This is a genomic window from Antarcticibacterium flavum (assembly GCF_006159205.1).
GTDB classification, from domain to species: domain Bacteria; phylum Bacteroidota; class Bacteroidia; order Flavobacteriales; family Flavobacteriaceae; genus Gillisia; species Gillisia flava.
The window spans coordinates 3,805,272-3,862,942 of sequence record NZ_CP040812.1 but is presented as its reverse complement, the minus strand read 5'-3'; the positions used below and the strand labels follow the sequence as shown (position 1 = coordinate 3,862,942).

Genomic DNA, 57,671 nt, shown 5'->3' with positions numbered 1-57,671 from the left:
ATTGATAGCGAGGAATATCTCAGGAAAGCCCAGAAGGAAGGAAAAAGCATTCTTGCAGAAGGTGCCCAGGGCTCCCTGCTGGATATAGATTTTGGAACTTATCCATTTGTGACCTCTTCCAACACAACAGCTGCCGGAGCCTGTACAGGTTTAGGAGTTGCACCTAATAAGATCAAGGAGGCCTACGGGATTTTCAAGGCTTACACTACAAGAGTAGGAAGTGGCCCCTTCCCTACCGAACTTTTTGATGAGGATGGGGAAACAATGGGCCGCGTTGGAAATGAATTTGGAGCAACTACAGGCAGACCCCGCCGCTGCGGCTGGCTGGACCTTGTAGCCCTAAAATACGCTGTGGAGATCAACGGGATTACCCAGTTGATTATGATGAAAGGGGATGTCCTTAGCGGCTTTGAAGAATTAAAAGTATGTACTGCCTATAACTATAAAGGGAAAGAAATATCTCATTTACCATATAATATTGAAGCAGAAAATGTTACTCCAGTCTATACCACAGTAAAAGGCTGGAAAGAAGATCTTACAGGAATGACTTCAACATCTGAGCTTCCAAAGGAATTCAATGATTATGTCGAGTTCCTTGAAAAAAAACTGGAAGTACCAATCTCTGTGGTATCTGTAGGACCGGACAGAAAACAGACCATTACCAGGTAATTTTTCAGAAAAATTAGATCATAATGCTCTTCAGAAATGGAGGGCATTTTTTTTGCCATGTTTTTATGTTCAATATAAAACACCAGTCCTGAAAGGGCGAAATATACCAGCGATGGGTGCAGCCCATCGTAAAATAACCCCCTGGAAAGTCCTGACCGGGCGAATATTCTCAACCGTCAAACCTCTCAAACCTGATCGATGAAGAATCAGCCAAGCCAGTCCTGAAAGGGCGATATAAATCAGCGATGGGTGCAGCCCATCGTCAGAAAGTCCCCTCATCATTTTTAGCCCTGAAAAAGCGAAATATCAAAGTCAGCCTCTTCCCAAAGTATTCCAAAGTAAGCCCTGAAAGGGCGAAATCCAACAGCGATGGGTGCAGCCCATCGTAAAAAAGCCACCCCGATATCTTAAGCCCTGAAAGGGCGAAATATCATAGTCAGCCTCTTCCCAAAATATTCCAAAGTAAGCCCTGAAAGGGCGGAATCCAACAGCGATGGGTGCAGCCCATCGTAAAAAAGCCACCCCGAAATTTTAAGCCCTGAAAGGGCGAAATAAATTTCCTTGAGGGGAATATGCAATCGCCCACCATTCCTGTCCGCTCAATATTTCTCCTCAAAACGTATTTCATATAGAGGCTTTTCTTTACTTTTGATGTAAATTCCATTGCTTTGAAGGGAATCCTGAAATATCTTGTAATTTTCATAATAATATTTACAGCTTCCTTGGGGTTTGCCCAGGAGGGCCGTCTCATTGATTATGAGAGTGAACGCCAAATTATTAACGAACAGCGTTATCCCGGGGCAGTTGTATTAAGCGGGATCAATGAACAAGTATATTTTAATCACGAGGGAATTGAAGTTTGGTGTAATAATGCTGTTTTTTACAGGGATGCCAATTTCTTTAAGGCATATGGGAATGTAAGAATGCAACAGGGAGATACCGTGACCATGACCAGTAATTATGCTGAATATAATGGCACCACCCAGTTTGCATTTGCCAGTGGCCGTGTAAAAATGACCAGGCCTCAAACCACCCTGGAAACCGACAGTCTCTTCTTTGACAGGGTAAAACAACAGGCATATTACAGGAGCGGCGGTACTGTTAGGGACACAGCCAGTGTACTCACCAGTATTGTGGGACGATATTTTATGGAGGATGACAAGTATTCCTTTGTTTCCAATGTAGTGGTTACCAATCCCGAATATGTAATTAACTCGCAGCAGCTGGATTTTTATTCAGAGAACGGTCACGCTTATATGTATGGGCCAACTACCATTACCAGTGAGACCAGTACGGTTTATTGCGAACGAGGATTTTATGATACCCGGGGAGACACGGGTTATTTCGTCAAAAATTCTCGCATTGATTACGAAAACAGGATTTTGGAGGGAGATAGTCTGTACTTTGACCGCAGCAGGAGTTTTGCCTCTGGAACCAATAATATAAGGGTTACAGATACATTAAATAATAGCCTGGTTACGGGACATTATGCTGAAGTGTTCCGTGACAGGGATTCGGTTTTTATTACAAAACGTGCGGTAGCAGCTACCTTGCAGGAGCAGGATTCTGTCTTCATCCACAGCGATACCCTTATGATCACCGGGAAACCAGAGAACAGGATAATCCGCGGCTTTTATGACGTGAGAATGTATAAGAGCGATATGAGCGGTAAAAGCGATTCCATTTTTGTAGATCAACAGTCAGGACTCACAAAACTCATCAATATCACAAGGGGGGCGTTAACTTCTGTTGATGTTAGAAGAAACCCAGTTATTTGGAGTGATAACAACCAGATGACGGGAGACACTATTCACTTAATAAGTAATCCTAAAACTGAAAAACTGGATTCTCTTAAAGTGTTTGACAATGCCTTTATGATCCAGAAGGATACTATTGAGGGCTACAATCAGATAAAAGGAAAGGAACTCACCGGCCTTTTTGTGGATAATGAGCTGTACCAGGTAGATGTGATAAAAAATACCGAAACCATTTATTACACCCGGAATAGCGAAAATGAACTTATAGGGATCAATAAAACGCTATCCAGCGCCATTAGGATCATGTTTGAAAACAAAGAGATCGATTATATAGATTACATCACCCAGGTCGATGGCACCCTGACGCCTGAACCTGATTTCCCAGAGAATGCCAGGATTTTACGAGGTTTTAACTGGCGGGGTGATGAACAACTCCACAGCAAGGAGGATCTTTTTGCCGGAAAACCACCACCGCAACTGGTACCCATAAGAGGAATCCCGCTACCTGAAATTCCAGATGACTTCTTTGATGAAGAGGATGAAGATTCCCCGCTATTAAATGAGAATTCAAGATTAAAGCCGCAGGATCTCAGGGACAAAAAAATTGATACCATTGCCCCGGTGGAACAGGTGCAGGACACTCTTGCCCTGCGACCTGTGCAAAATATGCTGGAAGATGAAAAGGAGGAGCTAAAGGAGCTCCTGGAGCTGGAAGAGAAGGAAGAAACCAGGGAGCAGCAAGAAAAAGAAGATAAGGAAGGAGAAGGATCAAATTGAAGGAAGATTTTTTAAAATATCAGGCGCAAACAACACCTCACCCTCTTGCGCTGGAAGTATCCCATGCCCTTGGGTCATATATTTATGCCACTAATGGCCAGAAATACCTTGATTTTGTTGCGGGAGTATCTGCTACAAGCCTTGGACATTGCCATCCGGCGATCGTAAAAGCCATCCGGGAGCAGGCAGGGAGATATTTGCATGTGATGGTATATGGGGAGTATGCCCAGGCTCCTGCAGTGGAATTTTGTAATCTGTTGGCACGCCACCTGCCGGCCTCCCTTAATAAAACGTACCTGGTAAATTCAGGTACTGAAGCTATCGAAGGTGCTCTTAAACTAGCACGAAGATATACTGGAAGGTCACAGATACTTGCAGCCAGAATGGCTTATCACGGTAACACAATGGGTTCTCTTAGCTTAATGAGCTATGAGGAACGGGTAAAACCATTCAGGCCTCTGGTTGGTGATATTTCCTTTATCGATTATAATGAAGAAAGGGATCTGGAAGGGATCACCACCTCTACTGCAGCCGTGATCCTCGAAACAATACAAGGTGGTGCAGGTTTTATACAGCCTGAAAACGGTTATTTGCAGAAAGTAAAAAAACGCTGCGAGGAGCAGGGTGCTTTGCTTATTCTGGATGAGATCCAGCCCGGATTTGGCAGGACGGGAAAACTTTTTGGTTTTCAAAATTATGAGATGGTACCGGACATCCTGGTGATGGGAAAAGGAATGGGCGGCGGCCTGCCGGTAGGAGCGTTCACAGCATCTAAAGAAATTATGGACAGTTTGATGGACAATCCTAAACTTGGCCATATAACCACCTTTGGGGGAAATCCTGTAATTGCTGCTGCAGCATTGGCTACGTTAAAAGAAATTACCACGACTGACCTTATGGCAGAGGCGCTTGAAAAAGAACAACTTATAAGAGAATTACTCGTGCACCCCCTAATTACAGAAATTAGAGGAAAGGGCCTTATGCTCGCTATGATGGCACCTACAGAGGAAATAGCCTCTGAAATTATACTTAAAGCTCAGGATAAAGGGCTTATACTTTTCTGGCTGCTTTTTGAGAAGAAGGCAGTTCGTATCACGCCTCCCCTCACTATTTCAAATGAAGAAATAAAAGAAGGGTGTGGCATTATTATTGAGATTCTCAATGGAATAACCCCACAAAGTAAATAAACAGGAAACTGTTAATTACTTTGTTAAAAACAATATGTTGATCTTCTGTATTTACAGGTTATCATTTATAACTTTAAAAACAGTAGAAATCCAGTAATCCCCAGTGTATGCAATTAAGTCATAACGAAGAAAACAATTTCTCACTCACCCGTTTTGAATCAATGCTTAAAACAAATGACGTTTTGTTTTTTGATTCAGAAGAATTTGAGGATATCATTCACCACTATTTGGAGAATGGAAAGATTGCATTAGCCAAGAAAGCTGTAAAGTTGGGATTGGCCCAACACCCCACCTCTACAAATTTGAAGCTTTTTAAAGTTGAGATCCTGGTTTTTGAAGACAAACTCGATCTTGCAGATGGCCTTTTAAATGAATTACATGTCCTGGAAACTTCCAATGAGGAGGTATATATCCAGAAGGCGAATATATTTTCAAAACGTGATGACCACCGCCGGGCGATCAAGATGCTTGAAAAAGCCCTTGAGATCACTATGGACGAGGCCGATGTCTATTCTCTTTTAGGAATGGAATACCTGTTCCTGGAGGATTTTGAAAATGCCAAATTCAGTTTTATGAAATGCCTGGAGGCAGATATGGAAGATTATTCTGCCCTCTACAATATCATGTATTGTTTTGATTTTCTGGAACAAAAGACAGAAGCTATAGACTATCTCAACATGTTCCTTAACAAGAATCCATATTGTGAGGTAGCCTGGCACCAGATTGGAAAACAGTATTTTGATCTTAAACAATACGAGAAAGCATTAACTGCTTTTGATTTTGCTATTATAAGCGATGATATGTTCATTGGTGCCTACCTTGAAAAAGGAAAGGTCCTGGAAAAAATGGGCAGGTTCAATGAAGCCATTGAAAATTATCGTATTACCCTGGATCTCGATGATCCTACTTCTTTTGCCTATTTGCGCATTGGTAAGTGTTTTGAGAAGTTGGGACTGGAAGAACTGGCCCTTGAGCATTTTTCCAAAACAGTACATGAAGATCCCCTGCTGGATAAAGGCTGGATCGCGATCACAGATTTCTATTATAAAAAAGGAAATTTCCAAAAAGCATTATACTACATCAATAAGGCCATAAATATTGATGAAGAGAACGTTTTGTACTGGAAGCGTTATGCAAAGATCAATGGCAGACTTAACTTTTTTGAGGAAGCCGAAAAAGGTTACCAGAAGACGATAGATCTTGGTAATTATGAACTGGAGACCTGGATCAAAAGATGTGATATCCTCATTAACCTTGGGGAATATGAGACCGCTGTACAAAACCTGATGCAGGCCCTGGAATTCTATCCGGACACTGCCGAGATCGAGTACCGCCTGGCGGGATTATTCTTTACCCTTAATGAAGGTGACAAGGGATATTTCCACTTAAATAACGGACTTAAAACAGATTCTGAATACTACATTATTATCGAAGAACTATTTCCTAATATTTTTAGCCGAAAAAGTGTTAAGGAAATAATTAATTCTTACCTCAAAGCCTCCTGATTTATTTACCTTTGACCGGAAAATAACTTAGGATGCAGCGCAGCTTTAGAGATTACATTACAATAACCCTTAAAGGGATGGCCATGGGTGCAGCAGATGTTGTACCGGGGGTTTCCGGTGGGACAATTGCATTTATTACCGGGATCTACCAGGAACTTATCGCCACAATTAGTGGGGTTAACTTCTCCCTTATTGGCACCTGGAAGGCAGAAGGTTTCAAAGCTGCCTGGAAAGAACTTAACGGCCCATTCATTCTTGCACTTTTAACTGGGATCCTCATTAGCATTTTTACCGTGATGCGTATTGCCAATTACCTGCTGGAGGAACATCCTATACATATTTGGTCATTTTTCTTTGGGTTGATTGTCGCCAGTGTTTGGTTTGTAGCCAAGCAGGTGCCTAAATGGAACCTAAAGATCGTCCTTGCCCTTATTGCCGGTGCAGCCGTAGCATTTTATATCGTTTCCCTCCCTCCCCTTGGAGGAGGTGTGGCTAGTAACTGGTTCCTGTTCTTTGCCGGGGCGATTGCCATTTGCGCAATGATATTACCTGGTATTTCGGGCGCTTTCATCCTGGTTCTCCTTGGTGCTTACAAACCCATAACAGAAGCAGCACATGATTTCGACCTGAAGACTCTGGGAATAGTAGCAGTGGGAGCTGTAGCAGGCCTTTTAAGTTTTGCCAGGATCTTGAAATGGCTATTCGACCACCATAGTACAATTACCCTGGCAGTGCTCACAGGGTTCATTGCCGGTTCCCTTAACAAGATATGGCCGTGGAAAAAAGTACTTGAAACGGCTCAATATGGAGATAAAAGTGTGGTGATAAGAGAGGCCTCTGTCCTACCGGGAAATTTTGAAGGGAACCCACACCTCTTACCCGCAGTAATTCTAATGCTTGCAGGATTTTTTTTAATTCTTATCTTAGAGCAAATCGCAACCCAAAAACCACTTCCTGCACATGCAACAAACCCGGACGCTTAGTGACAAAGTCCTTTTAGTTCTTAAGGGTTTGGCGATGGGAGCCGCCAACAAGGTACCGGGAGTATCTGGCGGGGTGGTAGCATTTGTAGCAGGGTTTTATGAGGAGTTTATTTTCTCTCTTCAACGCATAAACGGGAAATCTTTCCTGTTGCTCATCAATGGTCGTTTTCGTAGTTTATATTATTATACCAATTTTAAATTTCTTGGGCTACTTATCCTGGGGATGGTGATAAGCTATTTTAGTGTTTCCCAGTTGCTGGATTATCTTATCCTGCATTATGAATTATATGTTTGGGCGGCTTTTTTCGGTATGATAATCGGCTCTATATATTATATAAGCAAGGATTTTGATGACTGGACCGGGAAGAGTATTTTGTATGTTCTTGCCGGTATAGCAGCCGGGGTGGCCATAAGTTTCCTGGAGCCGGCAAAAGAAAATGACAACCTCTGGTTTGTTTTCTTCTGTGGGATCGTGGGGGTTTCAGGGATGACCCTCCCCGGCCTTTCCGGTTCTTTTATTTTGATCCTGTTCGGGAACTATGTGTTATTACTTGTAGACTCTGTAAATGCCTTATACAGTACGATACGGGATCTTATGATGTGGGACTTCGCTTTTACAAATGATGCTGAAAGATTGCGTTTGCTACAAGTACTGGCCGTTTTTTCTGCAGGTTCCCTTGCCGGCCTTGTTTCTCTATCGCACCTACTCGGGTATGTCCTGAAGCGCTATAAAAGGCAGACATATGCAGTGATAATTGGATTTATAACCGGTTCCCTTGGGGTTGTATGGCCCTGGAAGGAGAAGATCTTCAAATTGGATGCATCTAGAGAGATCATTCTGGACAATAATAATAACCCGATTTTGGATAACTATGACAGATATTTTCCCGATTTCAGTATAGCTGAAACCTGGTATGCCATTGTATATATAATAGTAGGAGTATTTATTGTCCTGGGATTGGGATGGTATGAAAAGAGAAATTCGGTTTAATGAAGATCTACGGCCTCATAGGAAAGAACATCGATTATTCCTTCTCCAGGAGCTATTTCAAAAAGAAATTTGAAGTTGAAGGGATTGCAGCCGAGTACCGCAATTTTGACCTTGACAATATCGAGGAATTTAAAAATGTCCTTAGGACCAACCCTGTACCTTCAGGTTTAAATGTCACCATTCCATACAAACAGGAGATAATGAGGTTTTTGGATCAGATGGATCCTGTTGCTGCTGAAATTGGTGCGGTAAATACTATTAAATTTGAAAAGGACGGCAGTCTTACTGGCTATAATACAGATCATTATGGGTTTACCGAATCACTTAGGCCAAACCTCAAGCCACCGCATACAGCGGCACTTATCCTGGGAACCGGGGGCGCTTCTAAAGCAGTTGCGTTTTCCCTTGCACAATTAAAAATACCTTATTCCTTTGTTTCAAGGAATGCAGGAGCGAACTCTTATTCTTATCAAGACCTTACAGAGGAGCTCATCACCTCCCACCCTATTATTATAAACTGTACTCCCCTGGGAACTTACCCGGCTATAGAAAAAGCTCCAAAAATTCCGTTTGACGGCATTACACCCGCACACCTTATTTTTGACCTCATTTACAACCCTGCAGTAACAAGGTTCATGGAATTGGCTGCAGCTAATGGAGCAGTTACACTCAATGGATACAGGATGCTGGAATTACAGGCAGAAAATGCCTGGAAGATCTGGAATACCTTGTAAAATCTACTCTTATTCCCCTATTTATAAAAAGGGGGAAAAGCTTGGCTTATTTTTAGGGAGTTAGTATCTTTCAACTTTAATCATATTCAAGGAACCTTAACATTGAAAGATATGTCTCAGCAAGAACAAGATAACCCTAAGAAAGACCTCCCAAATAACGATTTAGAGAACAGTAATGCCGCAGCCGCAGGCCGTGGTGGTAATGTAAAACCGGAGGAAAATGAGAGGAAGGAGAATACCGCTGAGCGTGCTTTTTCTAATCCGGCAACCGGGCAGGATTCGGGCGATAAAGAGGAAGACAGGCTTGAAAAAGCTATGCTGGAAGAGAATGAATCTTCCGGTTTAAGAGCGCAAAGTGAGGAGAAGGAGAAAGAATATTCCAATGCTCAAAAAGAAGATTCTGATAAAAAAGAAGAGCCTTCAGGAAATAAAGACCAAGCGGGTGAAACAGCAGCAGATAAAAATATAAAGAAGCAGGAAAGTGATACTGACACCGCATTGGAAAAAATGAGATCTGAAAAACCTGAAACAGAAACAAACGAAAATAAAGAAGAAGCATCTGGTAAAGAAAAAAAGATTTCAGAAGAAGAGGCTTTAGAAAAAATGAGGTCTGAAAGGTCTACTGTTGAAGAAGTAAATAAGGACCTATCGAAGGTTGAGGAAGCTTCAGAAGAAAAGAAAACAGAAAATCCTGCTGCTCCACAAGCTTCTGATGCCGAAGAAGAAGATGATGAGGACCATAAAACTTCAGAAGATAAAAAAAACGCCCAAAGCGAATTTGAAGACTCTGTTGCCGGCGACAGTGAGGATGAAACTGCTACAGAAAGACATGGGATTGAAAAAAAAGATTATCATTCCATGTCAAAGGAAGAACTGGTGGCTGAACTGGAAAGGCTTGTAAAAAATGAGAAAGTACAGGCAATCAAGGAGCATGTTGAAGAAATAAGGGCAGAGTTCAATGCGAAGTTCGATGAGGAACTGGAAGAGAAAAAAGAGGAATTTCTTGCCGATGGTGGTAACATAATTGACTTTCACTATTCTACGCCTCTTAAAAAGCAGTTTAACAATGCCTATTTTGATTACAAGGAAAAACGAAATAATTATTACAAACAGCTAAAACAGGACCTTAATAAAAACCTGGCAAGGCGTCTTGAGATCATCGAAGAGTTAAAGGGATTGCTGGGCGTTGAAGAAAATATCAACACCACCTATAAGCATTTTAAGGAGTTACAGGACAGTTGGAGAACAGCCGGACCAATTCCAAGGGATAAGTATAATACTGTTTGGAATACTTACCACCACCACGTAGAGAACTTCTACGATTTCCTCCACCTCAACCGGGAGTTTAGGGATATGGACTTTAAGCATAACCTGGAGCAAAAGCTAAAAGTGATTGACCGGGCAGAGGAACTCACACAGGAGAAGGATACCGGCCGTGCCTTTAGGGAACTTCAAATGCTCCACAAGATGTGGAAGGAAGAACTGGGACCTGTAGCAAAAGAATACCGGGAGGATATATGGAATAGATTTAGTGAAGCTACTAAAAAGATCCACGATCTTAGACAGGCTTACTATGATCAACTCGACCAGCAATTTGAAAAGAACCTGGAGGTTAAGCAGGAGATCAATGAAAAGATAAAAACCCTGGCTGAAACTGAATATACTTCTCACAACCAGTGGCAACAAAAGATCAAGGAACTGGAAGCCCTGAGAGAAGAATTTTTCAAAGCCGGGAAAGTTCCACGTAGTAAGAATGAAGAAACCTGGGCAGAATTTAAAAAGAATGTAAGGCAGTTTAACCGCAATAAGAATGCATATTACAAGAGTCTTAAAAAGGACCAGTATGAAAACCTTGAGAAGAAAAAGGAACTTATAAAGATTGCTGAGGATAATAAGGATAATGATGATTTCAAGGCCACCACTCCTTTGATGAAAAAGATCCAGGCAGACTGGAAAAAGATAGGACACGTTCCCCGTAAAGACAGTGATAAGGTTTGGAAGCAATTCAAAGCTGCCTGTAATCACTATTTTGACAGGCTGCATAAGAACAATAACCAGGAAAATTCTGAGGAGTTGCAAGCCTTTGAGAAAAAGAAAGAGATCCTGGACAACGTTAAGGGCCTTGAAATGACCGGGAATAAAAAAGAGGATCTTCCAAAGATCAAAGCTGCTATTGAGGAATGGAAAAATATTGGAAAGGTGCCTTACAATAAAAGATTTATTGAAGGTAAATTCAATAAATTACTGGACCAGTTATTTTCAAAGCTGGATGTGGATAACACCAAGGCAGAGATGATGAAATATGAGAATAAGCTACAGGCCATAAATGATGCAGATGATGATAAACAATTGCGCAACGAGCATTATTTCCTTAGTAAAAAGATCGAAGAGACAAAAGCTGAAATAAGACAGCTGGAGAATAACCTGCAGTTCTTCTCAAATGTAGATGATGATAACCCCCTTGTGAAGGACGTGCATAAGAATATTGCAGAACACAAGGAGCAATTAAAGATATGGCAGGAGAAACTGGAAAAAATTAAATCTCTTTACTAAAAAAATTACAGCTATCTTCTTTAAAAATGCGATGTTCTCTTTGCGACAGTCCAACTAAGGAATTTTACAGGGAGGAACATCGCATTTTTGTTCGCTGTGATTTGTGCAGGGGAATATTGTTACTTCCTGAATTCTACATTGATCCGGTTGCAGAAAAGAACAGGTATATGGACCATAACAATGATGTTGATGATCCCAGATACCAAAAATTTGTAAGTCCTATTACTGAAGCTGTCTCTGCTGCTTTCCCCTTTACGGCCACCGGGCTTGATTATGGTTGTGGAACCGGGCCGGTAGCTGCGGTACAACTACAGAAGAAAGGTTACTCTGTTAAACTTTTTGATCCTTTTTTTGAAAACCATCCCGAAAATCTTGAGCACAAATATGATTTCATTATTTGCTGCGAAGTGATGGAGCATTTTTTTAGGCCTCATGAAGAATTTAAGCTTTTATCGTTTTTACTTAAACCGGGCGGAAAGCTATATTGCAAAACCTCTATTTTCCCCGTTGAAAGGGATTTTGGTTCCTGGTATTATAAAAATGACCCCACTCATGTATTCCTGTATTCACCCGAAAGTTTGAAATGGATAAAGAATAATTTTGAATTCAGTGCACTCAAGATAGAACCTCAGCTTATTGTTTTCGAAAAGTAGTGGGAAGTCCCGTATTTAAATTAAAGCTTCTTGGCCTCTTCCCAGAAGACATCCATTTCTGCCAGGGACATCTCGCTTAATGGTTTGTTCTTCTCCCTGGCCTTTTCTTCCAGGTATTTAAAACGCTTAATGAATTTTTTATTGGTACGCTCAAGAGCATCTTCGGCATTAACGTTAAGAAAGCGGGCATAGTTGATGAGGGAAAATAGTACATCCCCAAATTCAGATTCTATTTTATCCTGGTCCTGTACCTGCAATTCGTGTTGGAGCTCATCGAGTTCCTCCTTAAGTTTCTCAAAGACCTGTTCTGGTTCTTCCCAGTCGAAGCCTACCCCAGCAACCTTATCCTGTATCCTGCTGGCTTTTACAAGGGCAGGAAGTGAAGCCGGCACTCCTTCAAGAACACTTTTCTTTCCTTCCTTTAGCTTTAAATTTTCCCAGTTCTTTTTTACTTCCTCCTCATTGGCTACTTCCACGTCTCCATAGATATGCGGATGCCTTTCTATAAGTTTATCACAAATACTATTGGCAACGTCCCCAATGTCAAAATGATTGGTCTCGCTTCCAATCTTTGAATAAAAAACAATGTGCAGCAGGATATCTCCCAATTCCTTTTTTATCTCCTCCCTGTCCTTGTCCAAAATGGCATCTCCCAGTTCATAGACCTCTTCTATGGTAAGGTGCCTCAGACTTTCCATGGTTTGTTTCCTATCCCAGGGACATTGATCCCTTAGCTCGTCCATAATAGTAAGCAACCTGTCGAAAGCAAGTAACTGGTCTTTTCTGCTATTCATCTTTCTTCTGTTTAAAACTTGAAATAGTAAGATATTTCTTCTGCACTAAACTAAAAACAAAAAAGCAGTTTTAAATGAATAAAACTGCTTTTCCTATATTATTTATAAGGTTCTATTCTTCCTCATCTTTACCTTTTTCTTCTTCTTTCGAGAAATCTGTAAATCCATTGCTTACTAAAAGGTTGTACCACTGGATGATCTTTTTAATATCACTCTGGTAAACCCTGTCAACATCATACTCCGGCAGTACTTCAGCAAAATAGGATTCCAGTTCTTTTTTAGAGGATTTATGGTCTATTGCTTCCCCTCCATCTTCTTTCTCATAGATCTTTTGAAAAACTTCCCCAAGAGGCACCTCTTCAGTATAAGTATACACTGCGATCTCGCTTAACAGGCTCACATTATGACGCACACTTACAGAGATCTTTTTTCCTTCAGTAATCGATTTTGCGACAAACCCTCCTCTGGTTTGAGCGGTTAACTCATATAATCCCGGTTTTCCGGATATTGATAAAACTTTTTCTAAACCCATAGCGTCTTATAATTTTGGCTGGCAAATATCATATCTCTTCCAGTAATATCAAAGGAATCACCGGCCTTTTTTCATTAACGGGAACCTCATCCTGTATTCTGCTTCGATCTTTCCTTTGGAAATATTTGCAAGCTTTCCTTTTATCAATCTTTTTTTAAGACTTGAGAGCTTATCTGTAAATAAAATTCCCTCAATATGATCATATTCGTGCTGAATTACCCTTGCGGCTATACCGTCATAGGTTTCCCTGTGGGAATTAAAATCCTCATCCTGGTATTCTATGGTAATGGTAGATTTTCTAAAAACATCCTCCCTCACATCGGGTATGCTAAGGCAACCTTCATTAAAAGCCCACTCCTCCCCTTCTTCACTTACGATAGTAGGGTTAATGAAAACTTTTTTAAGATTGGAAAGCACTTTTTTCTCCTCCTCTTCCAGGGAGTCATCATCTGCAAAGGCAGTAGGATCAATTATAAAAAGTCTAATAGGCACCCCCACCTGTGGAGCGGCCAGTCCTACCCCGTAAGCCTGGTACATGGTCTCCCACATATTTTCAATAAGCTCCTTAAGTTTAGGATATTCTGGAGTGATCTCCTTACATTTCTTTCTTAGAACAGGATCTCCGTATGCTACAATTGGTAAAATCATTCTTCTTAAATTATATTCTTCCGCATCAAAAAGCGGAAATTTCAATCTATTTGTATAAATATGTTTGCAGGATTATCGTGGCACTTATTTCATCCAGCAAGGCTTTATCCTTTCTTTTCTTTTTACTGAGTCCGCTATCTATCATAGTCCTTACCGCCATTTTAGAGGTGAACCTTTCATCCACCCTTTTCACCGGCATCTGCGGAAATTTTTCAGCGAATTTTTTTAAGAACTCTCCTATGCTCACCTCGCTTTGAGAGGCGGTATTATCCATTTGCTTAGGTTCTCCTACCAGGACAAGCTCAACATTCTCCTCGCTGAAGTATTTTTCAAGGAATTCCAGAAGATCCAGCGTAGGAACCGTAGCAAGCCCCGAGGCAATGATCTGCATCTCATCTGTCACCGCGATCCCGGTGCGTTTTAACCCAAAATCCAAAGCCACTATTCTTGCCATTCCTGCAATTTGGGCAAAGGTAAGGTTTCATGTGCAATATTAAAATATAATAGTCGGTACCCTTTCTTTGCAGAAGGGTAAAAAAAGAGTTTAGGAAAATGTTCTATCTTCGCCGGCTAAAATTTTAAAGAAAAAGTGAATTTCACCAATCCTACAAAGGTATTCTCTGCTTTAACCGGCTTTATCTTAATCCTGTTGATATTGAATATCGCCAGCTATCTCAATTTTTTTCTGAATGATCTCACCCCCAGAGACTTCTTCTTTAGAAAGACAAATTTTAATACAGAAAAGAACCTGCCATCCATTTTTTCCGGGATCATCCACTTTATAGCTGCTTTTTATCTTTTTAAGGTCGCAACTGCCGAATTGGAGATTGAAAAAAGAAGAAGATTCTGGTGGACGATGAGTGGGGATCTTCATCTTCCTGGGGTTTGATGAGATCTTTAGAATACACGAAAAGATAAATGGAGACTTTTCCTTTCTCAGTGAGAATTTTGGAATATTTTTATATAGTTGGATAATATATTATGGAAGTGCCCTGGTGCTCCTGTTCATTATATTTTTCAAACCTCTCCTTTCACTTCCCCGGCCTACCTTGTTCCGTTTTATAACGGCAGGATCAATATTTGTTGCTGGTGCCATAGGGCTTGAGAATATTACAGGCTACATTATAGCCAATCATGAACTGCCCAAAAATGCTATAATCCACAGCCCGCTAATATTCAGTCTTTACACCATTGAGGAACTTATGGAAATGATGGGAGTAGCCTATTTTATTTATGCTATCCTGCAATTTTATTCATACTACAGAGTAACACCCGTATTGGCCGGACCTAATTACTAATGCAAATAATTATATTTGCATAAAATATCATTAATGGAAAACTTAAAAACAAAAATAGAACAAGCCTGGGAAGACCGCAGCCTCCTGAGCGAATCCACAACCATAGACGCAATAAGACAGGTGATCCTGCTTTTAGATGAAGGAAAGCTAAGAGTTGCAGAGCCAACAAAAGATGGCTGGCAGGTGAACGAATGGGTAAAGAAGGCGGTCGTTCTTTATTTCCCAATTCAAAAGATGAAGACCCTGGAGGCCGGGATCTTTGAATATCATGATAAAATGTTCCTGAAAACCGGTTATGCCGAAAAAGGCATTCGCGTGGTACCAAATGCTGTAGCAAGATACGGGGCTTACATCTCCTCTGGTGTAATACTTATGCCAAGTTATGTAAATATAGGGGCCTATGTAGATGAAGGCACCATGGTAGATACCTGGGCAACCGTTGGCAGCTGTGCCCAAATTGGAAAGAATGTGCACTTAAGCGGCGGGGTTGGAATTGGCGGAGTACTGGAGCCATTACAGGCAGCACCTGTAGTTATAGAAGATAATGTTTTCGTGGGCTCCCGTTGTATCGTCGTGGAAGGGATACGTGTGGAAAAAGAAGCTGTCCTTGGAGCTAATGTAGTTCTCACAGGTTCTACCAAGATCATAGATGTCACCGGCGATGAACCAAAGGAGATAAAAGGTTATGTACCTTCAAGATCAGTAGTCATCCCGGGGAGCTATACCAAAAAGTTCCCGGCAGGGGAATACCAGGTGCCTTGTGCATTGATCATTGGTACCAGGAAGGAAAGTACTAACAAGAAGACTTCTCTTAATGATGCGTTGAGGGAGTATAATGTGGCGGTATAAGCCCCCTGGCCCCCGAAGGGGGAGCACTAAATTGTAATAAATAAGTTCGATAAATTTTACAATCGAATAAAATCATTCGTGTAAGGAAAATACAAAAAGGACTTATGAAGATTCTGATTATTCAACAAAAAATGATTGGGGACGTGCTTACGTCCTCAATCTTATTTGAGGTGCTGCGTAAAGAATTTCCCGAAGCCCGTTTGGAGTATCTTATTTATAAACATACTTTTCCGGTTGTAGAAAACAATCCTTTTATCGATGAGCTCATTCCTTCAGAAAAAGAAGATCTAAAACCTCATAAATTTCCTGCTTTCCTTCAAAGGATAAGAAAACGGAAATATAATATCATTATTGATGTGTATTCCAAGATTGGCACTGCACTTCTCTGTGCTTATTCAGGCGCGAATACAACTATTTCTTATGAGAAGTGGTACACGAAAAATTTCTATTTCCGGGTTGTAAAACGGGCAGAAACACCCCTTACTCCTGCGGGGCTTGCCATAGAAAACAGATTGCGCCTGCTAACTCCCCTTATCGAAAAAGGCCCTGCACAGATAAAACCAAAAATCTATCTAACGACAACTGAAACTACTGCGGCTAAAAATCGGCTGGAGCAGGCAGGGATTTCAGGGAAGGAAATGCTGCTCATGGTTTCTGTTCTTGGAAGTTCTGAAGCCAAAACCTATCCGCTGCCATACCTCGCCACTTTACTTGATGAAACAGTGGAGGAAACCGGTGCGCATTTACTTTTCAACTACATCCCAAAGCAGCTTCCCGAGGCGCAGCAGGTGTTTGAACTTTGCAATACTGAAACAAAGGAGCATATCCACCTGGAGATCTTCGGAAGAAGCCTTCGGGAATTTATGTCTTTAACTTCGCACTGTGACGCGATCATTGGAAATGAGGGCGGGGCAATTAACATGGCAAAAGCTTTGGAAGTGCCTGCCTTTGCAATATTTTCTCCCTCTATTAATAAGGAGGATTGGGCCCTTTTTGAAAATAAGGCAACCAATACTTCTGTACATCTTAAAGATTTCAGGCCGGGACTGTTTGAGAAAGGGTCGACTAAGAAGTTAAAGAAAGACTCCGAAAAACTCTATGACCTCTTTAAACCAGAAATGATTTGGCCCGAATTAAAGGAATTCCTTCAATCCATTGAAACCAATAAAAAGAATTCCCATTAAGCCTTCTTCCAGAATTTCAGTTTCTTTTTCATTCTTTGTTTACGGTGAAACTTCTCCTGGAAACTTAAGGTTTCCATCCACATCTTATTAAAAACTTCAGCTTCCGGTTTAGTGATCAATTTCGAGTATTCATTTGCCATTACCTCTACCATTTCTTTTTTTGGTGTAAGCCTGGCGAAATTTTTCATTCGATCCTCAAAACTGAGGTTCCTAAAATTCATCCGGTTAAGGTCCACCAGGTAAAATTTATATTCGCCTCCATCAATTTGAATAAGGGTATTGCCCGGGGAATGGTCCAGGAATTCGATGCTGTTTTCGTGTAGTTGGAAAGTGAACCTGGTAAAAGCTCTAAGTATCTCCTCGTGATCTGGAAAATCGGGTTGAGTTACCAGTTCCCTGTAGGTAAGTTCGTATGGCAGGTGCTCGCTTACATAATAACTTTCCTGGAATCCAAGAGCAGAGGTTTCTTCAGCATAAGCGATAGGAAATGGGGTACCAATATTTTTCGAGATCAGGTGCCCGGCATATTCGAAGGAACGTTGTGCCTTGGATTTCCTGAAAAATCTATATGCTATTTTATTTATCGCATTAGGAACCTTAAACGATTTTATGTTTATAGTTTGGGCTTCAAGATCAAAAAGCTTGATACTGTTTCGCTGGCCATCATTCAACAGTCTTCCTTCCCGTTCAAAATTTTCAATGAATTCGAGGAGCTTTTTACGACTGGCTTCATAAGTGGGGGATAAAACATATTTCATACTACCTGCCGCTTTCCTGGTTCAAATATTTATCCACCCCGTTCTTACACCAGGTCTTATTCTCATGAATGGTAGTCTGCTGAATTTGATTGTTTCTCTCCAAATTTTCCTTCGATTTCTCCGGGTGAAATATATGATAGACAATCCCCCCATATCTCAAACGTTTTCCCTTCACTCCGTTATTCAGTAGTCGTAAAACAAATTCTGAATCTTCCCTGCCCCAGCCTTCCATAGTCTCGTCGTAGCCATTCACTGCAATAAAACTCTTTCTCCAATAGGAAATATTGCAGCCACGGGTCTTTTTAGAAAAATTGGAATTAGGCTTATATATTTTCTGAAGTACCGGAATTCTTAGGTTACGTGTCCTGTTCTTGATAGCCCCGGAGAACATTGGGAACTTTGCGAATTTCTCCCGAATGACAAATGCCACTGCCTCGGGCTTAATATTTACCCGAGAGCCATAGATATATGTATAGCCCTGAGAAGAATTCAAATGGTCATCTATAAAATGAGGGTGCATAATACAATCTCCATCTATTTGTATAATATAATCTGCGTTTGTTTGGGCTATTGCTTTATTAAGAATGGCCGATTTACGAAAACCCTCATCTTCCTGCCAGATATGTTTTATGGGAATAAGCAGTTTCTCTTTATAAGCCTCAATTATCTTGCGGGTTTCCTTCCCCGAGCCATCATCTGCTACCAGGACCTCATCTGGCATTCGCACCTGCATAGTGAGACTTTTTAGAACCACGCCTAAAGCTTCCGGCCAGTTGTATGTGGAAATAAGTAAGGCTGTTTTCATCTAAAATGGTTCTAATTTCTTCTTGCTACCGTAGCATATTGGGGAAAACGAATATCCATCTGTGAAAATAGAAATGGCAGGTTGTATAAATAAGCCTTTAAGGATCTACTCTTATTAATACCCTCATGTACAACTACCTTATACCCCAGCTCCTCATACATTCTCCGGATACTCTTACCTGTAAAAAACCTTAGGTGGGTATGGTCCATCACCCCAAAATCTTCATATTGCCAGTCTTTATTTACCAGCAATTTCACCAGGGCATTGTGATAGCGTATATTCGGAATAGAACTTATCACTACCCCGTCTTTCTTAAGATTATTCTTAAGATTTTTCAGGACCATATAAGGGTCGGCAAGATGTTCCAGCACATCATTCATATAGATCACATCAAAATAATCTTTTGGCAGGTCTTCCAAATGTTCCTCAACAGGACCCGAAAAAACCTTGTGCAAATGTTTCTCTGCTTCTTTGGCTTCGTTTGGCATTAATTCTAAACCCCAAACCTCTGCCTTTTGTTTTTGCTGGATCACCCTTCCAAAAGCTCCCCTGCCACAGCCAATATCTATAATGGTCCTTGCATCCTCTGGAAGATACTTCAACATTTCATTTCTTACATTGGAGTAATAATCCCCCGGTTTATTCTCGTAATCCATACTTATAGCTATGAAACAAATATATTAAATGTATGTGCAAATTTTTATTTTTGAAGAGTTTCATTCCGGCTCTAGGCGTATTTTCATAAAACATTACCTTTACCTTAATTTTTTATAAGAAATAAATCACCCTAAGGTAACCTTTAATCTAAGTAACTTTTGTCACCAAATCAGGATAAATCACACCTCTCTGCCTTTGAAATTGCGGTGGTAGTCATAAATTATAACTCTTCAAATTACACAATAGATTGTGTGAACTCTTTGTTGGAAAAGACTTCCCCCGCTGTTTCCCTGCAAATAGTAATAGTAGATAATGCATCTCAATATACAGATTATATAAAGCTTGCAGATTATCACCGCGGCCTTGAAAACAATGTAAAGCTATTAAGAAGCAGGATTAACACCGGTTTTGGTGGCGGTAATATGATAGGTGCAAACCTTTGCGATGCTAAATATATAGCCTTCGTTAATAATGATACTATCCTGGAGAATGACTGCCTTAGCATCCTCCGTGATTTTATGATTGAGAATCCGGAAGCAGGCATTTGCGGGCCACAGGGATTTAAAGAAGATAATACCTTACTGCCCACTATAGATCACTTCGCATCTGTAAAAAGAGAGATCTTTGGCAGGAAATTCCTCGAGAAAATAAATTCCAAAAAGTATCCAACACGTAAAAAGGAATATGACCACCCTGTAAGATCTCAATTCATAGCTGGTAGTTTTATGTTTTTTCGTACTGAAGATTTTAATGAGATTGGAGGGTTTGACACCAACATCTTCCTTTATTATGAAGAGACAGACCTCTGCAAAAGGCTTCTAAACCTAAAGAAGTATGCCTACCTGGTCCCGGCAGCCAGATTTATGCATTACCACGGTGCAAGCACAGAAAAGTCTTTAACAATCAAAAAAGAACTTAAGCTTTCATTGCTCTATGTGATCAATAAGCATTATGGTTTTTTCCACTTCTGGACTTTGTTGATCTATTTCCAAATAAGGTATTTTTTCAGCTCACTGGTAAAGCCAAGGTATTTCCCGCTATGGATTGTTTTTATGAAACAGGCAAGGATGAGCAGTTCGATGAAACATCAGCAAAAGATCCATTCGCAATAAGATTGAAAATTAATTTGACAGGTCCAGTAATTTTTCAATTCAACCTTTGATATTTTTATAAAAAAAGAACAATCACATGAACATCCTCCATCTTTCAGCAGTCAAAAATTGGGGTGGTGGTGGAAATCATATTGAGAATTTATGTTATGAGCTTTACCGGTCTAATCCCGAAGTGAAAAATATTATCGTAGTAGCAAAAGGTGGCCAGTTCCACGAGCGGTTAAAGAATGGCAATTTTGAATATGATACGGTTCCCTTATCGATGAATTTGGACCCGCGTGCTCTTCTCAAATTCATCAGGTTGTGCAGGAAACATCAAATAGACCTTGTACACCTCCACGGCTCTACTTCTCTTAGCCTGGCTGTGATCGCCACAAAACTGTCATCCCTGCCTCCTTTTATTTTTAGCAAAAAAACTACTTTTCCAATTAAGGAGAGGAAACAAACTTTGTACAAATACAATCACCGGCAAATAAAAAAGATCCTATGTGTTTCTGATGGGGCAAAGAAAGTGGCTGAAAAAGCAATAGATGATAAATCAAAACTCAAAACTATTTACCACGGCACCCGCATAGATAATAAAAGCACAGAGACACCTTTCCTTCTTCGGAAAAAGTTCAACATTCCTGATGGTTCCAGAATTGTAGGTCACATAGGAAATCATATTAGAGCCAAGGATCTTGAGACCTGGATCTCTGCCATAGATCACCTGGTTAACAAATTGAACTATCAAAATATCTTTTTTGTTCAAATTGGTACTTTTTCAAAACAAACGTCTTTATTATTTGAAATGCTGAAAGCTAATAACCTGGAAGAACGGGTTTTCTTTACCGGGTACGTGCCCAATGCATCCAATCTTCTTCCACAAATGGATACTCTAAGCATTAGCTCGCAAAGTGAGGGCCTCCCGCAGGTAATTTATGAGGCGGCCTGGCATAAGGTCCCTGTTGCAAGTACAGACGTGGGCGGTATCCCCGAATTCATTTCGCACAATGAAAACGGACTTTTATCGCCGAAAAAAGATGCGGTGAAATTAGCTGAAAATTTAGCGGTACTTTTGGCAAATCCTGATTTAGGTAAGACCTTTGCATCAAGAAGTCATGAAAAACTGCAACCACAATTCACTGCAGCATTTATGGCCAGGCAAACCCTGGAAGTATACAGGGAGGTTTTAAATAAATAAGCCAAATGAAAATAATTCCGTTCGTTAAAAATCTGCTCACCTCCCCTGCCCGCTCATTGAGGAAAATTGAGGTGAAGAACGGTCTTATAAACAGCCCCCAGTTCAACCGTGAGATTGCCAATGTTTACAGGATGGACATAGATAATGCAGGGGATTATTACAGTTCCCCTGTGCATTATTTTAAAGAGTTAGGAGATATCCAGGTGGATATCTTTGACTTTAAAAATTCTGCCGACACAAATCTCGAAGAGCAAATTTCCAATAACGCCCTTATAATTGGGGGTGGTGGACTCCTAAACCGAAAGAGCTTTAAATTTCAAATGAAAACCTTTGAAGCCCTTGCCGGCAGAGGGAAGAAAACTGTGCTTTGGGGAGTTGGGCACAATTCAAAGAATAAAAAAGATTTCAGAAAACTGGAATCATATAATATAAAGACAGAGAAATTCGGACTTGCAGGTACACGTGATTACAGCCTTTCAAAAGAATGGGTTCCCTGTGTAAGTTGTTTAAATGAGGTTTTTGATAAATCCTATTCTGCCATCAGGGAAACCGGAATCATCTTACATAAAAAAACATTAAAGAATTCAAGAATTGCGGCTGCTTTTAAGGACTATCCCCTTATTTCCAACTCCCAGGATCTGGAGCAGTTTGTAGAATTTATAGGAACTTCAGAAAACATCATAACAGATAGCTACCATGCGATGTACTGGGGGATCCTGCTCAATAAAAAAGTGGTTGTGGTTCCCAACTCTTCCAAATTCTTTGATTTTAAATATGCTCCTGTTATCTCAAGTTTTGAGAATTGTATTGAAGATTTAAAAAAAGCAGAAGTGATTGACGGAGTCCTGGAAGAGTGCAGGGAGAGAAATAGGCTTTTTGCAGAGAAAGTGTTTAATTATCTTGAAATTTAAAAAATGAAAGAAGAAATAGAAAAGGCTCTCGAAGTCCTTAAAAAAGGTGGAATTATTTTGTATCCCACAGATACTGTATGGGGGATTGGATGTGATGCCACAAATGCAGAAGCTGTAGACAGGATCTATAAACTTAAAAAGCGCAGTGACAGTAAAGCGATGATATGTCTTGTAAACAGCGTAAAAATGCTGGAACAATTCATAAATTCTGTTCCCGAGCCCGCTTACGATATTATTGATCATGCCCAGCAGCCTACTACTATTATTTATGATAATCCTATAAAAGTTGCCAATAATCTCGTAGGTGAAGATGATACCCTTGCAATACGTGTTGTAAAGGAACAATTTTGTGAAAATTTGATCTACAAATTAAGAAGGCCCCTGGTTTCCACCTCTGCTAATATTAGCGGCGAACCAACCCCAAATTCTTTTGCTCAAATAGCCCCTGAAATTTTAAAAGGTGTGGACTATGTAGTAAATTTGCACCAGTCAAAAACCTCAGGAAAACCGTCGGCAATTATTAAGATTGGCAATGACAGAACGGTTAAAGTGATACGCAAATAAAACATGCCCAAACAACAAAATTATCAGCAGGCGCTTCATCATTCAATTTTCAAAACCATATCTAAGGCAACAGAAGAGACCGGCCATGAAAGTTATGTGATAGGCGGTTATGTTCGGGATCATATCCTTGGCCGCGGCGAACCTAAAGATATTGATATTGTTGCAGTGGGAAGCGGGATCGAGCTCGCCAAAAAGGTTTCCGGTTTACTACCACACAAACCCAAAGTGCAGGTTTTTAAGAATTTTGGGACCGCGATGTTACGGGCAGAGAACCTGGAGATTGAATTTGTAGGTGCCAGAAAGGAAAGTTATAACCGTGACAGCCGTAAACCAATGGTGGAGGACGGGACGCTGGAAGACGACCAGAACAGGCGGGATTTTACTATTAACGCGTTGGCCCTAAGCCTGAATGCAAATTCTTACGGAGATCTTGTAGATCCTTTTAACGGAATGAAAGATCTCGAGAACAAGGTCATTAAAACTCCTCTGGATCCTGATATCACTTATTCTGATGATCCCCTGAGGATGATGCGGGCCATTCGATTTGCCACACAACTTAATTTTAAGATCGAAAAAGAATCCCTTAAAGCTATTACAAGAAATAAGGAACGCATCAAGATCATTTCAAACGAAAGGATCGTGGAGGAGCTTAACAAGATCCTGCTGGCAGATAAGCCCTCGGTAGGTTTTGCACTTTTGCATAAAACAGGGTTGCTGCACCTTATCATGCCACAGCTAACAGCTCTTGAGGGTATTGAAGAAATAGAAGGACAACGGCACAAAGACAATTTCTGGCATACGCTGGAGGTGGTAGATAATATTTCAGAAAACACCAATTACCTCTGGCTGCGGTGGGCGGCGCTTTTGCACGATATAGGAAAGGCACCTTCCAAGCGGTTCGACAAAAAGATTGGCTGGACCTTTCATGGCCACGAATTTTTAGGTGCTAAAATGGTCTACAGGCTTTTTAAACAACTGCGTCTTCCGTTAAACGAGAAGATGAAGTACGTCCAAAAGCTGGTATTGATGAGCAGCAGACCTATTGTCATTGCAGATGAGAACGTAACAGATTCCGCAGTGCGCAGGCTGGTATTTGACGCCGGGGATGATATTGAGGATTTAATGACGCTGTGTGAGGCCGATATCACTACAAAAAACCCGAAACGTTTTAAAAAATATCATAACAATTTTAAAAAGGTACGAAGGAAAATAAAGGAGGTCGAGGAGAAAGATCACGTTCGCAATTTTCAACCCCCGGTGAGTGGAGAGGAGATCATGGAAACTTTTGACCTAAAGCCATCCAGGGAAATAGGTATAATAAAAGATGCCATAAAAGAGGCAATTTTAGAGGGAGAGATCCCTAATGAATACGAGGCAGCAAGGGAGTATATGCTTTCAAAAGGACGCTCCCTGGGTCTTACCCCGGCACAAAATAAAGACAGCACCGGGAATTAATTCAATTACAATTCAATGAAAGACAATAAGAAGGTTGTTTACTGGTTGTTCACAGGTTGTTTTTTAATATTTATTATGGTGATCGTAGGCGGGATCACGCGGCTTACACAAAGTGGCCTCTCCATTTCAGATTATAAATTGATTAGCGGCACAATCCCACCACTTAACGAGGAAGAATGGATTGCAGAATTTGAGCTTTACAAACAATACCCCGAATATCAAAAGCTTCATTACCATTTTGAACTTGAAGATTTTAAACAGATCTATTTCTGGGAGTGGCTACACAGGGTTCTGGGAAGGCTCATTGGCCTGGTATTTATAATCCCGTTCATATTTTTTCTTTTAACCAGGCAACTTACCAGTTCTACTATAAAAAAATCCATCATCCTGCTGTTCCTAGGTGGGTTCCAGGGATTTTTGGGTTGGTACATGGTCAAAAGCGGCCTGGTAGATATTCCCGCAGTGAGCCACTACAGGCTTGCGGCCCACTTAACCACAGCCTTTATAACTTTTGCCTACACCTTTTGGGTAGCTTTGGACCTTATATACCCTAAGCGAAAGACAATTAATAAGGCCATGCGAAATGTGGTGAGATGGGGAATGGCAATCCTGCTGCTGCAAATCATTTGGGGAGCTTTTGTCGCGGGTCTTGATGCAGGTCTTATTCACAATACCTGGCCAATGATGAACGAAGGTAAATTCATGCACGAAACAGTTTATATTGAGCAAAGCCCGGTATGGAAGAATTTTATTGAAGGTAAAAGCGGGGTGCAGTTCGTGCACCGTTACCTGGCATTTTTTGTGGTAGGGATCATCGCCTATATATGGTATCGTTCCAGACAAATTGCATTGACTGCCCTTCAGCAAAAAGCCATAAATGCATTATTGATTCTTGTATTTGTGCAATTCCTGCTGGGGGTATTAACCCTTATTTATGCGGTGCCTGTATGGCTTGGGGTAGCTCACCAGGTGGGGGCATTTTTCCTGCTGGCAGGCATGACATTCACCCTGCACAGATTCACCAGATAGTGTGATTTTCTCATTGAAAACTGTATCTTTGCAATCCTAAAATTTTACTATGGTTTATCGATTTCGGGTTATTCTTGATGCAGAAGAAGATGTGTTCAGGGATATAGAACTTTTACAGGAAAGTACCCTCGAAGATTTTCACAATTCCATCATTAACGCTTTTGGGTTTGATGGCACAGAAATGGCATCATTCTACATTAGTGATGAAGATTGGAACCAGGGGCAGGAGATCTCCCAATTTGACGTAAGTGACGGGGAGGAATCGGTAATGCTAATGAATGAAACGAAACTGGACAGTGTAGTTTCTGAAGACCAAACCAAGCTTATTTACGTCTATGACTTCCTGAATATGTGGACGTTCCTTATCGAACTTGGAGAAATAGCTGAAATTGAAGAAGGTCGCGATTATCCAAATTTGATGTTCGTGCACGGGCAGATCCCTCTCGAGGCACCCGATAAGGAGTTTGTTGCAGAAAAGGATGAATTCGGAGATAATTTTGACGAGGATTTCGATCTTGACGATTACGATGACCTACCTTTTGACGAAAACTGGAATTAAGCGAAATACACCCGGCTGCGACAGGATAGTTAATAAGTACTAACTTTTATCCCCCAACCGCAGCAATTTTTTTCAGAGGATTTTACTATAATTGCTTCCGCCAAATGGCGGTATAAATCGGCAGCAAAAATCTCATATCTCAATACTCATATCTCAATTCTCAATACTAACCAAGCATGATCAACTTATATAACGCTCAAATTGAATCTCTTTCTATTCACAGGGTTGGAAACAAAAGCCGGAATGAGAATATCTTTTTGTCTGAAACTCCTTTTCAGCTCAACGATGAGATCACTCCACTTATCAAGGAATATTTTCTAAAACCCTTCAGGGAAAAAGAAGAGAATTACTACCAGTTCTTTCACGAAACAGATCTTGAATTCAATGAGCTTTATAATCTTTCAAACCAGATCTTTGACGCTCCCGATACTGTACACGAGGTTAGCAAGAAAATAAACACCCTTCTTTTCGAGCAGTCTGCCCACCCTCATATAAAAAGCGGGGAAGTATATGTGGTATATTTTGAGAATATGCTTCTGGATAATGAGAAGGTACCTGCCATAGGGATATTTAAATCTGAATTAAAGCATGATTTCCTTCAGTTCCAGGAAAAAGGCAGTGTTTTGGAGATGATCATTCAGCAGGGGATCAACCTTAACAAGCTTGATAAGGGAGCGCTTATATTCAATAAGAACAGGGCTGAAGGTTACAAAATCCTTTCAGTAGACTCCAATAAATATGATACCAAGTACTGGCTGGAAAATTTCCTTGGGGTTGATGTACTTGCAGATGATAATTTCTACACCAAGAAGTATTTAAAATTCTGCCAGAACTTTGCCAAAGATGTTGTTTTCCCGGCGGAAGATAAAAAAGAAGAGGTGATGTTCATGAACCGAAGTGTGGATTACTTTGCCAAAAATGACGCTTTTGAGGAATCTGCCTTTATGAATTCTGTTATTGATAACCCGGCTCTTATCCCTGAATTCAATAATTATAAAACAGAAAAAGCCCCGAAATACAAGATTGAGGACCTAACCTCCTTCCCTATTGCCAACAACGCTGTTACTGCTGCCAGAAAATCGATCAAAAACGTGATCAACCTGGACACCAATATCCAGATAAAAATGGATTTTGTGAATCCGGAATCTGCAGAGAAATTCGTGGAAAAAGGCTGGGATGAGGAAAAGCAAATGTATTACTACCTGGTTTACTTTAATAAAGAGGAGAAAAGCTAGTTTACCTGCGTTTTCATATTCACATCCTCATAATTTCTTTTTACAAATTCAAGGGCCGTGCGCAGGATCTGTCCCATAGTGCGAGCCCTTTTGAATTTCATATCGTTGGTAAAATGATAAAGATCCTTTCTTAGCTGTCTCACATTCTCCTGGGTGGAAACATGGTCATTTATCATACACCGAATTAATTCTTTAAACCTGGTGCTGGCATTGATCATCCTCTTTGCCAACAGCGACCGCTCCTCTTTCCTGTATTGCTCAATAGAGTTTTCCTGGAGTCTATCTGTTACCAGCTGTACCATTTTAAAATTCTCCTTAAAGAATTGAGGCCTGTACACTTTTAAATTCCCTTCATAGCTCTGCTGGTCAAAATCTATAGCCCGAATTGTATATTCTACATGATCAAAGTCGTGGGTGGGAATTACTACATAATTGTATGATCGCATATCTCCCAGGAGCCTCACCATACAGCGTTCATTAAATTTCACAAATTGCTTGGCAAGCTGGGTTTTGGCCCTGTCATCACACAGAGGCAATTCGTTTTCAATAAAAACATCCCCCGGGATACCTGCAATATGCTCCTCAATAAGCGTGTCCTTATACACCAGGAAATTGATACGATGGGGAGATAAAATATGCTCCACTTCCAGTCCATAGATCCTGGAGGCATCGGCCATTTTCACATAGAAATAGGTAAAACTATCATTAAGGATATTCCTCACTTTGATCCTGAAAGGTTTGGAATTCCCGAAGGTGCAGTAATCTATGGCATCGATATTCAAATATTCCAGTGATTCATCACTCCCATCTGAGTGCAGAATATTATACACATGCTTTAGTGATTCATCTATCTCCACCCTTTCATGGTCTGAATAATAACAGCGTACCCAAAGAGTATCCTCATCATGCCGGTCATAGACCGTAATAGATCCTGCAAACCTAAGAAGGTCATCATAGAACACCGGGATCTTGGTATTGCGGTTATATTTTGCCAGGTAGTTATGAAACCTTTCATTAACAGGAAAGGAGGGTTTTTTTTTGGACATCAATTTTTCTTCCATAGAAGGGGTTTTTTCAAAAATACAGATTCCTGTTCATTTCTCCTGTAACAAAACGTTAACTTAGACGTCACATGATTAAACAACAGCCAAATTGGAGACAATACTCACCTTAAATAATCTTACCAAGAACTATGGTTCTTTAACGGCCGTGAATAACCTTTCCTTTACCATAAAAAAAGGAAATGTCTACGGGATACTGGGACCAAATGGCAGTGGTAAATCCACCACCCTTGGAATGGTCCTGAACGTCGTTAATAAGACTTCCGGGGATTTTCACTGGTTTGACGGTAATGACTCTACCCACGAAGCCCTCAAAAAAGTTGGAGCTATTATAGAACATCCAAACTTTTACCCATATATGACCGCAGCACAAAATCTTGCACTGGTATGTAAGATCAAGGGAGTAAAGCCTGAGAAGATCACAGAGAAACTGGAACTTGTTGGTTTACTTGACAGGAAAGACAGCAAATTCCGTACCTTTTCCCTGGGGATGAAACAGCGGCTTGCTATAGCCTCTGCCCTATTGAATGATCCAGAGATCCTAATCCTCGACGAGCCTACCAATGGCCTGGATCCCCAGGGGATCCATCAAATAAGGGAGATCATTCGCAAAATAGCATCTATGGGCACTACTATTCTGCTCGCTTCACACCTCCTGGATGAAGTAGAAAAAGTGTGTTCACATGTGGTTATTATTAGAAAAGGAGAAAAACTCTACAGCGGGCCTGTAGATGAAATGAATGCCAGCCATGGCTTCTTTGAACTTAAATGCAGTGAGACAGAAAAATTACAGGCACTTTTAAGTGAGCATCCTGCCATAGGAAAGATAAATTCTAAGGATGGACTGGTTACCGCATTCCTCGATGAACCTATGGACGCAGAGACTCTCAACTCATACCTCTTCAGCAAGGGTATCGTGCTGTCTTATCTTGTAAAGAGAAAAGAAAGTCTTGAAGAACAATTCCTGCAACTAACCAACCAAATCTCCAACTAAGATGTTACGTTTACTCAATATAGAATTCCATAAATTAAAATACAGCAGGTCTGCCAAAATATTGACCGGTATCTATTTTATCCTTATTACTTTCATCGCCCTCATTGCCTCTGTTGAATTTCCAATAGGACAGGTAAATTTCCGCCTGGCCGACCAGGGAATTTTTAATTTCCCTTTCATCTGGCATTTCAACAGCTATATCGCTGCCACCCTAAAGTTGTTCCTGGCAATTGTGATAGTCTCAATGATGTCCAATGAATACAGCAACAGGACTTTAAAACAAAATCTTATTGATGGACTGAGCAAGAAAGAATTTATTCTCTCAAAATTTCTTACGGTAGTGCTTTTCTCCGGCATTTCCACTTTATTTCTGTTTATCGTGACCATTATCCTTGGCTATTCTTTTTCAGATTATAATGAGATCTCGATAGTATTTTCAGATATGGAATACCTGCTGGCATATTTTATAAAACTCACCGGGTTCTTCACCTTTTGTATGTTCCTGGGAGTTTTGGTGAAACGATCGGCTTTTGCCCTGGGTTTCCTTTTCATTTGGTGGATATTTGAAAGCATTGTCTATGGACTGCTCACCTGGAAGTTATTCAAGGATATGAATTATGTGGCAGATAATATTATGCAGTTCTTCCCCCTCGCCTCTATGAGCAACCTGGTAGTAGAACCTTTTTCCAGGCTCAATTTCATACAGACAGCTGCATCGCAATTGGGATCTGAATTTACAAAGGATTATGGGGTACACTGGTACCAACTGCTTATAGTGATTGCCTGGACTCTCCTCTTTGTATATCTATCTTTGGCTTTGCTGAAAAAAAGAGATCTTTAAATAAGCCGACAGTCTTCCGTAAGGAAGAACTTTTTGCACATCGGGAATCTTTTTATCTGTTATAATTACTTCTGAAATTCTGTGGTTTGCTGAAAAAGCCTCCCTGGTTTTAAATAGGCAGGATTATTGCTTAATTTCGTGAGGTTAAGAAAAGAAGCAAATGAAGTTCACGATAAAATCAGTTTACAAACCTACCGGGGACCAGCCACAGGCAATCAAACAGCTGGTAGGCGGTATAAATAAAAATGACCAGTACCAAACCCTTCTTGGGGTTACAGGATCGGGTAAAACCTTTACGGTGGCAAATGTCATTGAAAAAGTGCAAAAACCTACTTTGGTGCTGGCACATAACAAGACCCTTGCTGCGCAGTTATATTCAGAATTCAAACAATTTTTCCCGGACAATGCGATTGAGTATTTTGTTAGTTATTACGATTACTATCAGCCGGAAGCATTTATTCCGTCTTCCGGAACTTATATAGAAAAGGATCTCTCCATCAATGAGGAAATAGAAAAATTGCGACTTAGTACCACCTCTTCCCTTTTAAGCGGAAGACGTGATGTGCTCGTTGTTGCTTCGGTTTCTTGTTTATATGGTATAGGGAACCCTGTGGAATTTCAGAAGAACGTGGTTTCCATAGAAAGGGATATGCATATCTCCCGAACAAAATTCCTGCACCGACTGGTACAGAGTTTATACTCCAGGACTGAAGCAGATTTTAACCACGGTAATTTCAGAATTAAAGGAGATACTGTAGATGTATTTCCAAGTTATGCAGATAATGCTTTCCGAATACATTTCTTTGGAGATGATATTGAGGAGATCGAGGCATTTGATCCCCAGACCAATGAGGTGGTGGAAAAATACGACCGGCTTAATATCTATCCTGCCAATATGTTCGTAACGTCTCCCGATGTGTTGCAGGGAGCTATCCGTGAAATACAGGATGACCTTGTAAAACAAGTGGATTACTTCCAGGACATTGGAAAGCACCTGGAGGCAAAGAGATTGGATGAGCGTACCAATTTCGATTTGGAAATGATCCGGGAACTGGGATATTGTTCCGGGATCGAGAATTATTCCAGGTATCTTGATGGCAGACTTCCGGGAACACGGCCGTTCTGTCTTCTGGATTACTTCCCAGATGATTATTTGATGGTTGTGGATGAGAGCCACGTTACCATTCCGCAGGTACACGCTATGTATGGCGGGGACAGGTCCAGGAAGGAAACCCTGGTGGATTATGGTTTCAGGTTACCGGCGGCTATGGATAACCGTCCGCTGAAATTTGAAGAATTTGAAGCGCTTCAGAATCAGGTGATCTATGTAAGTGCTACCCCTGCAGATTATGAACTCACCAAAACAGAAGGGGTTTATGTGGAACAGGTAATTAGACCAACCGGACTACTGGACCCAATCATCGAAATAAGGCCAAGCTTAAATCAAATTGATGACCTGCTTGAGGAAATACAGGTTCGGGCAGAGAAAGATCAAAGGGTTCTTGTAACCACGCTGACCAAAAGGATGGCAGAGGAGCTTACAAAATACCTTACCCGGGTAGATGTGAGGTGTAGGTACATACATTCTGATGTTGATACCCTGGAAAGGGTCGAGATCATGAACGACCTTAGGAGAGGGATCTTCGATGTGCTTATAGGTGTAAACCTGTTAAGGGAAGGACTGGATCTTCCCGAAGTATCCCTGGTTGCGATCCTGGATGCCGACAAAGAAGGTTTCCTGCGAAGCAACCGTTCCTTAACCCAGACTATAGGACGTGCGGCCAGACACCTGGAAGGAAAGGCTATTATGTATGCAGATAAGATCACAGATAGTATGCAGAAAACCATTGATGAAACTGAATACCGCAGGGAAAAACAGATAGCTTACAACACGAAACACAATATTACTCCTACAGCTCTAGTCAAAGCCTTCAATGAGACCCTTATTAAGAGAAAAGAAGAGGCATACAAGATAGAAACTGCACCTACTCTCAAAGCGGCTGAAAAAGAGACTGCTTATTTTAGCAAAGGTCAGCTCGAGAAAAGGATTCGGGAAAAACGCAAGGAGATGGAAGCTGCGGCAAAGGACCTGGATTTCATGACCGCAGCGAGGCTTAGGGATGAGATCAAGATGCTTCAGGAAAAAACCCAGGCACTGGCGCAATAGGCTGCTTTGCAATAGGTTATTTTTTCAGAAATAAATTATAAAGTTGGTTAAAGAAGATTTAACCTGTTTAGCTGCACCACAATTAATAGTTATATTTAAAATTACCCAACCAATTTATGATCTACTGTGACTGTTTAAAAACCAGTTACAATGAAAAAATTTTTACTCAATTCAATTCTGCTCCTATCTTTTCCTGTCTTTGCACAGGTGGGAATTGGAACAGACAGTCCCAAAGCACAGCTGGATATTATTTCACATAATCCAGCCAATCCTGAGCACCTTGACGGGATTCTTATTCCGCGGGTTAAAAGATTTCCCTCTACCTCACCCGGAGCAGATCAACACGGCATGCTGGTTTTCCTGGAAGTTGATATCCAGGATTTTTCTTCAGGATTCTATTACTGGAACAACCAGGATAAGAAATGGACCAATATTGGTGGAAGCGCTGCCGGGGATTTTTATAAACCGGGCACGACCACAAGTCCCGGGAATATCCTGGAACCAGTTTACAGGCAGGGCAATGTAGGAATTGGTACAGAAGAGATCACTTCTAAAATGCAGATAAGCCTTAATTCCACAGCAGATGCTGCAATAAAAAAAGGATTGGAGGTAGATAATAATAATCCTACCATTGATAACCTCACGACTTACGGGATCATCAACAATAACCGAAGTGCTACAAATGGAACAAAATATGGGCTGAAAAACAACGTGGGAGGTCTGGGTTCCGGGGTTCATTATGGCATTTTCACAGAAACCTATCAAAACGCCGGCACCAATGATATTTATGGGATCTTTAACAGGGTTGGAAGAACATTTGGTGCAAGGAGCGACAATTACGGGATCTACAGCCAGATAGGAACAAGCCAGGGACAGGGAAATATTTACGGAATTTACAGTATAGCCCAGGGAGATCATAACGCTAAAGTCTACGCAGGCTATTTTGTAGGACGCGTTGGAATTGGCCTTAGCCCGCAGCAGGAATACATCCTCCCGGCCATACGGGGAGTGAATGAGCAGTTCTTAAGCCTGGACAGTGCTGGAAATTTGAACTGGACCTATAATAATATTCGAAATTATTCCTCAACGACCAGTGTCGCCGGTGCTTTCCAAATTCCCGATGAGGTTTATTCACTGCGCATCAATGATGCTGTAACAGCTATTGCCATCCCTCCCGCCAATCTTCATCGGGGGAGGTTGATCACCTTGATCGCGTGGAAAGGCACCAAAACTAAACCGTTTGTCTTCTCCAATAATGATGACATTTATGATGTGGTAAATGATGTATCAATTGCCTCAATTACCGGAAGCCAGATAATGACTATCCAAAGCGCCGGCAACAGGTGGGTATTGCTTAATATAAGAAAAGCGCCCTGAAAAAGACGCTTTTACTTTCTAACTAACTAATCAAATTAAATAATCACATTATGCAATCTCGATCATTCGCTTTGGCTGTACTTTTGCTTCTTCCCGTTTAGGAAGGTTGATCTCAAGGACCCCATTATTATACGAAGCAGAGATTTTCTCATTGTCTACAGTCTCAGGTAAGCTAAAGGCCCTTTTAAAAGTACTGTAGCTAAATTCCCTGCGGGTATATCTTCCATTCTTTTCTGAAGGCTCGTTTTCCTTCTTCTCTTCCGAAGAAATGGTCAGCACATCATTGTCAAGTTCGATCTTAAAATCTTCTCTTGATTTTCCGGGAGCTGCTACTGCTACCAGGAAATTTTCATCACTTTCGTGAATGTTCACTGCAGGGATACTGGTACCTATACTATTTACATTTGTAGTACCTCCTAACCAATCTGTTTTAAACATATCATCGAAAACAGATGGCAGCCAGTTGGCCTCATTTCTCTTTATTAAACTCATAACTTTTATTTTTTAAGGTTATTAACTTTTTTTCTTATCTCTTAGCAAAATAAATTCCAATTAAAATTAACTGCCGTTTTGTCTCATTTTTTAATTTTTTAAATGTCATTTTGACAAAATTGGAGTTTATTAACCTTTCCTATAGATTAATCAAAGTATTACAGTGCCCATTTTTACTAACTTTAAACGATGAAAAAACTCTACACCACTTTTCTGGGAATTGTTCGAAGGATCAAAAACAAGATCATCTTCTACCCTACAGTTTTTGCGATCTCCGGGATCTTGCTTGCACTCCTAATGATGTTCCTTGAAAAACAGGGTTCGTCTGGTTACCTGGCAGAGAATGTGCCTCTTCTGGTAGTGGATAATGGCGAAACTGCCCTTACTATTCTAAGTGCCATCATCACAGGCTTAATCTCAATGATGGTTTTTAGTTTTTCAATGGTGATGCTGCTTCTTAGCCAGGCTTCCAGTAATTACTCCCCGCGATTGCTCCCCGGATTAATATCAGATAAAACTCACCAGATCATACTAGGAATATACCTGGGAACCATTCTCTACTGCATCTTCGTACTTTTTTCCATAAGACCTGCAAGTGACCGTTTTGAAATCCCGGGATTCTCGGTTCTTATGGGAATACTCTTTACTGTTGTATGTATCTATGCATTCATATATTTCATCCATAACATATCTGAAAAGATCCAGATAAGCAAGATCCTGGACCGCATCTACCTTGAAGCTAAAGCCAAATTAACAGAGCTAATCGAGACTGAAAAAGATGCAGACCTATACTTTCCCCCTACTAAGGACTGGACACCTTATCATATTAAAAAAAGTGGTTACCTCCAGTATGTATCTATTGATAACATCATAAGCATTTGCCGGGAACAGGATATAATGATCCATATTCTTCCTGTAAAGGGAGCCTTTGTCCTTAAAGGAATAGCTATTTTTAAAACGAATAAAAAGCTGGATGATAGGGTAAAAAATGAAATACTGGATCAATTTAATTTTTCCCGTGGGGAGATGGTAAAGGACAATTATGTCCTGGCATTTAAACAGATCACAGAAATAATCTTAAAAGCAATGTCACCGGGCATCAATGATCCCGGCACAGCAATTAATGGTATTGATTATTTAACCGAACTGTTTGCATTACGTCTTCAAAAAAAAGACAGGAATATAATCTCCAGGGAGAACATTGCTTATATTAAATTCAATACTTTAGGATTTGAAGAGCTGCTCTATAATGTCATGGCAGCAATAAGAACATATAGTAAACACGATATAATCATACTGCAAAAGCTTGGAGTGATGTTCCGTTATTTACAGTTACAAAAAAATGTAAAAGAAGAAGATCAAAAAGTTATAAGAAAGGAAATTGAAACGCTTCTGGAGGATGCAAGGCAGGTTCTTACCAATAAACGTGACCTCGCAAAAATTTCAGAAATAGAAAGAAATCTAATTACTTCTACTCCTGATTAATTTGAAGGAAGAGAAAATTCATAAACCATTTCTTTTGTCCCTGTTTTTTAATGTTGGGAGCCAAAACATAACTTACTCATTTGTTTAGGAAAATAATCCGTCCCACGTAATATATTTAGATTTTGAACTTCCAAAAATTGTTGAGATACATTTTTTCTCTTCTCTCTTTTCTCTGTTCTATTTTCTAAGCCTTTTTTGCTTCTTGTTTAACCGGCTACTGGCTTCTATTCCCTTTTGGATTCCACCCATTTGTAAACGTTCTCCTCAAGGATATTTAAAGGCAACGCACCATTAAGCAGAATTACATCATGAAATTCACGTATATCAAAATCTTCTCCCAGATCCAATTTGGCCTCTTCCCTTAACTCCAGGATCTTGTTCATTCCAACTTTATAGGCAGTGGCCTGCCCCGGCATTACGATATGCCTTTCCACCATTTTTATGCAGTCACTCTCGGGGTTAGGAGTGTTTTGTTTATAATAATCGATCCCCTGCTCCCTCGTCCATTTTTTTGCATGGATACCGGTATCCACAACCAGCCTGCAGGACCTCCATAATTCCATAGCCAGCCTCCCAAAATCTGAATAAGGATCTTCATAGAAACCAATTTCTTTAGGAACCAGTTCACTGTATAATCCCCATCCTTCAACGTAGGCCTGGTAATTTTTAAATTTTCTGAAAGAGGGTATATTTTCCAGTTCCTGCGCAATTGCTATTTGCATATGGTGCCCGGGAATACCTTCGTGATACGCCAAAGCTTCCATTTGGTATACGGGCATAGCATTCATATCATAAAGATTGGCATAATATGTCCCCGGCCTGGAGCCTTCCAGGGCAGGTTGTTGATAAAATGCCTTCCCCGCACTTCTTTCCCTAAAAGGTTCTACAGCCTTTACTACAATATCTGCCTCCGGTTTAGTGAGAAAGAGGTCATCAAGCCTGTTCCTCATCGAATCGATAATAGCTGTCGCCTCTTCCAGGTACCTTTCTTTTCCCTCTTTACTATTGGGATAATAGAATTGTTCATCTGTTCGCATAAATTCAAAAAAATCCTGGAGGCTTCCTTCGAATCCCACCTCTTCCATGATCTTTTCCATTTCCCCATGGATCCTGGCTACCTCACTAAGGCCTATTTCGTGGATCTCGTTGGCTGTAAGATCCAGGGTGGTAGTGCGCTTTAAAGCTAATTTGTAATACTTATCACCTTTAGGGAATTTCCAGGCACCATGATCTGTAGTAGCACGTTGTTGTTGATCTTCAAGTGCTGCAATGAGATCTTCATAGGCGGGTTTTACTGATGATACCAAAGCATCTTCAGCCTCTGCCAGCAACTTGCGCTCTTCCTCATTTGTGAGCTGGAGTTCCTGTATCTTTTCCTGGAAATCCTGCAGCAAAGCACTGGATTCCTTTGATGTTGCAAAAGGTTTACCCCGTATGACATTTCTTGAGGCATCCAGCACTCTTTCAAAGGCAAATTGTGGAGGTAGTATCCCATTTTGCTCCCTGAGCTTTATACCTTTTATGATCTCATCAAACACCTTTTGAAGGCCATGCAGACGAGATATATAAGCCCTGGCATCTTCTACAGATTCAACTTTATGCATATTTATTAAAAACGCCGGAAGCTCTGCATGGTATCCATGCATTTGGTTGATAGGATAATTATAGAACCTATATTCATAATCCTCGATCGCATTCTCCATTTCCTGCCTGTAAAGCCGATAACTCAAGAGTGTCTCCTTATCCAGGGAGGCTTGCTTTACATCGTTTTTTAAATATTTTAATCGGGTTTTCGCCTTTTTAAGGTCCTCGGCCTCCTTCTGCCGTGAAAAATCATCCCACTTGCCATAATTGGTCTTTTTACCCATTCGGGTTTGAAGCATAGGAGACTCCTCCAGGTCCTCCTCAAACCATTCTTCCAGTGTAGCATTGAAATTGGCAGATGCTGTGGTTATTTCTTCTTCACTATAATCTCCCTCTGCTTCCTTTTTACAGGAAATTGTAGAAAGGATTGCTAATAATAGAATCGCAATTTTATTGATCTTCATATTAATCCTTTAGTTCTGAAAATTGAATATAGGAATCTCCATACACAGTATGAGTCTGCTTTTTGAAGTCTTCCTTCTTAGCCTCAAAAATATTGGGAACATAAGTTTGCGGATTGAGATCTATCAATGGAAACCATGTACTCTGCACCTGTATCTGTAATTTATGCCCCTTCTTAAAGGTATGATTGATATCCTGAAGATTGAACGATACATCTGTCTTCGTATTGGGCTCAAAGGGCTCCGGATTTTCAAAGCTGTTTCTAAAACGTCCTCTTATAACTTCACTGCGCACCATCATATGGTAATTGCTCATTTTAAGATAATCCTGGGTTTCTTCATAATCTTCAGCATCGGGAGGATACACATCGATCACCTTCACCACCCAGTCTGCCGCTGTTCCTGTTGTTGCTACTTTCAAATGAGCTTCAATAACTCCTGCCAGGGTCATATCCTTCTCAAGGACGGGAGTTTCAAAGACGAGTACATCTGGCCTTCTGGCCGCAAAACGTTGATCATCTGTCATATATTTTCTAGGAGTGAAGACCATTTTAATATCTTCAGAATATGGTACCGGTTTTTTAGGGTCACTCACGAAAGAGATCTCTGCAGGTGAGGCTTCTCCTGTCAATTGCTGATCGTCGCCCAGATAGAATCTTTTACTAGAGGTATTCTGTGGAGGCCAGGCATCAAAGGATCTCCATTCCTTTTTTCCGGTATCAAACATATGAGCCTCCGGAAGGTCTACCGTGCCGTCTCCGCTACCTTTCAGGAAGTGATTGAAGAACTTTGTTTCTACTTCTTTTTGATATTTTTCTGAAAGATTATCTCCAAAATAAACATTTCCTATAGCCTGTCTTTCGCTTTTTCTTGCCCAATCGCCGTGGCTCCATGGCCCCATGACCAGCATATTGAAATTATCGCTGTTCTTTTCAATGGTTTTATATGTCTCGAAAGGACCGTAAAGATCTTCAGCATCAAATAAACCACCCACAACCATAACCGCAGGCTTAATATTGTCGAGATGCTGGATAATCCCTCTTTTCTGCCAGAATTCATTATAATTAGGATTATCCTTGAGTTGCTGCCAAAAGACATTATCTTCTCCGTAATACTTATCCAGGTTGCTTAATGGCCCGGCATCCAGAAAGAATTGATACTGGTCCTGTGTTCCCAGTTCAGGGAACTCATACCAGGCCTCCGGGGTTGGTTCCTCTTTTTCATATCCAAACACTGCAGTGGCCCTCCAGTAACTTAACAGGTAAGCTCCATTATGGTGAAAATCATCAAAGAAAAAGTCGCCGATGGGTGCCTGTGGTGAAGCTGCTTTCAAAGCGGAATGCTGACTTAGTAACGAATACGTGGAATAAAAACCGGGATAAGAGATGCCCCAGACTCCAACCCTGCCGTTATTGTTATCTACGTTCTTAATAAGCCATTCAATGGTATCGTAAGTATCACTGGCCTCATCTATCTCCCCTTCCTTCTTGTTAGGAATAAAAGCCCGCATATTATCATAAATCCCTTCACTCATCCACCTGCCGCGAACATCCTGGTATACGATGATATTCCCTTCTTCCATAAGGAAATCATTAGGCCCTATTTTGGAACGAAACTGGTCCTCCCCATATGGCCTTGAGCTGTAAGGAGTACGGGACATTATAATTGGATATTCCCTTGAAGTATCTTTTGGGGAATATATGGTAGTATGGAGCTTCACCCCATCGCGCATTTCAATACTAACTTCTTTTTTGCTGTAATGATCCTTTATATTATAAGTCTCTGTCTCCTGCCCATAAACAGCAACAGAAACAAATAGGCTCAAAAGAAAAATTAAAGGGGATTGTATAAATTTCATTATTTAGGGTTTTAAAAGGCCCTAAGATAGAAATTAAGCTAATAACCCTAAAGAAAAATTAGTTTATACCTACGGCTTCAAATTTATTTAATCCTTCCCTAAGCCAGTTTAGATATTCCTTCTCATTGGGAGTATATCCTACAGGAGGATTTAAAAGGTTCACGTTAGGATCCAGCAAGACGTAAAACGGTTGTGAATTGTTTTTGAAATTCACCGTCTGGAAAGTCGCCCATTTGTCTCCTATGGTCCTTATCTTTTTAATACCTCCTTTGTCCCGTAGGTAATTGAACTGTTCATCTTCAGGAAGGTTTACCTTATCATCCACATAAAGAGAAACCAGGATATAATCATTTTTTATAATTTCATAAACTTCAGGATTACTCCAAACCTGTTCTTCCATTTTACGGCAATTTACGCAGGCCCAGCCGGTAAAGTCCAGCAAGATTGGCTTATTCTCCTCCCTCGCAGCTTCCAGTCCTTTTTCCCAGTCCTTGTATGCTTTGAGGCCTAAAGGACCTTCAGTAGGTTTATCATAAATACTGTAAAACAATGGTGGCGGAAAACCACTCAAAAGTTTTAGGTTGGCAAATCCTGTATTGGTAAGCCCGGGAAGAAGATATATTACAAAAACCAATGTAAGGGTCCCCAGACCAAAACGGACTTTGCTAATTTTTTGCTTTGGACCATCGTGAGGAAAACGGATAAGGCCGAATAAATACAACATAAGACCTATAGCAATAAGGATCCAGATCCCTATGAAAATTTCTCTTTTAAGGATTCCCCAATGCTCCACAAGATCTGCATTTGAAAGAAATTTAAAGGCAAGTCCAAGTTCTATAAAACCTAGAACAACTTTAACTGTATTTAACCAGCCACCGCTCTTAGGCAGGGAATTAAGCCAGTTCGGGAATAAGGCAAATAATGCAAAAGGCAATGCAAGCGCGAGGCCAAATCCTCCCATCCCGAAGGATAATTGCATCGCACCACCATCTGTAGTAAGAGATCCTCCCAGCAGGGAACCTAAAATTGGCCCTGTACAGGAGAAAGATACCAACGCAAGGGTAATAGCCATAAAGAAGATCCCCACAATTCCCCCAAAACTGGAGGCCTTATCATCCATCCTGCTGCTCCAGGAGCTGGGGAGGGTAATTTCATAATAGCCAAAGAAGGAAAAGGCAAAGACGATGAATATCACGAAGAAGGCGATATTAAGCGTAGTATTGGTAGAAATGTTATTCAGGATCTCGGGTGCTATATTATCCAGTAAGTGGAAAGGCACGCTTAGCAGCAAATAGATAAGAAATATAAATACTCCGTAAAGAATGGCATTTACAAGGCCTTTTTTTCTTGTTTTCGCCCCTTTTGTAAAAAAGGAAACCGTAAGAGGGATCATAGGAAAAACGCAGGGAGTTAACAGTGCAATAAGCCCTCCCACAAAACCAAGAAGGAAAATTGTCATGTAGCCGCTGCCTTCTTCCTCTTCGGGCTCATAAGCCTCCCATCCCTGTATATCGATATCCAGTGCAGCAGTTTGCTCCCTGTCTTTTTCACTTAGGTCAAGGTCTCCATAGCCCTGCACAGCTTCATTGTTGCTCATTGAAATCTGGAAAGGGACAGTATCTGGAGGGAGACACTGTTCATCATCACACACCATAAATTCCACCTCCACCTCAACGGTGGCTTCGGGATCAAGGATTCTTATCTCCTGGCGGAACTCGGCTTCATTCTTAAAGAATTTAATATCCATTCCAAAAACCTCATCGAAAATGGCAGGAACGTCCGGCTCTTGCATCTCCCCTATCAGTTCTATCCCCTCGGTTTTGGTAAATGTAAAAGTCGTGGGTATAGGGCCGTCCTCGTCCACCTCCTGTGAATATAAATGCCAACCCTTGTCAAGGATGGCATTGAAAATAAGAGTCGCAGTACTATCTGTATGCTTATCAATTCGTGCCTCCCATTCTATAGGATCTGCAATTTGAGAATTATTGGCTGTACCAAAAACCTGGGCCTGTGTAGTAAGAATCGTGGTGAAAAGCAGGATCAGGGTCCAAAAATATTTCATAGGGAGTAGGTAATTTTTAATATTTCCTTTGAAGGATCATCTACGGCAAAGCGTCCATCTGCACGATGGTTTACCACCCAAACAATCCTGTCTGCGGAGCAAAGGAGCCAGGTATTTTCCTTCTCGGGCAAAGATAATTTTTTGTCCTTAAAAAAGTCGCTTATCTTCTTCTTTCCTTTCATTCCAAAGGGATAAAAATGGTCCCCCTCCTGCCATTTTCTCAGTACAAGCGGGTATTCCAGTTTTTGCTTTTCCACATATAAGAGGTTGGGCCCTGTTTCTCCAATTTCCTTCACCTCTTCTATGCTGAAGGTTCCCGGCGGAAGCATAATTATTTCTTCTCCTTCAGAAATTTCATAGATCCTGTCATCTGTTTCTGAAGGTTTTTCAGTGAGCAGAAGGTATTCCCGATCCCTGATCAACCTGTGGGTAGGAGAAAAAACCATCTTCCCAGGTTGGGCAATCAACAGGTCGTGAACATCGTTCCATTCAGAAAAGCCGAAGGTTTTTAGCAAATGGTATAGAACTGCTTTTGTGTTTGGAACCTTCTTCAAAATCCCTATATCCAGGCTATAGCCATATTCTGTCTTAGAAACGATTTCAGAATATAATAAGCCCACGTAATCCTCCAGGAGATCAAAGCTCTCCTGCAGATGCTCCTGGGTAAGGGTAAAACTTTGCAACAATTGCGGATTAAGCTCCTCCAGCACCGGGATCACCTGGTGCCTTATCCTGTTGCGCATATATTTTGAAGAAGCATTGCTGCTGTCTTCCCGCCAGCTTATATGGTTTTCCCGCGCATAGGATTCTATCTCCCGGCGGGAAAATTTAAGAAAAGGGCGAATTATCTTATTTTTTTGGGCCTTAATTCCTGTGAAGCCTTCCAGGCCGCTCCCGCGTACGAGATTGATCACAAAAGTTTCAAGGTCGTCATTTGCGTGGTGCGCAGTAAGGATGATATCATACTTTAAGGTGCTTCTTAATTCCTCAAACCAGTCATACCGCAAATCTCTCGCCGCCATTTGTATGGAGATCCCTGCCTCTTCTGCATACTTAACAGTATCAAAACTTTCAGAAAAAACCTCCACCTCCAGGGCATCACCAAGTTCCATCACGAATTCCTCATCGGCTTCGCTCTCGTCTTCCCTTAGATTAAAATTGCAATGGGCTATAGAAAAATCCAGCTTCGCCTTTTTACATAAATGTGCTAATACCACGCTATCCACTCCACCGCTAACGGCTAGCAGGAGCCTTGCATTTCCGAGGTCAGGAAATTCTGATTTTATAAGGTTTTTAAAAGCTTTTTCCATGGGAATTCCAAAGATACGAAAGCCCTGCAAATCCCCTGTAAATTGGATGGAGAATTATGGTTTTACCTGGCGTCCAATTATAATTGATAGAAGTTAGTGAGAATGTGTTTTAAAGGAGAATGAGGAAAACTCTTTGGCCCAGGCTCTAGACTCCAGTTTGCAGACTCTTTTTCCACTAACTCAATACCTGTCGCATAGCGCGGGCTTTTAATAGACACTCCTCATACTCTTTTTCAGGAATGGATTTCGAGGTGATCGCTCCTCCAACAGAAAAAGACACGTATTTCTTAGCAGAATTATACAGGATACTGCGTATTACAACATTGAAGTCAAAATCTCCCTGCGGATTGAAATATCCCACGGCGCCGCTGTAGAGTCCGCGTTTGGTTTCTTCCAGCTCCTCAATGATCTTCATAGCCGATATTTTTGGAGCCCCGGTCATACTTCCCATTGGAAATGTTGCTCTTAGGATCTCCACAGCAGGGATAGCTTCATCCACTTCTGCAGAGATGGTGGAGATCATTTGATGTACCTGCTTAAAGGAGTACACTTTACAAAGCTCCTCTACCCTTACAGTCCCCCGGCGGGCTATCCTGGAAAGGTCATTACGCACAAGATCCACGATCATAATGTTCTCTGATCGTTCCTTGGGATCATTCACCAGGTTTGCGGCAATTTGCTCATCTTCCTCTGCGTTTGCAGACCTGGGAGCAGTTCCTTTAATAGGCTGGGAATAAATTTTTTGATCTTTCTTCTTAATATATCTTTCGGGGGAGGCAGAAAGAAGATGATGTTCACCCAATTTAAGATATACAGCAAAAGGCGAAACAGAAATATCATTCAGTTTTTGGAACACCTGCAGCGGCTCAATTACCCTGTTCTCAGCAAAGAATTCCTGGCAAAAATTCGCTTCATATATATCACCCCTGTGGATATGAGATAACATCCGGCCTACTTTCTCCAGATACTGCTCCTTCGAAATACGTGAAGTAATCCCATTCCCCGGAAAAGCTTTAGCTTTTTTGCCCGAGTGAGAAATTTTCTCTTTCCACTCTCCTCTCTCCACTTTTCCCACGTCCCTACTATCCTCTCTCCACTCTCCGCTCTCCACTTTTCCCACGTCCAGACTATCCTCTCTCCTCTCTCCACTCTCCACCAATCCGATTTCCTCAAAATCACTTTCCATCTCATCATCCACCATCTTCAGGTAATGAAAAACAGCTTTTTGACCAATGATCTGAATAAGCTTTGTGGGTTGGAAAAAATAAAGATCGGGGAATTCCAGGCCATCAAAATTTGAGGAACTTAAGTCTTCCACGTCATTTTTAAGATCATAGGAAAGATAACCGAAGATCCAGTCGGCAGTGGTTTCCTGGTATTCCTTAAGGTTTTCGAAGGCATTGTAATGATCGGTTCTAAGTACGGTAAAGGCCTGTGCTGCCAGGATAGCATCAAAGGCAGCCTCCTGCCGCGGATAATCATTGCTATCCAGCCACGCTACCTCAGTGAACTGGGAGCTCCAGCTTAGCAATTGCTGTTTAAACTTTTTCGGATTTTCTAAAGTATATTCCCGGGTAGTGCGCACTTAGTTTTCAATTTCGTGTGCAAAGGTAGTTAAGACATCTTCAATTCCCATATCCAGTACTTCATTCTGGATCTTATTTTCGTGCAGATTATCCTTAAACTGCGGAAAACTGAAACTTTCAATTACCTTCCCCCCAAAACGCGGAAACATATGTTTGGAATATTCCAAAGCAGCTGCCGCTCCGCGAGCTCCCGGGGAAGTACTCATAAGCAAAATTCTTTTTCCCGTTAGAAAACTGCGATCAAGACGGGATAACCAATCGATAATATTTTTAAAGAAGGCCGATACAGTACCGTTGTGTTCATTTACTGAGATAATAAGAGCGTCATGCTCATCGATCAGGTTCTTCAGCACCTTAATATCGGTTGGTATTCCCCTTTCCTTTTCCAGGTCAATACTATACATTGGAATCTCAAAATTCCGAAGCTGAAGCACCTTGACCTCGTGACTAGTGATCCTGCCGGTTACGTGAGTGATCAATTGATGATTTATAGATGTACTGCTGTTGGAGCCTGCAAAGGCGAGGATTTTCTTCATAGTTCAAGGTTTCGTTCAAATTTACCTATTTTTTGACAGGAAACAAGGGGCAAGAAGCAAGAGACAAGAACCAAGAGACAAGACAAAAAATATATACTGTATAATGTAAAATGTGGCCTGGTGGATTATGCTTTGAATCCCATAACGTCATAACGTCACCTCGAGTGTTTTTTTCTGAAGCGAGAGCGGAGGGAAAAAATGTATCGAGAGGTGCTTTGGAGTAAAAAAGGAATTAAGAGGCAAGAGACAAGACAAAAAATGTATACTGTATAATGTAAAATGTATAATGTGGCCTGGTAGATTATGCTTTGAATCCCATAACGTCACCTCGAGATTTGAGATAAAAAAAATTTTATCTAGCGAAGAATATTGACGTAGGGGATTGTATTTTTATAAGGGAATTTAAACCACAATTTGGCCGATATACACATAGTGTTTTATACCTGTGTTCGAGTATGGTTTTCGGAAAATAATGGTAGCGATTTTGGTGCTCAACTTCGTATTGATGCCCGCATGGTAGTCTTACTGCTTTAGAATTCTCCGATGTGGTTTTTAAACTTTTTCTATTATGAAGAAAATTCACAACCATGCTGCGGGCATTGATATTGGAGCCCGCAAAATTTTTGTAGGTCTTGAAGGGAGAGAAGTAAAAAGCTTCGAGACTTTTACTGAGGATTTGGAAATGGCAGCGGATTATTTGATCGATAATAATATCGAAACTGTTGCTTTGGAAGCCACTGGAGTTTATTGGGTTATTCTCTTTGATATTCTACAGGCCAGAGGAATCGATGTCTGGTTGGTAGATGGGAGAAGTACTAAACAAGTTCCCGGCAGAAAAACAGATGTAAAGGATTGCCAGTGGATACAACAGTTACATAGCCATGGTCTTCTTAGCAGATGTTTTGTAGCAGAAGATCTTGTCCAGGAACTTCGGGAATATCAACGCCTTCGGGAAGATCACATTCGCAGTGCGGCAATGCATATAAATCATATGCAAAAAGCCCTCACCATGATGAACATCCGCTTAAAAGAAGTTTTAAGTCAAGTACATGGAGCCAGTGGATTGAGGGTAATCAGAGCTATTCTCAAAGGAGAAAGAAACCCGAAAGTCCTGGTGGAGTTATGCGAAAAAAGCATTTTAAAAACAAAAAGGGAACTGGTAATAAAATCTCTAAAAGGGCACTACACTCAGGCAGGTTTATTCGCACTGGAGCAGGCAGTTGCTTGCTATGATTTTTATCAGGTACAAATAGTGCGGTGTGATGAAAAATTGGATGAAGTTCTTAAGAAGATGAGCGGAGAGAATGGTGATGCATCCCTAAAACCCGGCAAGAAAAAAACAAGGAAGCCTATAAGGCATCACAAACCCAAGATTAAAAACCTCGACCGCTATCTACTAAGTGTATTTAACTATAGGGATGCCACTGTTCTGCCTGGAATAACAGATTATACCTGGATGCAACTCCTTGCCGAGGTAGGTTCAGATATGAAGAAATGGGCAACAGAAAAACATTTTACTTCCTGGCTTGGCCTTGCTCCAAAACAGCACCACTCCGGCAAAATGAGGAAAAACCATAAATCAAAAGGTCAGCCCAAAGCAGGATTAATCTTCAAACAAGTGGCCACAAGCCTTCTCAACAGCAAAAAAATTGCACTAGGTGCCTTCGGCAGAAAACTAAGAGCCAGAAAGGGACCGAGCCACGCTATAAAAGCAATGGCCAGAAAACTGGCAGAACTTTACTGGAAGTTATTTGTTAGAGGTTTAGATTATATAGAAAAAGGAATAAAAGATTATGAAGAGAAAATTAACCTCAACAAAGAAAGAAGTGTAAGAAAAATGGCGAAAGAGCTTGGGATGGTAATTAGCTATAATACAGCTAGTTAAAAAATACGTCAATGGTAGTGTTTTTTACCGCAGCGATAGCAGAGGGAAAAAATGTATCGAGAGGTGCTTTGGAGTTAAAAGTGGAATCAAGAGGCAAGAATCAAGAGACAAGACAAAAAATGTATACTGTATAATGTAAAATGTATAATGTGGCCTGGTAGATTATGCTTTGAATCCCATAACGTCACCTCGAGTGTTTTTTACCGCAGCGATAGCGGAGGGAAAAAATGTATCGAGAGGTGCTTTGGAGTTAAAAGTGGAATCAAGAGACAAGACAAAAAATGTATACTGTATAATGTAAAATGTATAATGTGGCCTGGTAGATTATGCTTTGAATCCCATAACGTCACCTCGAGTGTTTTTTACCGCAGCGATAGCGGAGGGAAAAAATGTATCGAGAGGTGCTTTGGAGTAAAAAAAAGAATCAAGAGGCAAGAGACAAGACAAAAAATGTATACTGTATAATCTAAAATGTATAATGTATAATGTGGCCTGGTAGATTATGCTTTGAATCCCATAATGTCACCTCGAGTGTTTTTTACCGCAGCGATAGCGGAGGGAAAAATGTATCGAGAGGTGCTTTGGAGTTAAAATTAGAATTAAGAGACAAGACAATTTCCTCCTAAGCTTGATAAAAAGGTCCTAGTTCCCGCGGCTATTCATTCACCCGCATGAATACCCACTCCGCTCTGAACCCTTACGTCTTGATTGGCAGATGATTTTTTTTTAAATAGATTATCTTTCCCGCCAATCAATCCACCTTCCCTTGAAAAAAGGGAAGGACCCCTTTTGTTGTATTTAAAACAATAATCGAAAGCCTTTCATTTAAATTAGAATTCCTGAACTTCCCCTCTGGGGATCGGGGGACCACGTCCAGACTATCCACTCTCCACTTTCCACTTCTATGTTGTAAACCAAGTTCCAGAAGCTAAAAATTTCATAAATTTAAGTCATAAATCCGAAGAGGAATTGAGCTCTGCTGGAGAGCAACTCAACAGCAATAGGGTTTATGACGATGAAAAAAGTAGAGCCCCTTCTTGTTAAGGGGTTTACAATTATTCAATGTCGGGTATGGCTAAGAAAACTCACGGTCTTCATAGCTTACCTGGGGTGCCCGGATGTTGTAATTCTATAAAACAGCCTTCTATGAGCAGTCGATTTATCGCTGCAGTGTCTTGTTCAGCATTAAAGAATAATGAGCCGTAGTCTCTCCGATAACAGTCGCAAAATCGCTGCAGTGGAAAGTGAACGGTCTCATTGGATTGAAATTTTATAGAGATTATACAACTTCTAATTTATATAGTTCTTTGTTCTTTAGAACAAATCGTATTCTTCTTAATAGCTTTTTTGCAATTCTAATGATTGCTTTATTTGGCATTAGACCTTTGTGACATAATTCGGCATATCTGCAAGCTAATGCAGGATCCTTTTGAACCGCTATCCAGGAAGCCTCTATTAAAAGTGGTCTTAAAATAACCTGAGCTCGTGAGGTAATTTCGCCAACACTTTCTTTTTCTCCAGAGGATTTTGTGGAAGGAACAAAGCCTATAAAACTGCAAAGTTGATCAAAAGTTTTAAACCGATTCATATTCTCTAATTCAGTTAAAAAGGCCATAGCTATTACCAGTCCGATTCCTGGTACACTCCGAAGCAGTTTCACATCTTGTTCATATCTGCTGGTTCTGGAGAGTTCAGTTATTTGTTTTGTAATGCATTTTTTTTTCTCAGCTAGTCGCTCATAATCCTCCAGCAATCCATTTAAAGTTAGCCGTAGAGACAAACTCAAGTCAATTTCTTTTAACCAATTTATCAATCTTTTCGGCCACCTCCCTTCTGGGATATCTTCTGGTACTTTGAGGCCATTTAAATTGATAAACGATCTTATTCTGTTTTTTGTTCTGGATAATTCCTTTACAACAGTATTTCTATACCTGCAGAGACTTCTGTCATCTAAACACTCCTGGGAGGGAACATAGATGGGAGTAAGATCTCTATTCTGCAAGGATTTTGCAATTTTTCTACTGTCCCTTACATCTGTCTTCTGAACCTTCTCTTTAATGGTCGTAGGGATATCAGCTGCATTGACCACAATAGAATTAATCCCTAATTTAAGAAGTTGATAATGAGGCCAAAATCCAGCAAATCCAGCTTCATAGGCACTAAAATAGTTTCCTCCGGGAAATTTCTTGTCCAAATAATGCCGGAGAGTCTCTGGACTTGCAGGTGCATTAAAGGTTTTGGAAAATAGCCCCATCATTGTCGTAATATTCCAGCTCTTTTTATGAGTGTCAATGCCCACAAAAATATCTTTGCCCGTATAGTCTAATTTTGTAACTTGCTTTTGCATAAGTTTCAGTTTTAGAGTTAGTTATCACCTTTAAATTACTCTACTTTTCTGAAACTTGTGCTTTTTTATACAAACATAGGACCTCTCCACTTTCCACTCTCCACTTTTTTCAAACCGACAACAGACAATTGACAACCGACAACTGAGAACAGTCTCAATTCTCAATTCCAACTACTCAATACTAATCCCTACCTTTGCACTTTAATCAAACAATAGCCCGTGACTTTTCAGGACCTCAATCTAAATACCCCATTATACAATGCGTTGGAAGATCTAAAATTCCACACTCCTACTCCTATCCAGGAGAAGGCGTTTTCTTCCATTATGTCCGGTAAGGACGTGGTGGGGATTGCGCAAACGGGTACCGGGAAGACCTTCGCATATATGCTTCCAATTTTGAGAATGCATAAGTATTCAGAACAAAAGAATCCGCGCGTATTGGTGCTTGTTCCAACCCGGGAACTTGCAGTGCAGGTGGCAGAGGAGATCGAAAAGCTTACCGCTTATATGAATGTGAGGATCGCTGCTGTTTACGGGGGCGTGAACATCAACATCCAACATCAGGATCTGCTGCAGGGGCAGGATATTGTGGTGGCGACTCCGGGTAGGTTATATGATCTGGTTTTGAGAAGGGCGATTCAGCTTAAATCCATCCAGAAACTCGTGATAGATGAAGTGGATGTGATGCTGGACCTGGGATTCCGGTTTCAGATCAATAATATTCTGGAATTATTACCGGATAACCGCCAAAGCATCATGTTCTCGGCTACTATGACAGAAGCCGTGGAAGAGCTTATCGATGCTAATTTCAAGGCACCGGAGAAAATATCTGTGGCCATGAGTGGTACTCCCCTTGAGAATATTGAACAAAAAGGATATAAGATTCCAAACTTTCATACCAAGGTCAATTTCCTTAAGCATTTGCTTGAGGATAAGGAAACCTACAGCAAAGTTTTGATATTTGTGGGTTATAAAAGAATGGCCGACCGCCTTTTTGAGATGCTGAATGAGAAGTTTGCTGAAGAACTGACCGTGATTCATTCCAATAAAACCCAAAATTACAGGCTGCGGAGTGTAAGGCAGTTTGGTGATGGTTTTTGCCGAATTCTGGTTGCTACAGATGTAATGGCCCGTGGGCTTGATATTGAAAATGTTTCTCACGTAATAAATTTTGACACCCCGGAATATCCTGAGAATTATATGCACAGGATTGGAAGAACAGGCCGTGCCGAAAAGCAGGGAGTTTCCTTTCTGCTTACTACTGAAAAAGAAGAGGAAAACCTGGAAAGGATCGAGGGCCTTATGAATATGAAGGTGCCGCAGTACGAGCTTCCTGAAGAGGTAGCTATTTCAACAGAACTTATCCCGGAAGAGCAACCCAAGATATTTGAGATCAATAATCCGAATAAAAATGCCGAAGATGCTCCAGGTCCGGCTTTTCATGAAAAAAGCGAGAAAAACAAAAAGGTGAATCTTGGGGGCTCCTACCGTAGAGAGATCGCCAAAAAATATAAGAAGCCAAAAACGAGAGGAGATAAAAATGCCAACCGCCGAAGAAAAAAGTAGGAAAATGCACAGGATCCAAAATGAGTTTTTAAGCATAGCTGTCAAAGATGCGGGAGCTGAATTGTGCAGCTTAAAGAACCTTGAAACCGATACAGAACATATCTGGCAGGCAGATCCTGAAGTTTGGAGCAGCCACGCTCCCAATCTTTTTCCGGTTATAGGAGTGCTGAAGGATGGAGAATATATTTACGAAGGCGAGAAATTCCCTATGCCAAAACATGGGATCGTGAGGCACAATGAAAACCTTCAGTTGCAGGAAAGCACAGAAAACAGCTTGCTTTTTGCACTCACATATTCTGAAGAAACCTTAAAACAATATCCTTTTAAATTCAGGTTCAGCATTGAGTTCATCCTTGAAGAAAAAACCCTCAAAGTGTCGCACAGCGTTCACAATTTGGATGAAAAACCTATGTACTTTTCCCTGGGAGGACATCCCGCATTCAATGCCCCGTTATACGAAGGGGAGGAATATGAAGACTACTTCCTGGAATTTGACAAAAAGATGGACTTGAAATCCTATGTTTTAAATGAAGAGGGCCTTATTTCCAATAGTACAAAAAGCATTCTCCAAAATGATAATGTGATTAATCTTCACAAGCACCTTTTTGATGAGGATGCGCTTATCTTTCAAAATATAGCTTCAAGATCTGTCGCCTTAAAAAGCAAAAAATCGGGTCTTGTTCTAACGGTAGATTACCGGGATTTTAAGGATCTTGGGATCTGGGCAAAACCCGGGGCACCATATGTATGTATCGAGCCCTGGTTGGGAATGGCAGATGTGGAGGGTACAGACCAACAGCTTAAATTCTTCAGAAGGCATTATCGAAATAATGCCCTCTGAAGAATTTAATGCTTCCTATTCAATTAGAATAGCTTAAGCAGTGAATATGTATCTAACTTCTGGTCTTCTTTTTAGCAGCTTTTGCAGCACGCTTTTCTTTCAAACTCAGCACAGGTTCTTTCTTTGCTGAATTCTTTGAAGGGGATTTTTCTTTTGGCATGAGTTCTCTGTATTTAGAGTTATATGCTATAAATGTAGCAAAATTTAAGCCACGAAATTCAGAAAATTTTTAGGGCAGGAATAATAAAATGGTTGTACCGTTACGCATGCTAATTCCATTCTTCCGGGAAGAAGTTTATCAAATATTCCAATAAAAGACGGTTAGACACCGCCGATATAATTTCCGGATGAGCAAGAAAGATTTAGTACTCCAAATTATATCGGTCGTACCTACGGCACTTGATACTACCCCACAATCTATACCCCGGAATGAATTCCGGGGCTACGAAATCGGTCGTGCCGCTGGCACTCTTTGAATGAGGTGTTTTTTTAGTAGGAATTTATGTATACAAATTATTGAATATTCGAAACAAATGCCGTTAGGCATAACCGATCCCGTAGCCCAGGGTTTTAACCCTGGGATCTTGAATTGAATTAAAAATAAAATGCCGTAGGTATGGCCGATAAATCTGCGGCTGAGTGAGAAGTATTCCACCTCCAAATTATATCGGACGTACCTACGGCACTTGATACGAAGGGCGTGTTAGCTTCCCCCGGAATGAATTCCGGGGCTACGAAATCGGTCGTGCCGCTGGCACTTGGTTTTGGATAGCGAGTTGTTTTTTCTGAGAAGAGAGATTTTCACACGGAAATGTAGAAAAGTTTTGGGGACCTCAAAAAAATGCCGTTAGGCATAACCGATCCCGTAGCCCAGGGTTTTAACCCTGGGAACATTTTGCGTTGTCTACATAAAATGCCGTAGGTATGGCTGATAAATCTGCGGCTGAGTGAGAAGCATTCCACCTCCAAATTATATCGGGCGTACCTACGGCACTTTGTATACCGCTTTTTTGTCACCCCCGGAATGAATTCCGGGGCTACGAAATGGGTCGTGCCGCTGGCACTTGGTTTTGGATAGCGAGTTGTTTTTTCTGAGAAGAGAGATTTTCACACGGAAATGTAGAAAGGTTTTGGAGACCTCAAAAAAATGCCGTTAGGCATGACCGATCCCGTAGCCCAGGGTTTTAACCCTGGGATCTTGAATTGAATTAAAAATAAAATGCCGTAGGTAGGACTGATAAATCTGCGGCTGAGTGAGAAGCATTCCACCTCCAAATTATATCGGACGTACCTACGGCACTTGATATCGAGGGCGTGTTAGCTTCCCCCGGAATGAATTCCGGGGCTACGAAATGGGTCGTGCCGCTGGCACTTAGTTTTGGATAGCGAGTTTTTTCTGAGAAGAGAGATTTTCACACGGAAATGTAGAAAAGTTTTGGGGACCTCAAAAAAATGCCGTTAGGCATGACCGATCCCGTAGCCCAGGGTTTTAACCCTGGGATCTTGAATTGAATTAAAAATAAAATGCCGTAGGTATGGCCGATAAATCTGCGGCTGAGTGAGAAGTATTCCACCTCCGAATTATATCGGTCGTACCTACGGCACTTGATACGAAGGGGTCTTGCTTTTCCCCGGAATGAATTCCGGGGCTACAAAATGGGTCGTGCCGCTGGCACTTGGTTTTGGATAGCGAGTTGTTTTTTCTGAGAAGAGAGATTTTCACACGGAAATGTAGAAAGGTTTTGGAGACCTCAAAAAAATGCCGTTAGGCATGACCGATCCCGTAGCCCAGGGTTTTAACCCTGGGATCTTGAATTGAATTAAAAATAAAATGCCGTAGGTATGGCCGATAAATCTGCGGCTGAGTGAGAAGTATTCCACCTCCGAATTATATCGGTCGTACCTACGGCACTTGATACGAAGGGGTCTTGCTTTTCCCCGGAATGAATTCCGGGGCTACAAAATGGGTCGTGCCGCTGGCACTTGAAATGAATGCCGTTAGGCATGACTGAAATCGTAGCCCAGGGTTTTAACCCTGGGAACATTTTGCGTTGTCTACATAAAATGCCGTAGGCATGGCCGATATAATTTCCGGTCGAGTAAGAAACTATCAATACCCAAAATTGCACTATAGCAAAACCAGCGACTATGAAAAAAGCCGGAATTTTCATCCCGGCTTTTGAATTTATATTTTATTAACCTTTAGTCCAGGTTCCAGAAGCGAAGCGATCCAGACTCTATAAAAGAACCGCATCATATAATTAAATATGCAATGCCCGGTCCCCGGTCGCGGCCAGTGCCGCTTCCTTCACAGCTTCAGCATAGGTTGGGTGGGCGTGGCTCATTCTTGAGATATCCTCTGCAGATGCACGGAATTCCATTGCGGTTACCGCCTCGGCAATAAGATCGGCTACCCGGGCTCCTATCATATGCACCCCAAGGACCTCATCTGTCTTGGCATCTGTCAATATCTTTACCAAACCATCTGTATCTCCACTGGCTCTTGAACGCCCAAGGGCGCGCATGGGGAATTTCCCTTCCTTATAATCCACACCGGCTTCCTTAAGTTGCTCTTCAGTTTTTCCAACCGCCGCAACTTCAGGCCAGGTGTAAACCACGCCGGGAATAAGATTGTAATCAATATGTGGCTTTTGCCCTGCGATAGTTTCAGCAACAAAAGTTCCTTCTTCTTCAGCTTTATGAGCAAGCATGGCACCTTTTACCACGTCACCTATTGCATAAATATTCTTTACATTGGTTTGCAGGTGGTCGTTCACGGTGATCATTCCGCGTTCGCCAATCTCTACTCCGGCAGCATCTGCATTCAAGCCATCTGTAAAAGGTCTTCTTCCTACAGAAACCAGGCAATAGTCTGCCTTGAATTCCACTTCCTTGCCTTTTTTATCATCGGCTTTAATGATAACCTCATCTCCTTTTCTTTCAACAGCTTTTACCTTGTGGCTCACGTTGATCTTCATTCCCTGCTTTTTAAGAACTTTGGTAAGCTCCTTTGCCAGTACAGAGTCCATTGTAGGTATGATCCTGTCCATATATTCCACCACTGTAACCTCTGCTCCAAGACGACTGTAAACCTGTCCCAGCTCAAGGCCAATAACGCCCCCACCGATAACGACCATGTGCTTCGGGATCTCTTTCAGCTTTAAAGCTTCAGTAGAAGTAATGATCCGCTCCTTATCTATTTTTATAAAAGGAAGAGTTGAAGGTTTTGATCCGGTAGCGATGATGGTATTTTTTGCTTCAATGGTCTCTGTACCACCTTCAGCTTTATCAATATTTATATGTGTAGCGTCTTTAAAAGATCCAACCCCGTGAAACACATCAATTTTGTTCTTATCCATCAGGAATTTAACCCCGTCGCAGGTTTGACTTACCACTGCGGCTTTGCGTTTCATCATTTGTTCCAGGTTGATCTTTACCTCCCCCGGAATTTCTATCCCGTGCTCCTCAAAATGTCTTACCGCATCATCATAATGGTGTGACGAGTCCAGCAAGGCTTTGGAAGGGATACATCCCACGTTTAAACAGGTACCTCCAAGAGTAGAATATTTTTCAATGATAGCGGTTTTCATTCCCAGTTGTGCGCAACGAATAGCGGCCACGTATCCCCCGGGACCGGACCCTATTATTGCTACATCATATTTGCTCATAAGTGTATTTTTAATTTTTTTTCACGTGAGTAACAAAAGTACAATTATTCTCCTCAATGGACAATTGAGATTATTGGCAGTTAAGATTTTTTCGTGGTAGATTTTTTATTTGATCTGAGAAAATTATTTCTCAGCGTCGGGCAATTTGCCGCGTTGTGCAGTTGAATCTTTTGGAACCGATTTCTTCTTCTTTTTGAGCGGAATTTCCTCTGCAGATCTAAATTTCTTGTCCATCTTGGCATTAGCCTCAGGAGAAATTGGCTCTTCCTCAGAGCGTGTTCCGGGTTTTTTCTTTTGTCTGTCTGTACCTCCCTTTGAATTAGGGACTTTTGGCTTTCCCATAATTTTCTCTTTTTAAATTATTTCTCGAAACTTTTCATAACAGATCAGGTATATTGATGATCTCTGTTCCTCTAGATAAGACAAGAAAGAATTAAATTGTTATTGATTAGAAGATACAATATATTCAAAATTTAAAAGCTAAAAAATCGATAAAAAGAACCGGAAGAAATCAGAATTTGAATCACCCCGGCACTAGGAGATATTCGGTCTTTACCTTACGTAAACTGTCTTTTTATTGATGAATTCCATCATTCCCTCTTTTGCCAATTCACGGCCATAGCCGGAACGTCCGGTACCTCCAAAAGGTAGCCTGGGATCTGACTTTACTAACTCATTCACAAAGTACGCCCCGTCACTCACCCTACCCGCACACTCCAGTGCCTTTTCAATATCGCGGGTGAAAACCGTAGTTCCCAGTCCGTATTTGGATTTTTCTGAAAGAGAGAAGGCTTCATCAATATCTTTTGCTTTAATAATTGCTGCAAGTGGCCCGAAGGTTTCTTCATCAAAAGCGGTCATTCCTGGTTTTACATCTCCCAGGATGGTTGGCTCGTGATAACAATTATCCTGCTTTCCACCCAGTAAGATCTTCGCTCCCTGATCAACAGATGATTTTATCTGATTGTGGAGCTGATCTGTAAGATCCTTCCTAGCCAACGGCCCTACCTGAGTCTCATCATTCCGGGTATCACCGGATTTCAATTCACCCACGGCTTTTGTAAATTTTTCAACGAATTCATCATAGATCCCCGGAAGCAAAATAAAACGTTTTGCTGCAATACAACTTTGCCCGCAATTGAGCATACGGGCGGTAACAGCTGTTTTCACGGCCAGGTCAATATCGGCATCTTCCCAAACGATGAAGGAATTATTTCCACCCAGCTCCAGCAAACTCTTTTTAATGTACTTTCCTGCGAGTTGAGCAACAGCAGATCCTGCCATTTCACTACCGGTTAAAGTTACTGCCTTAACTGCATCGTGAGCAATGATCTTCTCGGTTTGATCGTGATGCACTATCAGGTTTTGGAAAACCCCTTCAGGATATCCGGCTTTTGTAAAAACTTCTTCGATCTTTTTTGCACAACCAAACACATTAGGGGCGTGTTTTAAGATCCCGGTATTCCCGGCAGTAAGTGTTGGAGCTGCAAAACGAAAGACCTGCCAGAAAGGAAAATTCCAGGGCATAATAGCAAAAATAGTCCCCATAGGATCATTTCTTACAAAGCTCCTGGAAGCATCGGTTTTTATTTCTTCGGGTTTCAGGAATTCTTTGGCATTATCTGCATAATAATCACACACCCATGCGCATTTATTCACCTCAGCTCTGGATTCAGAAATTGGTTTGCCCATTTCAGCAGTGATCATTTCAGCATATTCCTCCACATTTTCCCTTAATACCTGCCCTGCCTTCCTAAGCAGGTCACATCTATAATGAAGCGGCTTAGCACACCAGTCGTTAAAGGCCTCTGCCGATTTATTAAGAATCTGGTCCAATTCCCCGGAGGTAAGTGCTTTATGCACTCCAACCTCCTCGCCGTTATAAGGGTTGATGCTTTTAAATTCCATATTTAAATTTATTAAAGGTAGGGATGACAAAAAGTGATAAAGAGCCGGAAGAGTTTTTTCCCGGCTCTTTCTCAAAATTCTTATTTATTAATAGTTTCCTCCCGAAGCACCATACCCGGTACCCACATTGGTCCAGAAGCTTGCCACTGCTTCCCAGGAAACTTCTCCATTACGAAGGATCTTTCCTTTTAATTTTTCGAGTTGTTTTTTATCTGCACCCGGGTTGGCCTGTGACATTGAATTGACAAGGATTTCGGTTA

49 protein-coding genes (2 of these 49 cut by a window edge) are annotated in these 57,671 nt (G+C 41.1%); 29 read left to right on the top strand and 20 right to left on the bottom strand.

Annotated features, from left to right (window positions below; all coding sequences use genetic code 11):
- The 9 genes from FHG64_RS17010 to FHG64_RS16970 all read left to right on the top strand — a co-directional run.
- Positions 1-669, top strand: the 3' portion of a protein-coding gene (locus FHG64_RS17010) for an adenylosuccinate synthase (RefSeq protein ID WP_139067511.1). 603 nt of this gene lie to the left of the window's left edge; the window shows 669 of its 1,272 coding nt (coding positions 604-1,272); its start codon lies off the left edge, out of view; the stop codon is at positions 667-669.
- A 668-nt stretch (positions 670-1,337) separates the two neighbouring features.
- Positions 1,338-3,203 carry an OstA-like protein gene (locus FHG64_RS17005; protein ID WP_285897025.1) on the top strand — a complete coding sequence of 622 codons (1,866 nt, stop codon included), beginning with the start codon at positions 1,338-1,340 and terminating at the stop codon, positions 3,201-3,203.
- On the top strand, positions 3,200-4,390 hold the full coding sequence (locus FHG64_RS17000; RefSeq protein WP_139067510.1) for an aspartate aminotransferase family protein: 1,191 nt from the start codon (positions 3,200-3,202) through the stop codon (positions 4,388-4,390). Before FHG64_RS17005 ends, FHG64_RS17000 begins: the two co-directional genes overlap by 4 nt.
- Before the next feature lie 107 nt (positions 4,391-4,497).
- The gene (locus FHG64_RS16995) at positions 4,498-5,895 is read left to right on the top strand and encodes a tetratricopeptide repeat protein (RefSeq protein WP_139067509.1); all 1,398 of its coding nucleotides are present in this window, start codon (positions 4,498-4,500) and stop codon (positions 5,893-5,895) included.
- Positions 5,896-5,927: 32 nt separating this feature from the next.
- Positions 5,928-6,878 (top strand): DUF368 domain-containing protein, encoded by a 951-nt coding sequence (locus FHG64_RS16990; protein WP_139067508.1) that lies wholly within the window; start codon positions 5,928-5,930, stop codon positions 6,876-6,878.
- Entirely contained in the window at positions 6,856-7,869 is a 1,014-nt protein-coding gene (locus FHG64_RS16985; RefSeq protein ID WP_139067507.1) for a DUF368 domain-containing protein, read from the top strand. The genes FHG64_RS16990 and FHG64_RS16985 overlap by 23 nt, the downstream gene beginning before the upstream one ends.
- On the top strand, positions 7,869-8,603 hold the full coding sequence (locus FHG64_RS16980) for a shikimate dehydrogenase family protein (RefSeq protein WP_139067506.1): 735 nt from the start codon (positions 7,869-7,871) through the stop codon (positions 8,601-8,603). The genes FHG64_RS16985 and FHG64_RS16980 overlap by 1 nt, the downstream gene beginning before the upstream one ends.
- Before the next feature lie 111 nt (positions 8,604-8,714).
- Entirely contained in the window at positions 8,715-11,156 is a 2,442-nt protein-coding gene (locus FHG64_RS16975; protein WP_139067505.1) for a DUF349 domain-containing protein, read from the top strand.
- Positions 11,157-11,182: 26 nt separating this feature from the next.
- Positions 11,183-11,809: a class I SAM-dependent methyltransferase gene (locus FHG64_RS16970; protein WP_139067504.1), complete on the top strand. Its 627-nt coding sequence runs from the start codon at positions 11,183-11,185 to the stop codon at positions 11,807-11,809.
- Positions 11,810-11,829: 20 nt separating this feature from the next.
- Here the strand turns inward: FHG64_RS16970 and mazG are convergent, their stop codons facing one another.
- The 4 genes from mazG to ruvX all read right to left on the bottom strand — a co-directional run bounded on the left by mazG (position 11,830) and on the right by ruvX (position 14,237).
- On the bottom strand, positions 11,830-12,603 hold the full coding sequence (gene mazG / locus FHG64_RS16965; RefSeq protein ID WP_139067503.1) for a nucleoside triphosphate pyrophosphohydrolase: 774 nt from the start codon (positions 12,601-12,603) through the stop codon (positions 11,830-11,832).
- A gap of 112 nt (positions 12,604-12,715) precedes the next feature.
- Positions 12,716-13,135 (bottom strand): DUF5606 family protein, encoded by a 420-nt coding sequence (locus tag FHG64_RS16960; RefSeq protein ID WP_139067502.1) that lies wholly within the window; start codon positions 13,133-13,135, stop codon positions 12,716-12,718.
- 57 nt (positions 13,136-13,192) lie between these two features.
- Entirely contained in the window at positions 13,193-13,783 is a 591-nt protein-coding gene (gene def / locus FHG64_RS16955; RefSeq protein WP_139067501.1) for a peptide deformylase, read from the bottom strand.
- Between the two features lie 46 nt (positions 13,784-13,829).
- Entirely contained in the window at positions 13,830-14,237 is a 408-nt protein-coding gene (ruvX, locus tag FHG64_RS16950) for a Holliday junction resolvase RuvX (protein ID WP_139067500.1), read from the bottom strand.
- 135 nt (positions 14,238-14,372) lie between these two features.
- On the opposite strand from ruvX, the gene FHG64_RS16945 reads away from it, so the two are divergent.
- From FHG64_RS16945 to FHG64_RS16930, 4 genes are all read left to right on the top strand, one after another.
- The gene (locus FHG64_RS16945; protein WP_139067499.1) at positions 14,373-14,672 is read left to right on the top strand and encodes a hypothetical protein; all 300 of its coding nucleotides are present in this window, start codon (positions 14,373-14,375) and stop codon (positions 14,670-14,672) included.
- The gene (locus tag FHG64_RS16940) at positions 14,644-15,081 is read left to right on the top strand and encodes a hypothetical protein (protein ID WP_139067498.1); all 438 of its coding nucleotides are present in this window, start codon (positions 14,644-14,646) and stop codon (positions 15,079-15,081) included. Before FHG64_RS16945 ends, FHG64_RS16940 begins: the two co-directional genes overlap by 29 nt.
- Before the next feature lie 33 nt (positions 15,082-15,114).
- A complete protein-coding gene (locus FHG64_RS16935; protein ID WP_139067497.1) occupies positions 15,115-15,930 on the top strand; it encodes a 2,3,4,5-tetrahydropyridine-2,6-dicarboxylate N-succinyltransferase in 816 nt (271 codons plus the stop codon).
- Between the two features lie 104 nt (positions 15,931-16,034).
- On the top strand, positions 16,035-17,114 hold the full coding sequence (locus FHG64_RS16930) for a glycosyltransferase family 9 protein (protein WP_139067496.1): 1,080 nt from the start codon (positions 16,035-16,037) through the stop codon (positions 17,112-17,114).
- On the opposite strand, the gene FHG64_RS16925 is transcribed toward FHG64_RS16930, so the two are convergent.
- From FHG64_RS16925 to FHG64_RS16915, 3 genes are read right to left on the bottom strand one after another with little or no spacing between them, the layout of a single operon-like run.
- Positions 17,111-17,872 carry a lipopolysaccharide kinase InaA family protein gene (locus tag FHG64_RS16925; protein ID WP_139067495.1) on the bottom strand — a complete coding sequence of 254 codons (762 nt, stop codon included), beginning with the start codon at positions 17,870-17,872 and terminating at the stop codon, positions 17,111-17,113. The two genes, FHG64_RS16930 and FHG64_RS16925, sit on opposite strands and share 4 nt — an antisense overlap.
- A gap of 1 nt (position 17,873) precedes the next feature.
- A complete protein-coding gene (locus tag FHG64_RS16920) occupies positions 17,874-18,677 on the bottom strand; it encodes a glycosyltransferase family 2 protein (RefSeq protein WP_139067494.1) in 804 nt (267 codons plus the stop codon).
- Between the two features lie 11 nt (positions 18,678-18,688).
- Positions 18,689-19,333 (bottom strand): class I SAM-dependent methyltransferase, encoded by a 645-nt coding sequence (locus tag FHG64_RS16915; RefSeq protein ID WP_139067493.1) that lies wholly within the window; start codon positions 19,331-19,333, stop codon positions 18,689-18,691.
- Positions 19,334-19,492: 159 nt separating this feature from the next.
- Between FHG64_RS16915 and FHG64_RS16910 the strand changes: the two genes are divergently transcribed.
- The 8 genes from FHG64_RS16910 to FHG64_RS16875 all read left to right on the top strand — a co-directional run bounded on the left by FHG64_RS16910 (position 19,493) and on the right by FHG64_RS16875 (position 27,382).
- The gene (locus tag FHG64_RS16910; protein ID WP_246054170.1) at positions 19,493-20,446 is read left to right on the top strand and encodes a glycosyltransferase family 2 protein; all 954 of its coding nucleotides are present in this window, start codon (positions 19,493-19,495) and stop codon (positions 20,444-20,446) included.
- A 76-nt stretch (positions 20,447-20,522) separates the two neighbouring features.
- On the top strand, positions 20,523-21,629 hold the full coding sequence (locus tag FHG64_RS16905) for a glycosyltransferase family 4 protein (protein WP_139067492.1): 1,107 nt from the start codon (positions 20,523-20,525) through the stop codon (positions 21,627-21,629).
- 5 nt (positions 21,630-21,634) lie between these two features.
- The gene (locus tag FHG64_RS16900) at positions 21,635-22,540 is read left to right on the top strand and encodes a polysaccharide pyruvyl transferase family protein (protein ID WP_139067491.1); all 906 of its coding nucleotides are present in this window, start codon (positions 21,635-21,637) and stop codon (positions 22,538-22,540) included.
- 3 nt (positions 22,541-22,543) lie between these two features.
- The gene (locus tag FHG64_RS16895) at positions 22,544-23,104 is read left to right on the top strand and encodes an L-threonylcarbamoyladenylate synthase (protein ID WP_139067490.1); all 561 of its coding nucleotides are present in this window, start codon (positions 22,544-22,546) and stop codon (positions 23,102-23,104) included.
- Positions 23,105-23,107: 3 nt separating this feature from the next.
- A complete protein-coding gene (locus FHG64_RS16890) occupies positions 23,108-24,559 on the top strand; it encodes a CCA tRNA nucleotidyltransferase (protein ID WP_139067489.1) in 1,452 nt (483 codons plus the stop codon).
- A 15-nt stretch (positions 24,560-24,574) separates the two neighbouring features.
- Positions 24,575-25,588, top strand: a complete 1,014-nt coding sequence (locus tag FHG64_RS16885; RefSeq protein ID WP_139067488.1) for a COX15/CtaA family protein — start codon at positions 24,575-24,577, stop codon at positions 25,586-25,588.
- Positions 25,589-25,637: 49 nt separating this feature from the next.
- Positions 25,638-26,147 (top strand): plasmid pRiA4b ORF-3 family protein, encoded by a 510-nt coding sequence (locus FHG64_RS16880; protein WP_139067487.1) that lies wholly within the window; start codon positions 25,638-25,640, stop codon positions 26,145-26,147.
- Between the two features lie 176 nt (positions 26,148-26,323).
- Positions 26,324-27,382 carry a nucleoid-associated protein gene (locus FHG64_RS16875; protein WP_139067486.1) on the top strand — a complete coding sequence of 353 codons (1,059 nt, stop codon included), beginning with the start codon at positions 26,324-26,326 and terminating at the stop codon, positions 27,380-27,382.
- Here the strand turns inward: FHG64_RS16875 and FHG64_RS16870 are convergent.
- Positions 27,379-28,443 (bottom strand): hypothetical protein, encoded by a 1,065-nt coding sequence (locus FHG64_RS16870; RefSeq protein ID WP_139067485.1) that lies wholly within the window; start codon positions 28,441-28,443, stop codon positions 27,379-27,381. The genes FHG64_RS16875 and FHG64_RS16870 overlap by 4 nt on opposite strands.
- Positions 28,444-28,534: 91 nt before the next feature.
- Between FHG64_RS16870 and FHG64_RS16865 the strand changes: the two genes are divergently transcribed.
- The 4 genes from FHG64_RS16865 to FHG64_RS16850 all read left to right on the top strand — a co-directional run bounded on the left by FHG64_RS16865 (position 28,535) and on the right by FHG64_RS16850 (position 33,822).
- The gene (locus FHG64_RS16865) at positions 28,535-29,437 is read left to right on the top strand and encodes an ABC transporter ATP-binding protein (protein WP_139067484.1); all 903 of its coding nucleotides are present in this window, start codon (positions 28,535-28,537) and stop codon (positions 29,435-29,437) included.
- A gap of 1 nt (position 29,438) precedes the next feature.
- Complete coding sequence (locus tag FHG64_RS16860; protein WP_139067483.1) at positions 29,439-30,278, top strand: ABC transporter permease; 840 nt, start codon at positions 29,439-29,441, stop codon at positions 30,276-30,278.
- Positions 30,279-30,438: 160 nt separating this feature from the next.
- A complete protein-coding gene (gene uvrB / locus FHG64_RS16855) occupies positions 30,439-32,445 on the top strand; it encodes an excinuclease ABC subunit UvrB (protein WP_139067482.1) in 2,007 nt (668 codons plus the stop codon).
- 150 nt (positions 32,446-32,595) lie between these two features.
- The gene (locus tag FHG64_RS16850) at positions 32,596-33,822 is read left to right on the top strand and encodes a hypothetical protein (RefSeq protein ID WP_139067481.1); all 1,227 of its coding nucleotides are present in this window, start codon (positions 32,596-32,598) and stop codon (positions 33,820-33,822) included.
- A 48-nt stretch (positions 33,823-33,870) separates the two neighbouring features.
- On the opposite strand, the gene FHG64_RS16845 is transcribed toward FHG64_RS16850, so the two are convergent.
- Positions 33,871-34,314, bottom strand: coding sequence for an Hsp20/alpha crystallin family protein (locus tag FHG64_RS16845; RefSeq protein ID WP_139067480.1), 444 nt, complete (start codon positions 34,312-34,314; stop codon positions 33,871-33,873).
- A 189-nt stretch (positions 34,315-34,503) separates the two neighbouring features.
- On the opposite strand from FHG64_RS16845, the gene FHG64_RS16840 reads away from it, so the two are divergent.
- The gene (locus FHG64_RS16840; RefSeq protein ID WP_139067479.1) at positions 34,504-35,799 is read left to right on the top strand and encodes a DUF2254 domain-containing protein; all 1,296 of its coding nucleotides are present in this window, start codon (positions 34,504-34,506) and stop codon (positions 35,797-35,799) included.
- Between the two features lie 224 nt (positions 35,800-36,023).
- Here FHG64_RS16840 and FHG64_RS16835 read toward each other — a convergent pair whose 3' ends face one another.
- The 6 genes from FHG64_RS16835 to FHG64_RS16810 all read right to left on the bottom strand — a co-directional run bounded on the left by FHG64_RS16835 (position 36,024) and on the right by FHG64_RS16810 (position 45,196).
- Complete coding sequence (locus FHG64_RS16835) at positions 36,024-37,847, bottom strand: DUF885 domain-containing protein (protein ID WP_139067478.1); 1,824 nt, start codon at positions 37,845-37,847, stop codon at positions 36,024-36,026.
- 1 nt (position 37,848) lies between these two features.
- Positions 37,849-39,702, bottom strand: a complete 1,854-nt coding sequence (locus FHG64_RS16830) for a CocE/NonD family hydrolase (protein WP_139067477.1) — start codon at positions 39,700-39,702, stop codon at positions 37,849-37,851.
- A gap of 58 nt (positions 39,703-39,760) precedes the next feature.
- On the bottom strand, positions 39,761-41,764 hold the full coding sequence (locus tag FHG64_RS16825) for a protein-disulfide reductase DsbD family protein (RefSeq protein WP_139067476.1): 2,004 nt from the start codon (positions 41,762-41,764) through the stop codon (positions 39,761-39,763).
- The gene (tilS, locus tag FHG64_RS16820; RefSeq protein ID WP_139067475.1) at positions 41,761-43,074 is read right to left on the bottom strand and encodes a tRNA lysidine(34) synthetase TilS; all 1,314 of its coding nucleotides are present in this window, start codon (positions 43,072-43,074) and stop codon (positions 41,761-41,763) included. The genes FHG64_RS16825 and tilS overlap by 4 nt, the downstream gene beginning before the upstream one ends.
- 175 nt (positions 43,075-43,249) lie before the next feature.
- A complete protein-coding gene (gene pabB / locus FHG64_RS16815) occupies positions 43,250-44,659 on the bottom strand; it encodes an aminodeoxychorismate synthase component I (protein WP_246054169.1) in 1,410 nt (469 codons plus the stop codon).
- On the bottom strand, positions 44,660-45,196 hold the full coding sequence (locus tag FHG64_RS16810; RefSeq protein WP_139067474.1) for an NADPH-dependent FMN reductase: 537 nt from the start codon (positions 45,194-45,196) through the stop codon (positions 44,660-44,662).
- A gap of 568 nt (positions 45,197-45,764) precedes the next feature.
- Between FHG64_RS16810 and FHG64_RS16805 the strand changes: the two genes are divergently transcribed.
- Complete coding sequence (locus FHG64_RS16805; RefSeq protein WP_139067171.1) at positions 45,765-47,081, top strand: IS110 family RNA-guided transposase; 1,317 nt, start codon at positions 45,765-45,767, stop codon at positions 47,079-47,081.
- A gap of 1,279 nt (positions 47,082-48,360) precedes the next feature.
- Here FHG64_RS16805 and FHG64_RS16800 read toward each other — a convergent pair.
- Positions 48,361-49,428, bottom strand: a complete 1,068-nt coding sequence (locus tag FHG64_RS16800; protein WP_139065601.1) for an IS110 family RNA-guided transposase — start codon at positions 49,426-49,428, stop codon at positions 48,361-48,363.
- A 219-nt stretch (positions 49,429-49,647) separates the two neighbouring features.
- On the opposite strand from FHG64_RS16800, the gene FHG64_RS16795 reads away from it, so the two are divergent.
- Entirely contained in the window at positions 49,648-50,994 is a 1,347-nt protein-coding gene (locus FHG64_RS16795) for a DEAD/DEAH box helicase (RefSeq protein WP_139067473.1), read from the top strand.
- A gap of 4 nt (positions 50,995-50,998) precedes the next feature.
- The gene (locus tag FHG64_RS16790) at positions 50,999-51,835 is read left to right on the top strand and encodes an aldose 1-epimerase family protein (protein WP_317133573.1); all 837 of its coding nucleotides are present in this window, start codon (positions 50,999-51,001) and stop codon (positions 51,833-51,835) included.
- A gap of 2,261 nt (positions 51,836-54,096) precedes the next feature.
- Here FHG64_RS16790 and lpdA read toward each other — a convergent pair.
- From lpdA to FHG64_RS16770, 4 genes are all read right to left on the bottom strand, one after another.
- Positions 54,097-55,503 (bottom strand): dihydrolipoyl dehydrogenase, encoded by a 1,407-nt coding sequence (lpdA, locus tag FHG64_RS16785; RefSeq protein WP_139067472.1) that lies wholly within the window; start codon positions 55,501-55,503, stop codon positions 54,097-54,099.
- Positions 55,504-55,626: 123 nt separating this feature from the next.
- Positions 55,627-55,845: a hypothetical protein gene (locus FHG64_RS16780; protein WP_139067471.1), complete on the bottom strand. Its 219-nt coding sequence runs from the start codon at positions 55,843-55,845 to the stop codon at positions 55,627-55,629.
- A gap of 210 nt (positions 55,846-56,055) precedes the next feature.
- A complete protein-coding gene (locus FHG64_RS16775; RefSeq protein WP_139067470.1) occupies positions 56,056-57,411 on the bottom strand; it encodes an NAD-dependent succinate-semialdehyde dehydrogenase in 1,356 nt (451 codons plus the stop codon).
- Positions 57,412-57,498: 87 nt separating this feature from the next.
- Positions 57,499-57,671, bottom strand: the 3' portion of a protein-coding gene (locus tag FHG64_RS16770; protein WP_139067469.1) for a C45 family autoproteolytic acyltransferase/hydolase. 1,087 nt of this gene lie beyond the right edge of the window; only the last 173 of its 1,260 coding nucleotides appear in the window; its start codon lies beyond the right edge, outside the window; the stop codon is at positions 57,499-57,501.

Bases quoted from the DNA above. Each gene is read 5' to 3' on its own strand.
- FHG64_RS16995 (WP_139067509.1), top strand. From the start codon at position 4,498: ATGCAATTAAGTCATAACGAAGAAAACAATTTCTCACTCACCCGTTTT.
- FHG64_RS16990 (WP_139067508.1), top strand. From the start codon at position 5,928: ATGCAGCGCAGCTTTAGAGATTACATTACAATAACCCTTAAAGGGATG.
- FHG64_RS16985 (WP_139067507.1), top strand. From the start codon at position 6,856: ATGCAACAAACCCGGACGCTTAGTGACAAAGTCCTTTTAGTTCTTAAG.
- FHG64_RS16980 (WP_139067506.1), top strand. From the start codon at position 7,869: ATGAAGATCTACGGCCTCATAGGAAAGAACATCGATTATTCCTTCTCC.
- FHG64_RS16975 (WP_139067505.1), top strand. From the start codon at position 8,715: ATGTCTCAGCAAGAACAAGATAACCCTAAGAAAGACCTCCCAAATAAC.
- FHG64_RS16970 (WP_139067504.1), top strand. From the start codon at position 11,183: ATGCGATGTTCTCTTTGCGACAGTCCAACTAAGGAATTTTACAGGGAG.
- mazG (WP_139067503.1), bottom strand. From the start codon at position 12,603: ATGAATAGCAGAAAAGACCAGTTACTTGCTTTCGACAGGTTGCTTACT.
- FHG64_RS16960 (WP_139067502.1), bottom strand. From the start codon at position 13,135: ATGGGTTTAGAAAAAGTTTTATCAATATCCGGAAAACCGGGATTATAT.
- def (WP_139067501.1), bottom strand. From the start codon at position 13,783: ATGATTTTACCAATTGTAGCATACGGAGATCCTGTTCTAAGAAAGAAA.
- ruvX (WP_139067500.1), bottom strand. From the start codon at position 14,237: ATGGCAAGAATAGTGGCTTTGGATTTTGGGTTAAAACGCACCGGGATC.
- FHG64_RS16935 (WP_139067497.1), top strand. From the start codon at position 15,115: ATGGAAAACTTAAAAACAAAAATAGAACAAGCCTGGGAAGACCGCAGC.
- FHG64_RS16930 (WP_139067496.1), top strand. From the start codon at position 16,035: ATGAAGATTCTGATTATTCAACAAAAAATGATTGGGGACGTGCTTACG.
- FHG64_RS16925 (WP_139067495.1), bottom strand. From the start codon at position 17,872: ATGAAATATGTTTTATCCCCCACTTATGAAGCCAGTCGTAAAAAGCTC.
- FHG64_RS16920 (WP_139067494.1), bottom strand. From the start codon at position 18,677: ATGAAAACAGCCTTACTTATTTCCACATACAACTGGCCGGAAGCTTTA.
- FHG64_RS16915 (WP_139067493.1), bottom strand. From the start codon at position 19,333: ATGGATTACGAGAATAAACCGGGGGATTATTACTCCAATGTAAGAAAT.
- FHG64_RS16905 (WP_139067492.1), top strand. From the start codon at position 20,523: ATGAACATCCTCCATCTTTCAGCAGTCAAAAATTGGGGTGGTGGTGGA.
- FHG64_RS16900 (WP_139067491.1), top strand. From the start codon at position 21,635: ATGAAAATAATTCCGTTCGTTAAAAATCTGCTCACCTCCCCTGCCCGC.
- FHG64_RS16895 (WP_139067490.1), top strand. From the start codon at position 22,544: ATGAAAGAAGAAATAGAAAAGGCTCTCGAAGTCCTTAAAAAAGGTGGA.
- FHG64_RS16890 (WP_139067489.1), top strand. From the start codon at position 23,108: ATGCCCAAACAACAAAATTATCAGCAGGCGCTTCATCATTCAATTTTC.
- FHG64_RS16885 (WP_139067488.1), top strand. From the start codon at position 24,575: ATGAAAGACAATAAGAAGGTTGTTTACTGGTTGTTCACAGGTTGTTTT.
- FHG64_RS16880 (WP_139067487.1), top strand. From the start codon at position 25,638: ATGGTTTATCGATTTCGGGTTATTCTTGATGCAGAAGAAGATGTGTTC.
- FHG64_RS16875 (WP_139067486.1), top strand. From the start codon at position 26,324: ATGATCAACTTATATAACGCTCAAATTGAATCTCTTTCTATTCACAGG.
- FHG64_RS16870 (WP_139067485.1), bottom strand. From the start codon at position 28,443: ATGGAAGAAAAATTGATGTCCAAAAAAAAACCCTCCTTTCCTGTTAAT.
- FHG64_RS16860 (WP_139067483.1), top strand. From the start codon at position 29,439: ATGTTACGTTTACTCAATATAGAATTCCATAAATTAAAATACAGCAGG.
- uvrB (WP_139067482.1), top strand. From the start codon at position 30,439: ATGAAGTTCACGATAAAATCAGTTTACAAACCTACCGGGGACCAGCCA.
- FHG64_RS16850 (WP_139067481.1), top strand. From the start codon at position 32,596: ATGAAAAAATTTTTACTCAATTCAATTCTGCTCCTATCTTTTCCTGTC.
- FHG64_RS16845 (WP_139067480.1), bottom strand. From the start codon at position 34,314: ATGAGTTTAATAAAGAGAAATGAGGCCAACTGGCTGCCATCTGTTTTC.
- FHG64_RS16840 (WP_139067479.1), top strand. From the start codon at position 34,504: ATGAAAAAACTCTACACCACTTTTCTGGGAATTGTTCGAAGGATCAAA.
- FHG64_RS16835 (WP_139067478.1), bottom strand. From the start codon at position 37,847: ATGAAGATCAATAAAATTGCGATTCTATTATTAGCAATCCTTTCTACA.
- FHG64_RS16830 (WP_139067477.1), bottom strand. From the start codon at position 39,702: ATGAAATTTATACAATCCCCTTTAATTTTTCTTTTGAGCCTATTTGTT.
- FHG64_RS16825 (WP_139067476.1), bottom strand. From the start codon at position 41,764: ATGAAATATTTTTGGACCCTGATCCTGCTTTTCACCACGATTCTTACT.
- tilS (WP_139067475.1), bottom strand. From the start codon at position 43,074: ATGGAAAAAGCTTTTAAAAACCTTATAAAATCAGAATTTCCTGACCTC.
- FHG64_RS16810 (WP_139067474.1), bottom strand. From the start codon at position 45,196: ATGAAGAAAATCCTCGCCTTTGCAGGCTCCAACAGCAGTACATCTATA.
- FHG64_RS16805 (WP_139067171.1), top strand. From the start codon at position 45,765: ATGAAGAAAATTCACAACCATGCTGCGGGCATTGATATTGGAGCCCGC.
- FHG64_RS16800 (WP_139065601.1), bottom strand. From the start codon at position 49,428: ATGCAAAAGCAAGTTACAAAATTAGACTATACGGGCAAAGATATTTTT.
- FHG64_RS16790 (WP_317133573.1), top strand. From the start codon at position 50,999: ATGCACAGGATCCAAAATGAGTTTTTAAGCATAGCTGTCAAAGATGCG.
- lpdA (WP_139067472.1), bottom strand. From the start codon at position 55,503: ATGAGCAAATATGATGTAGCAATAATAGGGTCCGGTCCCGGGGGATAC.
- FHG64_RS16780 (WP_139067471.1), bottom strand. From the start codon at position 55,845: ATGGGAAAGCCAAAAGTCCCTAATTCAAAGGGAGGTACAGACAGACAA.
- FHG64_RS16775 (WP_139067470.1), bottom strand. From the start codon at position 57,411: ATGGAATTTAAAAGCATCAACCCTTATAACGGCGAGGAGGTTGGAGTG.